This is a genomic window from Marivita cryptomonadis, from assembly GCF_002115725.1.
Classification (GTDB): domain Bacteria; phylum Pseudomonadota; class Alphaproteobacteria; order Rhodobacterales; family Rhodobacteraceae; genus Marivita; species Marivita cryptomonadis.
Genome location: NZ_JFKD01000010.1, coordinates 1 through 57,671, shown reverse-complemented (window position 1 = coordinate 57,671; position 57,671 = coordinate 1). Strand labels below are relative to the sequence as shown.

General features: G+C 58.8%; 45 protein-coding genes and 1 pseudogene (1 of these 46 running past the window's edge). 21 read left to right on the top strand and 25 right to left on the bottom strand.

Features of this window, described 5'->3' with window-relative positions; genetic code table 11:
• Nucleotides 1-805, bottom strand: partial view of a leucyl aminopeptidase family protein gene (locus MCRY_RS12400; protein WP_085630319.1) — the 5' portion only. 581 nt of this gene lie to the left of the window's left edge; the window shows 805 of its 1,386 coding nt (coding positions 1-805); its start codon is at nt 803-805; its stop codon lies beyond the left edge, outside the window.
• Nucleotides 806-864: 59 nt separating this feature from the next.
• Nucleotides 865-1,248 carry a hypothetical protein gene (locus MCRY_RS12395; RefSeq protein ID WP_138488253.1) on the bottom strand — a complete coding sequence of 128 codons (384 nt, stop codon included), beginning with the start codon at nt 1,246-1,248 and terminating at the stop codon, nt 865-867.
• A gap of 145 nt (nt 1,249-1,393) precedes the next feature.
• Here MCRY_RS12395 and MCRY_RS12390 point away from each other — a divergent pair, with 145 nt between their 5' ends.
• Complete coding sequence (locus MCRY_RS12390) at nt 1,394-2,044, top strand: carbonic anhydrase (RefSeq protein WP_085630315.1); 651 nt, start codon at nt 1,394-1,396, stop codon at nt 2,042-2,044.
• Here MCRY_RS12390 and MCRY_RS12385 read toward each other — a convergent pair whose 3' ends face one another.
• From MCRY_RS12385 to MCRY_RS12375, 3 genes are all read right to left on the bottom strand, one after another.
• A complete protein-coding gene (locus MCRY_RS12385) occupies nt 2,045-2,326 on the bottom strand; it encodes a hypothetical protein (protein ID WP_238939858.1) in 282 nt (93 codons plus the stop codon).
• A gap of 246 nt (nt 2,327-2,572) precedes the next feature.
• Nucleotides 2,573-3,337: an alpha/beta fold hydrolase gene (locus tag MCRY_RS12380; protein ID WP_085630311.1), complete on the bottom strand. Its 765-nt coding sequence runs from the start codon at nt 3,335-3,337 to the stop codon at nt 2,573-2,575.
• A gap of 193 nt (nt 3,338-3,530) precedes the next feature.
• A complete protein-coding gene (locus MCRY_RS12375; RefSeq protein WP_085630309.1) occupies nt 3,531-4,553 on the bottom strand; it encodes an aspartate-semialdehyde dehydrogenase in 1,023 nt (340 codons plus the stop codon).
• 252 nt (nt 4,554-4,805) lie between these two features.
• On the opposite strand from MCRY_RS12375, the gene MCRY_RS12370 reads away from it, so the two are divergent.
• On the top strand, nt 4,806-6,869 hold the full coding sequence (locus MCRY_RS12370; RefSeq protein WP_085630307.1) for a hypothetical protein: 2,064 nt from the start codon (nt 4,806-4,808) through the stop codon (nt 6,867-6,869).
• On the opposite strand, the gene MCRY_RS12365 is transcribed toward MCRY_RS12370, so the two are convergent.
• Nucleotides 6,817-7,659 carry an LOG family protein gene (locus tag MCRY_RS12365; RefSeq protein ID WP_085630559.1) on the bottom strand — a complete coding sequence of 281 codons (843 nt, stop codon included), beginning with the start codon at nt 7,657-7,659 and terminating at the stop codon, nt 6,817-6,819. The two genes, MCRY_RS12370 and MCRY_RS12365, sit on opposite strands and share 53 nt — an antisense overlap.
• 72 nt (nt 7,660-7,731) lie before the next feature.
• Here MCRY_RS12365 and MCRY_RS12360 point away from each other — a divergent pair, with 72 nt between their 5' ends.
• Complete coding sequence (locus MCRY_RS12360; protein WP_085630305.1) at nt 7,732-8,649, top strand: threonine/serine dehydratase; 918 nt, start codon at nt 7,732-7,734, stop codon at nt 8,647-8,649.
• 107 nt (nt 8,650-8,756) lie between these two features.
• A complete protein-coding gene (gene dapD / locus MCRY_RS12355; protein ID WP_085630303.1) occupies nt 8,757-9,584 on the top strand; it encodes a 2,3,4,5-tetrahydropyridine-2,6-dicarboxylate N-succinyltransferase in 828 nt (275 codons plus the stop codon).
• A gap of 27 nt (nt 9,585-9,611) precedes the next feature.
• On the opposite strand, the gene MCRY_RS12350 is transcribed toward dapD, so the two are convergent.
• A complete protein-coding gene (locus MCRY_RS12350; protein ID WP_085630301.1) occupies nt 9,612-10,007 on the bottom strand; it encodes a rhodanese-like domain-containing protein in 396 nt (131 codons plus the stop codon).
• A 113-nt stretch (nt 10,008-10,120) separates the two neighbouring features.
• On the opposite strand from MCRY_RS12350, the gene MCRY_RS12345 reads away from it, so the two are divergent.
• Entirely contained in the window at nt 10,121-10,471 is a 351-nt protein-coding gene (locus MCRY_RS12345; protein WP_085630299.1) for a hypothetical protein, read from the top strand.
• Here the strand turns inward: MCRY_RS12345 and MCRY_RS12340 are convergent.
• Together MCRY_RS12340 and MCRY_RS12335 are read right to left on the bottom strand one after the other, a co-directional pair.
• Nucleotides 10,468-11,547, bottom strand: a complete 1,080-nt coding sequence (locus MCRY_RS12340) for a Hint domain-containing protein (RefSeq protein ID WP_085630297.1) — start codon at nt 11,545-11,547, stop codon at nt 10,468-10,470. The genes MCRY_RS12345 and MCRY_RS12340 overlap by 4 nt on opposite strands.
• Nucleotides 11,544-13,115 carry a Hint domain-containing protein gene (locus MCRY_RS12335; RefSeq protein WP_085630557.1) on the bottom strand — a complete coding sequence of 524 codons (1,572 nt, stop codon included), beginning with the start codon at nt 13,113-13,115 and terminating at the stop codon, nt 11,544-11,546. Before MCRY_RS12335 ends, MCRY_RS12340 begins: the two co-directional genes overlap by 4 nt.
• A gap of 269 nt (nt 13,116-13,384) precedes the next feature.
• On the opposite strand from MCRY_RS12335, the gene dapE reads away from it, so the two are divergent.
• Genes dapE through rnr form a run of 3 tightly spaced genes read left to right on the top strand, consistent with a single transcriptional unit; the run spans nt 13,385 to nt 17,295 of the window.
• A complete protein-coding gene (gene dapE / locus MCRY_RS12330; RefSeq protein ID WP_085630296.1) occupies nt 13,385-14,533 on the top strand; it encodes a succinyl-diaminopimelate desuccinylase in 1,149 nt (382 codons plus the stop codon).
• Nucleotides 14,530-14,958, top strand: a complete 429-nt coding sequence (locus MCRY_RS12325; protein WP_085630294.1) for a GNAT family N-acetyltransferase — start codon at nt 14,530-14,532, stop codon at nt 14,956-14,958. The genes dapE and MCRY_RS12325 overlap by 4 nt, the downstream gene beginning before the upstream one ends.
• A gap of 48 nt (nt 14,959-15,006) precedes the next feature.
• The gene (rnr, locus tag MCRY_RS12320; protein WP_085630292.1) at nt 15,007-17,295 is read left to right on the top strand and encodes a ribonuclease R; all 2,289 of its coding nucleotides are present in this window, start codon (nt 15,007-15,009) and stop codon (nt 17,293-17,295) included.
• On the opposite strand, the gene MCRY_RS12315 is transcribed toward rnr, so the two are convergent.
• Nucleotides 17,270-17,992 (bottom strand): glutathione S-transferase family protein, encoded by a 723-nt coding sequence (locus MCRY_RS12315; protein ID WP_171046209.1) that lies wholly within the window; start codon nt 17,990-17,992, stop codon nt 17,270-17,272. The two genes, rnr and MCRY_RS12315, sit on opposite strands and share 26 nt — an antisense overlap.
• An 82-nt stretch (nt 17,993-18,074) precedes the next feature.
• Here MCRY_RS12315 and MCRY_RS12310 point away from each other — a divergent pair, with 82 nt between their 5' ends.
• The 4 genes from MCRY_RS12310 (at nt 18,075) to MCRY_RS12295 (ending at nt 21,884) form a co-directional block, all read left to right on the top strand.
• Nucleotides 18,075-18,782, top strand: a complete 708-nt coding sequence (locus tag MCRY_RS12310) for a helix-turn-helix transcriptional regulator (protein WP_085630288.1) — start codon at nt 18,075-18,077, stop codon at nt 18,780-18,782.
• 78 nt (nt 18,783-18,860) lie between these two features.
• Nucleotides 18,861-20,204, top strand: coding sequence for a lytic murein transglycosylase (locus MCRY_RS12305; RefSeq protein WP_085630286.1), 1,344 nt, complete (start codon nt 18,861-18,863; stop codon nt 20,202-20,204).
• Nucleotides 20,205-20,255: 51 nt separating this feature from the next.
• Entirely contained in the window at nt 20,256-21,032 is a 777-nt protein-coding gene (locus tag MCRY_RS12300; RefSeq protein ID WP_085630284.1) for an NAD(P)H-dependent oxidoreductase, read from the top strand.
• Nucleotides 21,033-21,107: 75 nt separating this feature from the next.
• Nucleotides 21,108-21,884, top strand: coding sequence for a transglutaminase-like domain-containing protein (locus MCRY_RS12295; protein WP_085630282.1), 777 nt, complete (start codon nt 21,108-21,110; stop codon nt 21,882-21,884).
• A 13-nt stretch (nt 21,885-21,897) separates the two neighbouring features.
• Here MCRY_RS12295 and MCRY_RS12290 read toward each other — a convergent pair whose 3' ends face one another.
• The 7 genes from MCRY_RS12290 to MCRY_RS12260 form a co-directional block, all read right to left on the bottom strand.
• Nucleotides 21,898-22,755: an MBL fold metallo-hydrolase gene (locus MCRY_RS12290; protein WP_085630280.1), complete on the bottom strand. Its 858-nt coding sequence runs from the start codon at nt 22,753-22,755 to the stop codon at nt 21,898-21,900.
• A 27-nt stretch (nt 22,756-22,782) separates the two neighbouring features.
• On the bottom strand, nt 22,783-23,265 hold the full coding sequence (locus tag MCRY_RS12285; RefSeq protein ID WP_085630278.1) for a hypothetical protein: 483 nt from the start codon (nt 23,263-23,265) through the stop codon (nt 22,783-22,785).
• Nucleotides 23,262-23,744 (bottom strand): RNA pyrophosphohydrolase, encoded by a 483-nt coding sequence (locus MCRY_RS12280; RefSeq protein ID WP_085630276.1) that lies wholly within the window; start codon nt 23,742-23,744, stop codon nt 23,262-23,264. Before MCRY_RS12280 ends, MCRY_RS12285 begins: the two co-directional genes overlap by 4 nt.
• Nucleotides 23,745-23,798: 54 nt before the next feature.
• Nucleotides 23,799-25,139, bottom strand: coding sequence for a S41 family peptidase (locus MCRY_RS12275; protein ID WP_085630274.1), 1,341 nt, complete (start codon nt 25,137-25,139; stop codon nt 23,799-23,801).
• The gene (locus MCRY_RS12270; RefSeq protein WP_085630272.1) at nt 25,136-26,266 is read right to left on the bottom strand and encodes a murein hydrolase activator EnvC family protein; all 1,131 of its coding nucleotides are present in this window, start codon (nt 26,264-26,266) and stop codon (nt 25,136-25,138) included. Before MCRY_RS12270 ends, MCRY_RS12275 begins: the two co-directional genes overlap by 4 nt.
• Complete coding sequence (gene gpmI / locus MCRY_RS12265) at nt 26,263-27,780, bottom strand: 2,3-bisphosphoglycerate-independent phosphoglycerate mutase (RefSeq protein ID WP_085630271.1); 1,518 nt, start codon at nt 27,778-27,780, stop codon at nt 26,263-26,265. The genes MCRY_RS12270 and gpmI overlap by 4 nt, the downstream gene beginning before the upstream one ends.
• 158 nt (nt 27,781-27,938) lie before the next feature.
• Nucleotides 27,939-28,556: a CDP-alcohol phosphatidyltransferase family protein gene (locus tag MCRY_RS12260; RefSeq protein WP_085630555.1), complete on the bottom strand. Its 618-nt coding sequence runs from the start codon at nt 28,554-28,556 to the stop codon at nt 27,939-27,941.
• A 161-nt stretch (nt 28,557-28,717) separates the two neighbouring features.
• Between MCRY_RS12260 and MCRY_RS12255 the strand changes: the two genes are divergently transcribed.
• The 3 genes from MCRY_RS12255 (at nt 28,718) to MCRY_RS12245 (ending at nt 32,280) form a co-directional block, all read left to right on the top strand.
• Complete coding sequence (locus MCRY_RS12255; protein ID WP_085630269.1) at nt 28,718-29,923, top strand: ABC transporter substrate-binding protein; 1,206 nt, start codon at nt 28,718-28,720, stop codon at nt 29,921-29,923.
• Between the two features lie 82 nt (nt 29,924-30,005).
• Nucleotides 30,006-31,649 (top strand): ABC transporter permease, encoded by a 1,644-nt coding sequence (locus tag MCRY_RS12250; RefSeq protein WP_085630267.1) that lies wholly within the window; start codon nt 30,006-30,008, stop codon nt 31,647-31,649.
• Nucleotides 31,642-32,280, top strand: a complete 639-nt coding sequence (locus MCRY_RS12245) for an ATP-binding cassette domain-containing protein (protein WP_085630265.1) — start codon at nt 31,642-31,644, stop codon at nt 32,278-32,280. Before MCRY_RS12250 ends, MCRY_RS12245 begins: the two co-directional genes overlap by 8 nt.
• Before the next feature lie 12 nt (nt 32,281-32,292).
• Here the strand turns inward: MCRY_RS12245 and MCRY_RS12240 are convergent, their stop codons facing one another.
• A complete protein-coding gene (locus MCRY_RS12240) occupies nt 32,293-33,171 on the bottom strand; it encodes a WecB/TagA/CpsF family glycosyltransferase (RefSeq protein ID WP_338087195.1) in 879 nt (292 codons plus the stop codon).
• Between the two features lie 173 nt (nt 33,172-33,344).
• Here MCRY_RS12240 and MCRY_RS12235 point away from each other — a divergent pair, with 173 nt between their 5' ends.
• From MCRY_RS12235 to MCRY_RS12210, 6 genes are all read left to right on the top strand, one after another.
• Nucleotides 33,345-34,472 carry a Gfo/Idh/MocA family protein gene (locus MCRY_RS12235; protein WP_085630263.1) on the top strand — a complete coding sequence of 376 codons (1,128 nt, stop codon included), beginning with the start codon at nt 33,345-33,347 and terminating at the stop codon, nt 34,470-34,472.
• Nucleotides 34,460-35,392 (top strand): NAD-dependent epimerase/dehydratase family protein, encoded by a 933-nt coding sequence (locus MCRY_RS12230; RefSeq protein WP_171046208.1) that lies wholly within the window; start codon nt 34,460-34,462, stop codon nt 35,390-35,392. The genes MCRY_RS12235 and MCRY_RS12230 overlap by 13 nt, the downstream gene beginning before the upstream one ends.
• Nucleotides 35,389-36,645 carry a glycosyltransferase gene (locus tag MCRY_RS12225; protein WP_085630259.1) on the top strand — a complete coding sequence of 419 codons (1,257 nt, stop codon included), beginning with the start codon at nt 35,389-35,391 and terminating at the stop codon, nt 36,643-36,645. The genes MCRY_RS12230 and MCRY_RS12225 overlap by 4 nt, the downstream gene beginning before the upstream one ends.
• Nucleotides 36,642-37,610 (top strand): glycosyltransferase family 2 protein, encoded by a 969-nt coding sequence (locus MCRY_RS12220; RefSeq protein ID WP_085630257.1) that lies wholly within the window; start codon nt 36,642-36,644, stop codon nt 37,608-37,610. The genes MCRY_RS12225 and MCRY_RS12220 overlap by 4 nt, the downstream gene beginning before the upstream one ends.
• A gap of 13 nt (nt 37,611-37,623) precedes the next feature.
• Nucleotides 37,624-39,732, top strand: coding sequence for an NAD-dependent epimerase/dehydratase family protein (locus MCRY_RS12215; RefSeq protein ID WP_085630255.1), 2,109 nt, complete (start codon nt 37,624-37,626; stop codon nt 39,730-39,732).
• Nucleotides 39,733-39,867: 135 nt separating this feature from the next.
• A complete protein-coding gene (locus MCRY_RS12210) occupies nt 39,868-41,043 on the top strand; it encodes a nucleotide-binding protein (protein WP_085630253.1) in 1,176 nt (391 codons plus the stop codon).
• 3 nt (nt 41,044-41,046) lie between these two features.
• On the opposite strand, the gene MCRY_RS12205 is transcribed toward MCRY_RS12210, so the two are convergent.
• The 7 genes and pseudogenes from MCRY_RS12205 to MCRY_RS22895 form a co-directional block, all read right to left on the bottom strand.
• Entirely contained in the window at nt 41,047-42,381 is a 1,335-nt protein-coding gene (locus tag MCRY_RS12205; protein ID WP_085630251.1) for a GumC family protein, read from the bottom strand.
• A 182-nt stretch (nt 42,382-42,563) separates the two neighbouring features.
• Entirely contained in the window at nt 42,564-43,502 is a 939-nt protein-coding gene (locus MCRY_RS12200) for a hypothetical protein (protein WP_085630249.1), read from the bottom strand.
• Nucleotides 43,503-43,517: 15 nt separating this feature from the next.
• A complete protein-coding gene (locus MCRY_RS12195; RefSeq protein ID WP_085630247.1) occupies nt 43,518-48,098 on the bottom strand; it encodes a MupA/Atu3671 family FMN-dependent luciferase-like monooxygenase in 4,581 nt (1,526 codons plus the stop codon).
• 3 nt (nt 48,099-48,101) lie between these two features.
• A complete protein-coding gene (locus MCRY_RS12190) occupies nt 48,102-49,121 on the bottom strand; it encodes a glycosyltransferase family 2 protein (RefSeq protein WP_085630245.1) in 1,020 nt (339 codons plus the stop codon).
• Between the two features lie 5 nt (nt 49,122-49,126).
• Nucleotides 49,127-55,603 carry a type I polyketide synthase gene (locus MCRY_RS12185; protein WP_085630551.1) on the bottom strand — a complete coding sequence of 2,159 codons (6,477 nt, stop codon included), beginning with the start codon at nt 55,601-55,603 and terminating at the stop codon, nt 49,127-49,129.
• Nucleotides 55,604-55,805: 202 nt separating this feature from the next.
• Entirely contained in the window at nt 55,806-56,678 is an 873-nt protein-coding gene (locus MCRY_RS12180) for a glycosyltransferase (protein ID WP_238939826.1), read from the bottom strand.
• 94 nt (nt 56,679-56,772) lie between these two features.
• Nucleotides 56,773-57,671 (bottom strand): annotated as a pseudogene (locus tag MCRY_RS22895) (calcium-binding protein); the annotation flags it as partial.

The window sequence follows — 57,671 nt, the reverse complement described above, 5'->3', positions numbered from 1 at the left end:
CGGACGCCATGATCATGTGCGCAAGCCCAAGCACATTGGCCGCGCCGCCCATGTCCTTTTTCATCAGGCCCATCGAACTGCCCGGTTTGATATTGAGCCCACCCGTATCGAAACAGACACCTTTGCCCACAAGCGTGATCTTGGGCCCGCGACTGCCCCAGTTCAGATCGATCAACCGGGGCGCGCGATCAGAGGCGCGACCAACGGTGTGGATCATCGGGAAGTTGCCCTGCAGCAGATCGTCGCCCGTGATGACCCGGATCTTGGTTTTGTGTTTCTCAGCCAGACCGCGCGCCGCAGATTCGAGTTCCGCCGGACCCATGTCTGACGCCGGGGTGTTGATCAGATCGCGGGTGAGGAATTCTGCCTCGGCGAGGATGGACACTCGGGTGGCATCGACACCGTCTGGTGTGACCAGTGTCGGGTGCTGGGAGGTGTTGTCGCGATATCGCGTGAAGCCGTAGCTGGCCAGCAGCCAGCCCAGCGATTCCTGTTCAAGATCACCTTCGGCGATACCGCTTTCGATCCGGTAGGTTCCGGGTGCGAGTTTCGGCAAAGCAGCGCCCAGTGCGAAACGATCGCGTTTTCGGGACGCGGGCGTGCCGTAGCCGACCAGTGCAATCTCGGGATGACCTGCCGCGTCGGGGATCATAAGGGCGGATCCGATGCCGCCCTTAAAGGCATTGGCTTCGACCCAAGTGCGGATGCGGTCGCTTTGCTGCCCTGCCCAGAGGGCAACATCCTCGGCTCCAAGTACGTGTATTGGAACAGCTTTCGTGCCCGCAGGCGCAAGTGCGACGGTCATGGAATTCCCCTTCTCGGTTAGCGCGAAGGTACGCCCTTGCACAGGCGCTGCAAGCGGAATCAGAGCGACAGATCAAGGCCCATGTCGGCACAGGACATCGCTGTTTCACCCCAGCGGAGAAACCGGCAAAGCGTTGCCGCAAGCGCCACCGGATCGGCTTGATCGACACAGATCAACACGTCGCGGCCGATTTGCGAGAGCCCCGGCAAACCGATTTGCGCCGCAATGGGAATAACCGCATGGACCGATTTGCGCAGGGCCTGATGGTTTCCAGAGGTGTAATCCGTGCGGATCTGCACGAAGCGAAGAGCGATGTCTTCAAGCGCGCGGCACAGGATATTTTCGGCAACGGACGGACCGAGATCGCGACTGAGACCCGTCAGCGTATCTTCATCGAAATAAGCCGTGTCGCGTGGATGCAAAACCGAGATCTTCTGCATCATGTTCATTCCTTTCTCACCCCAACCCGGCAGTCGGTATGGCAGAGCAGTCTTTCCAATTGGTAAGCCCGCGACGGTTTTTCTCTCGAATTCCGATTAATTTCGACGTATCCCGCAGTGGAGAACGACCAAACAGGCGGAGGATTTCATGAACGCCGCGAAGCCGCTGCCTGCATATCTGATCCAGCGATACCAAGGCTGGAAGGCCACGACCTATTCTGACAACCGTGCTTGGTACAAGCGCTTAGCAACCGAAGGTCAACGTCCAAGGGCGATGGTCATCTCCTGCTGTGACAGCCGTGTGCATGTCACATCGATCTTCGGTGCGGATCAGGGCGAGTTTTTTATTCACCGGAATATCGCGAATCTTGTGCCGCCTTACGAACCGGACGGCGATCACCACGGCACCTCGGCTGCGGTTGAATATGCGGTGACAGCTTTGAATGTCGCGCATCTGATCGTTCTGGGACACTCGAATTGCGGAGGCGTGCAGGGTTGTCTGGACATGTGTTCCGGCAACGCCCCCCACCTCGAGGAACAATCAAGCTTTGTCGGACGCTGGATGGATATTCTGCGTCCCGGCTATGAGCGGGTCAAAGCGATGAACACGCCCGAAGGGCAAGTGCGTGCGCTGGAGAAAGAGTCGGTCATCGTGTCGTTGGAGAACCTGATGACATTCCCGTTTATCCGTGAGGCGGTCGAACAGGATTTGCTGACGCTGCACGGTCTGTGGACCGATATCGGCGAAGGTGGTCTTGAATATTTCGACCCGAAAACGCGGTCGTTCCAGCCGGTCTGATCAGTTCCGAAGCGTTGCGCTGACGCCGGCACAGTCTGTGCGCAGCTTGGGGCGGCCAAGGCGTTCCGCCAAACGAGCCAGCGGAGAACCGATCATCGAGCCAGTGCAGACGGGTTTTCCCGCTTCGTCTGCCAGCACAAGATGGCCGTTGCGAAAGGTGATTTCGTAGCCCTTGGAGGCAAGGCGAGCGCACAGATCGCCCCAACTTGTCGCACGCTCGAAATGCGGGAGCAGGACTGTCCGCAAAAGCATCGCTGTTTCACTATCCAAAGGGCTCGGCATGCCGGACGTTCTGTCTGCAGAAAAGGGCGCGGAATGTATGGCCATCGGGGGCACTTTCACTGTTTCTTAACGCATCCCAAAAGGGTGCGAGTCAATTGCGGCAAGAATGGGGCAATCAAAAGAACCCCCTGTCGGTGTGAACAACACGCAACAAACAGGAAGGTTCCGTGAGCGCGATACGGCGATGTCGTGGGGTTCCGACCTCTATGCGCAGGCGACGGATGTCAGATTGGTGATCGACCGATATCAGAAGATTGCGGCGCTGGCCGGTGTCTGACCCGAGGCAGTCGGGGGATTGAACTGCAAGATCGGAATACCGCCGAGATCGGTCAGGTTCTTGCGAAACTGCCGAGGTTTTCCATTGATGAGGTTCTGAACCAACGGGCGCAGGGCACCACGATCCCTAAGATGCGCCGCAACCCTGTGATCCGTCTTGGGCACGATGTAATGCGAGATGCCCTGCGCTTTCGGGAACCGCATCGCATGTGCCAGCTCTCGGTGCTCATCACCATGGAAGATGTAATACTTCGTCGTTTCAGGGCGCAGGTCTTCAACTCTTGGAAACGGATAGGACCGGATCTGCTTGCGGAAAAAGAACCAACGGTCCTCTTCCGGCACTTCGTTTTCCATGACGGAATATTGTGGCGTAAAGGCGATCACGCGTTCGAAATCGAAAAGCCGCGAAAGGTGCAACGCCATCGTTCCACCCATGGAATTACCAATCGCAATCACCCGTTCCGCATTGATGTGATCGACGGTGGCACGGATGCAGCAAAGGATCTGATTTGCCATTCCGTCGCCATTCAGCCAGCTGCGGGACTTGTCGCTGACAAACAGAACATGGTTCTGCCGATCTGCAGAGGCGATGCCCGGAAACTCGGGTGGCGGTTCGACATTGCGTTTGGTGCCAACACCCGAAAAGCTGACGATCAGGTCGGAGCCGTCGCCTTCGAGATATCTGATCCGCAAGGGACCGTTCTCGTAGAGCAGAGGAATTTCAGCTTCGGACATACCACCGACCCACTTGATTCAACATTCAATCAAAGAGGGATACGGGGCGAACTGACCTATTTTTAGGCAGCAATAAGGAGAATAAAGACAATTTGGTGTAGGGTCTGGCGCGCGTGATGCTTGCTGGCGCGAGATATCACAACGAAAAAGGCGCCGCATCATGGCGGCGCCTTTGGACGTGATCTTGTGGCTATCAGCCTTTTTTCAGAACTTCACGACCCAGCACTTCGGCGATCTGCACCGCGTTCAGGGCGGCGCCTTTGCGCAGGTTGTCGGACACGCACCACAGGTTGATGCCGTTGTCGATTGTGCTGTCCTGCCGGATGCGGCTGATAAAGGTCGCATAATCGCCGACACATTCCTTGGGTGTGACGTAACCACCGTCTTCGCGCTTGTCGATGACCATGATGCCCGGCGCTTCGCGCAGGATATCGCGGGCTTCGTCCTCGTCGAGGTGGTCTTCGAATTCGATGTTGATCGCCTCGGAATGCCCAACGAAGACAGGTACGCGTACGCAGGTTGCAGTGACCTTGATCGAAGGATCGATGATCTTTTTCGTTTCAGCGACCATCTTCCACTCTTCTTTGGTGGAACCGTCTTCAAGGAACACGTCGATATGCGGGATCACGTTGAACGCGATATCCTTCGGGTAGACCTTGCGCTGGTAATTGTCGGTCGGATTGTAGACCGCCTTTGTCTGATCCCACAGTTCGTCAATCGCCTCTTTGCCCGAACCGGATACCGACTGATATGTGCTGACAACAACGCGCTTGATGCGGGCACGGTCGTGCAGCGGCTTCAGCGCCACAACCATCTGTGCGGTCGAACAGTTTGGGTTGGCGATGATGTTCTTCTTGGAATAACCGTGGATCGCCTGCGCGTTCACTTCGGGCACGATCAGTGGCACGTCCGGGTCGTAGCGGTAGAGCGACGAGTTGTCGATCACCACGCAGCCCGCCTTGGCAGCGATGGGCGCGTATTTCTTGGTCGCTTCGGAGCCGACGGCGAACAGGGCGAAGTCCCAGCCTGTGAAATCGAACGTGTCGAGATCCTGCGTCTTCAGCGTCTTGTCGCCAAAGCTGACCTCCGTGCCAAGCGACCGGCGCGACGCAAGCACGGCGATCTCATCAACAGGGAACTGACGCTCGGCCAGGATGTTCAGCATTTCGCGGCCCACATTACCGGTGGCGCCTGCAACGACGACTCTGTAGCCCATTTGGCTCTCCTTTCACTTGCCAGCGCCCGGTGTCGTGTCCGGCTGCTGGACTGAGCGTGGCTCATACAGGACTTGCTGCGTCTGCGAAAGGGTGTTGCTCACCGCGATTGCCGCAGGTCTTTGCGCATGCGTTTACAGACGATTGCCACAGCCGTTCAGGCGCGCCAAGGATGCTTTTTCGAAATTTCTTGCTGGATTTCAGCCTGAGGCGTACGCTGAGTGGCATTTAAGCACGAACCCCTTTTTGGTCACATGTCACATTCAGAAACGCATCTTATTCTCGTGGTTCACGGGATCGGCGAACAATCCTGTGGGGAAACCGTCGATCAAGTTGTTGCCGGCGCGGTCGCCCGGCACCCGTCACGCCCTGCCTCGGATCTGGCCGACGCCCCAATATCGGTGCAATCCTCGCACCTTACACTCACGGAAGAAGACTTCACCCAGACCGGCGACGACCCGGTTCAGCCAGTTTTCGACTGCCACACCCACACGTTGGAACCCGCAGGGGAAGGTCAACAGCGCGCCGTCTTCGCCGAGGTCCACTGGTCCGATCTGTCCCCCGCGCCGAAGGGGGCAGTCGCAACGATTCTCGATCTCCTGAAGCTGATTCTCGGCCTGGGCTATGTCGCGATGGACAATGTCGAGAACACCAAGAGCTCTTTGTTCGACCGGGGTTTGGTGCATCTGTTCAACTGGGTCTTTTACGGCGGGATCGCTGTGATCAACGCAATGCTGTTGATCGGAACGGTCCTTATCCTCGGGAATGATTACCTACCCGGCGTCAGCTACCTTTCGGTTCTGGTGGTGAATGTTGGGCTGGGTGTTGGGCTTTGGGCCTATCTGAAGCACCAAGGGACCAAGACACCCCGGTTTCTGCTCACAGTCTTTCGTCGGGGCGTGCTGGTCTGGTCCTGGCTAACGACGCTGCTGCTGGCGCTGAGTGTATTTGCGCCCGAAATGGTGCTTACAAGATTCCAGTCGATTTTCGCGGCCCTGCCCGGGACTGTGACAGCGCAAAGCAAAGGCTGCGCGGCTTTCGTGGCGCTGACCGATACAAACGGCGATGCGCTACCTCTGGCACAGAAATTCGGAATCGACAGCCTGTCCTGTTTCATCGAGGTGAACATTTTTGCGATGGGGCTGCTTTGGGTATTTGCGGCACTGGTGGTCGTGGTGTCTCTGGTTGGGTTCAGGGACACACCCAAGCGCATCATCTACCCGTCGATCTGTGGCGCGATGCTGATGTTTTGGTCGGTGTTCACGACGGGCTTCTGGCTGGTGCTGCAACAGCTTCTTGGCCAGCTTAGCGGAACAAATAACACTTGCGCTGCGCTGGTGGCATCACTTGGCGATGCTTCCTCTCTTGCCCGGATGACAAGCGGAGGACAAACCGCCTTTGGCCTTTTGTGCCTGCACATGGAACAGGCTTTGGGAACGCTCGCAATTTCGGTGGCGTTCATGTTGCTGACCCTTGCAGCGGCGGTGCTGGCCTATGCTGTAGGCGCGCGGGTGATCGTGAATGTCTGGGTGCGCGCAATCCTCGTGGTTTTTCCTGTGGCGCTTGTCCTGATCCTGATCCTTGGCGGTGATATCACGGGAAATTCGCTGGACGCCAATCCATTTGCACCGTTCAGAACGCTGTCCATCACCATCGCCCTCGGTGTGGCGCTGCTGATCTACAATTTCAACGAAACCGTTGCGGCGGCATTGGGCGTTGCGCGGGACGTAATTGTCTATCTTGTCCGGGCTGAGTGCAAATGGACTGCCGCGCCCGGCCAGCGCGAGGGGAACTACCCACGGCGCGCTTTGATTGAGGCGCGGTTCGACCGAGTGTTCTGGTTCATGCTGAACGCGCTTGAGCCGGATCGAATTACGGTGATCAGCCATTCACAGGGAACGGTGGTCGCCGCACGATCTCTGCAACGGTTGATGCCGGAGTTGCGGGCCTTCGATCCGACACTGCCGAGCCGCATTCACCTGATCACGATGGGATCACCGATTTCGCATATCTACGAAGAGTACTTTCCCGAAAACTATCCCCTGACTGTCGCGCAAATCTCATCGGACATGACCTGGCACAATTTGTACCGCACCAAGGATTATGTCGGTCAGACGATTGGTACGACGGGCATCCCGCCGGGCAATGACCTTTGTGTCGGTCATGGTGGGCACAGCCACTATTTCACCGATCAGCGCGTCTGGACACTGCTTTGGGAACGGGTCGGGTTCCGGCTGTTTTCGAAGCCTCCCGGAATGAAAAGGGTCAGCGTCCCGGAATATCCGACCGCGGCGGCGCAGGATCCCAATTCTCGATGATCTCGGCCGCCTCTTCGGCGGTTTCGACAAAGCGGAATAGGTCAAGATCCTCGGGGCTGATTGTCCCGGCATCAGCAAGCGCGTCCCAGTTGATGATCTTTTCCCAGAACGCACGCCCAAAAAGCAGAAATGGCACGCGCTGCATGCGGCCTGTCTGGATCAGGGTCAGGGACTCGAACATCTCGTCCAGCGTGCCGAAGCCGCCGGGGAACACGCAGATCGCGCGGGCGCGCATCAGGAAGTGCATCTTGCGGATCGCGAAATAGTGGAAGTTGAAGCACAGCTCGGGCGTGACGTATTCGTTCGGGGCTTGTTCGTGTGGCAGCACGATATTCAAACCGATGGATTTGCCGCCCTCATCGGCAGCACCGCGATTTCCCGCCTCCATCACACCGGGACCACCCCCCGTGACCACCACGAATTCGCGGTTACTGCTGTCAATGGACTTGCGAGTCATCAGACGGGCAAAGTTGCGAGCCTCGTCGTAAAAATGCGCGAGATCGGCCAGTGTCTTGGTGCGCGCCTTGTCCGCCTCGGACGGGCGCGGAATGCGCGCACCACCGAACAAAACGATGGTGCTTTCGATTTGGTGTTCATCCAGCATGAGCTGTGGTTTGAGCAATTCGAGTTGCAGACGAACCGGGCGCAATTCTTCGCGACACAGGAAATCATCGTCGGCAAAGGCAAGCCGATACGCTGGCGAGCGCGTCTGCGCTGTGTCCGGAACATGGCTTGCGGTGCTACGGTCAAGGCCAGCATCACGGAACGGGCTGTTGCGTTGGTCTTTCATGAGCATCGGTTCCTTGTTCGCCTTTCCTCAGACCTATAGCGTCCAGGCCAAAGTGACCAGAGAGGCGAAGCGATGGAATGGCAAACCGAGATCATGGCGGCGCAACAGCGGGTCGCCGGACACATCGTTGAGACACCGACGCTGCAAAGCCGCGCGTTTGGTCAGGATATCGCGCTCAAACTGGAGCAGATGCAGCATACCGGTAGCTTCAAGACACGCGGCGCCTTTAATACGCTGCTGGCATTGGACGTGCCCGAAGCCGGGGTCGTCGCGGCTTCGGGCGGTAACCATGGGGCAGCGGTGGCATATGCGGCACAGAAACTTGGGCATCGCGCGCGGATTTTCGTCCCCGAAATCGCCGGGCCGTCCAAGATCGAGCTGATCAAACGCACCGGAGCAGAGCTGACCGTGGTGCCCGGCGAATATGCCAACGCGTTGGAACTGGCCGAGCGTGAGGCTTCGGAAAGTGGCGCGATGCAAATCCACGCCTATGACGCGCCCCTGACTGTCTCCGGTCAAGGCACAGCGATGCTGGAGTGGGAACAGCAAGGGCTCGACGCAGACACGGTGTTGATCGCAGTGGGCGGTGGTGGCCTGATCGCTGGCGCATTGGCCTGGCTGGGTGACCGTCGCAAGGTGGTGGCGGTTGAACCGATGACCTCATGCGCTCTGCATTCAGCGCTGGACGCCAGTGCGCCCGTAGATGTGCCGGTGTCCGGTGTGGCAGCAAACGCGCTGGGTGCACGGCGGATTGGCCAAATCTGCTTTGATCTGGCCACATCGCTGGATGTGCAAAGTGTCCTCGTGTCAGACGGTGCCATCATCGAAGCGCAAGCGGCTTTGTGGCAAGCGCATCGGCAATTGGTGGAACCTGCCAGGGCCACTGCCCTCGCCGCGCTGATGTCAGGCGCTTACGTACCGGCCCCCGGCGAACGCGTGGCAGTACTTGTCTGTGGCGGGAACGTTGCACCAGATCCAACGTTTGGTTGAACGCTGCACCTGCTTTGAACATCCGGCTAACCTCATGCGTTGCGCCTTTGCGTCCCGCAGCTTATAGGCAAAGCGATTTTGGGGATAACGACGTGAGGAGCGCATCCATGTCCAACGCACAGCTTGAAGCAGCCATCGAAGCCGCGTGGGACGCGCGCGATACGATTACACCGTCGACGGGTGGGGAAACCCGAGAGGCCATCGAGGCTACGCTGAACGCTCTGGACAGCGGGTCTCTGCGGGTTGCAGAAAAGCAGGATGACGGCAGCTGGCACGTCAACCAGTGGGCCAAGAAAGCCGTGCTTCTGGGCTTCCGTATCAAGGACATGGAACAGCACGACAACGGTCCGCAAGGCGGCAGCTGGTGGGACAAGGTCGACAGCAAGTTCAAGGGCTGGGGCGACAACCAGTGGCGCGCTGCAGGCTTCCGTGCGGTGCCGAACTGTGTGGTCCGCAAATCGGCATTCATCGCGCCGGGCGTGGTGTTGATGCCGTCTTTCGTGAACCTTGGTGCTTATGTCGACGAAGGCACGATGGTCGACACCTGGGCAACCGTCGGGTCGTGCGCGCAGATCGGCAAGAACGTTCACCTGTCAGGCGGCGTCGGCATTGGCGGCGTGCTTGAGCCGATGCAGGCGGGGCCGACCATCATCGAAGACAACTGCTTTATCGGCGCCCGCTCTGAAGTGGTGGAAGGCTGCATCGTACGCGAAGGTTCGGTTTTGGGTATGGGTGTGTTCATCGGCCAGTCGACCAAGATCGTCGACCGGGAAACCGGCGAAGTGATGTATGGTGAAGTACCGCCCTATTCGGTGGTGGTTGCAGGGTCGATGCCGTCAAAGAACGGCATCAACCTTTACTGCGCCGTGATCGTAAAGCGCGTGGACGAGCGGACACGCTCCAAGACCGGCATCAACGAGCTGCTGCGCGATTGATATCGGCGGTACGTGTGACCACGTACCCTACGCTTTCTTGGCGGGCTTCTCACCAATGGGGCCGCCCGCCTTTTTCCAGCCACCAAACCCGTCGGTGATGTGGCTGACATTCTCCAACCCCATATCTTGTGCGATCTGAGCAGACAGCGCCGACCGCCAACCCGAGGCGCAGTAGAACACGAACCGATTTCCGGTTTGAAACTGCGGTTTGGCATAGGGGCTGTCCGGGTCGATCCAGAATTCCAGCATCCCACGCGGGCAGTGAAACGCGCCCGGGATCATGCCCTCGCGCTCTAACTCACGCGGATCACGCAGATCGACAAAGGTCACGCCATCCTGACCATGCAGGTCCATCAGTTCGGATGCAGGTGCGTGATCGACCACCTCGTTTGCGGCTGCCACCATGTCTTTGACGGATTTCATAAAGCGTCTCCTTGTTTTCTCGACAGTAAGACCATCGCGAGCGCGGCAACAACCCTCGACGCGCGATGGGTTTCGTGGCACATGCGGGACGCATCGCATCACACAGGTCAAGCATGAGCGACACACCCAAGAAGCCAAAGAAGCCGCATTCGGTCTATACCCTCGTGGTCGAGGTCGGACGCAAGTCTGGCGACGGCCTTCCGAAAGGGGCCACCGGGGCGGCACTGATGTGCTATGCGTCCGGCGTTGACGAGGCCGAAGCGGTCCGCGAAACCGTGGCGATCCTGAAACAGGCGGACATGGCGCCACTGGATGTGACGGGCTACGGGACGTTGGAAGATCGCAAGGAACAGGGTCACGAGATCGAGCCTGACGAAATCGAGCTGATGCAACAAGCGTTGGACGAGAACTCTGTGATCGTGGCACAGGTCACACCGTTTTTCGGCGACGCCGACAAAGGTTAAGCCGCCCGCGCCTCGGCCAAAGTGATGGCCTCGAAGGCGCGCAGAACCTGATACCCGGCCCGGTGATGTTCCGGCAAAAGTGCGCGTGGCAGATCGCTGAGCACTGATGACGAGAGCAGTGTCTTGTCGCGCCGCATCCGTCCAATGTAGAGCGTCTCCAGTGCAGCGTCCGGGATACGCACCGCATCATGATGCGGCAAGAGCACTTGGTGATACGTGACAAATCGAGGCGCGGGTTCAAAGTGGCCAGCGTAGCCATTGACCAAAGCCGACGCCGGGATCAGCACCTCTTCGCGTCCGAACAGATATTCGACCTCAGGCCCGCTGACCAACAAACGCTGGTTCCGCGATACCACCACATCCTGTGTCAGGCCGAAATAGGGCGCGCGCAGACGCACTGGACGGAACGATCCCAGCGCGGGCACCGACCGGGACACGGCATGCAATACCGGGACAAGTTTGCCATCCGCCGCGCGCACCACGTCGCCCTGTTTCAAGGTCATTGCCAGACTAAGCCCATGCGCGGTTTCGATGGGAACTGACGGGGACAGAGTTGGCATTGGTCCGACTGGTTCGATCTCGGTCGAGAGGGCGACGAAGATGACGTCAGGATCGATCTCGGTCAGCCCCTTGGGACAGGCCAGAGCAACAAGATCGGACAGAAGTGGCGCGCGTTTGATGGCAAAATGACGGATGAGAACATGTTCGGTTTCGGGGCGCGCCACGACAAGCCGACCCAACTGCTTGTGCACATCCCAACTGATCGTGACCTGCAACGTGTCCGTACGCGCCTCGCGCCCGCGCTCTACCACCTCGTGAACCACATCTTCACCTTGGGCGATCACCAGAACAAGGCTGCCATGCGGCGTCGACATCAGCGAAAAACTCGACACAGACGTGCCTTCGCGCTTGTAACTAAGCAATGTCTGCGGGCGACCATCCGGGGACAAGCGGGTTTCCAGAACGACCGATCCGCGCGGCACACAGGCGCGTGGGCGGAGATCGAGAATGTCCCTGACCTCGCTACGGACCCAAGGGGATCGCTGTTCGCCATCGAACAGAGCAAACCAAGTCATGCCGCGGCCCCAAAAAGCATTTGCGCTTCGTGCTTCTTGAGGATCTGACGCGCCGCAGCGCCGTATCCTTCGCCGGTTTCGGGATCGAGTTCGGGGAAAAGACCAATGATCTCTTCGATGATGGTGTTTTCGAATGCGTCCAGTGTTTGCGGGCCCGGCAGGAAGCTTTCGGTCGCCAACCCATTCGACAAGATGATTTCGTGCTGATCGAACAGCAGGTGCACATAGGTGACCATGCCACCTTCGACAATCTGCACGTTGCGCCCGTTGACAAGATGCTTGGCCGCCACCAGAACCTCGGGCGTGCCGAAAACGAGATCGGCCAGCGGGTCACGCACTAGGATGCGGTGCTGCGGCGACAACATAAGCGACCCGTGGTTTCCAAAGGTCTTCGCCGCCACGCGGACCGGCGCATACGTGCCAATGGCAGCAACAGTGCGCTGACCGATCCAGCGCAAGGGCTGCGCACCGTGATCCAGCGTCCAAACCAGATCTCCCGGAACAAGATCCTCCACACGACGCGGGCCATTCCTCGTTTCGATCAGGGTGCCGGCGACGAAACAGGGCACCGTGGCGATGGTGACAAACCCTGTGTCGATCTCGCCGTTGGTACTTTCGATTCCATAGGTGAAATTGACAGTCTCGAAATCACCATCCGACGTCACCGACAGCGTGCCGTCGGCATTCAACGTGACCACCTGACCAGTGCCCAGCGTGACGCTGTCACCCGCGCTGACGGCGATGCCGTTGATATGGGTGATGAACATCACCCCTCCGGTCAGGTTGATGTCGTTGTCGAGAACGTCCAACACCTTTGTCCGGTTCGTATACATGCTGACGATATCGGACCTTGCGACGAGTTCGGTCTGGATCGAGTCTCCGGCGATCAGCAGATTGGAATCGTAGTTCGAGTCCGCAACATCGGCGATACCGATCCGGATAGAGTTCACTTCGTCCGGATTGACCAACATGGTCATTGTCAGAGTTACGGTGAACCCATCCATCTCGGTGTTGTAGTCGTCTCCTGTGTTGTCCTTGAACAGGTTGATGTTGGCGGTCGTATTGAGGTTTGCGGGGTCGACGTCACCGTCACCGGCCACGATGTCGACCTGCTGACCGTTGATCCAGACACCGACGAAATCCTGATAGATGGAGTTCGTGAACTCCGGGTATTCCTCGGATGAGAACACAAACCGCATCGTCATCACGTCGTTCTCTGGAATGAAGTCGATATCAAGGTAACTGGCATCGTATGTGTTCGCGCCGGCGGCCGCATTGAAATCGGGGTTGTTGTTCTGGCCCCCGCTTCCGGTTGTCGTCGAAGCGCTGCGGTTGGGATCACCACTGCTTTGCGTAAAAGCCCTGACTTGCCCGGTCGAAAGGATCACCCCGGTATCCGAAGGGGTCACCCCAGGAGCAAGCGCATCACCGCCGCCGTAGATCGCAGATGACCGGCTGTCGCCCGAATAGCTGGCGTTCACCACGGTGACGCCAGTGCCAAAGATCGCATTGGCCATCGCCACCGCGCTTGCACCGGTAGTGTAGGAAAGCTCCGCGCCTGTTGCCATCTTTGCCTCGACGAGGCCCAAGGCATCTTTTCAGACGCGGACAAACCACGGCCGGTGTTTTCACCGTGCCGAACCACTGACTGAATACTGCTCCGCCTCGAGCCATTTTATTCTTATTGATAGGAAGTTAGCATAAATGGTGCGCGTGTCATCCTTTCGATAGCATTGGTATCGAAAGGATATTGGCCGAATGAGTCCTTTTCGCCACATTTGCCTCTGCCGACCAGAGGCGATAGCCAAGGCGCAAGACGGAACAAGGGACCGAGCCAATGACCGAGACCAATCCTGTAGACCTGACCGCTGCGCTTGTGCGTTGCCCCTCGGTTACCCCAGAGGAAGGCGGCGCGCTGGTCTTGCTGCAAAACCTGCTGGAGAGCGCCGGGTTCACCTGCACCCGCGTTGATCGCGGTGGTGTCTCCAACTTGTTTGCGCGCTGGGGTGACAAGGGTCATGCGCGAACTTTCGGATTCAACGGCCATACGGATGTCGTGCCGCTGGGCAATCCTGACGCATGGACGATGCCGCCCTTCGGCGCCGAGACCAAAGACGGCATGATGTACGGACGCGGATCGACCGACATGAAATCGGGTGTCGCCGCCTTTGCCGCTGCTGCGGTGGATTTCGTGCAGGATGCGCCACCCGATGGCGCAGTGATCCTGACCATCACCGGCGACGAAGAAGGCGATGCGATTGATGGGACGATGGCGCTGCTGGATTGGATGGAAACCCACGACGAGCAGATGAGCGTCTGTCTTGTCGGAGAACCCACCAGCCCGGATCACATGGGCCAGATGATGAAGATTGGGCGGCGCGGGTCAATGAACGCGTGGTTCACGGTGACTGGCATACAGGGCCATTCCGCCTATCCCCACCGTGCGCTTAACCCAATGCCCGCAATGGCGCGGCTGATGGACTGTCTGGCCTCGCACGAATTGGATCAGGGCACTGACCATTTCGATGCCTCGACTTTGGCGGTCATGACCATCGACACCGGAAATGCCGCGACCAATGTGATCCCCGCCGAGACACGTGCCTGCATCAACATTCGTTTTAACGATATTCATACCGGCGAAGGTCTGTCCTACTGGCTGCGCGACGAGGCGGCCAAGGTGGATGCAGAGTTCGGCACAAAGACCGACGTTAAAATCAAGATTTCGGGTGAGGCGTTCCTGACCCCACCGGGGCCGCTGTCGGATCTGGTGGCCAAGGCTGTAGAGACAGAAACTGGCGTGACTCCGGAACTGTCGACAACCGGCGGCACGTCGGATGCGCGGTTTGTGAAGTCCCATTGCCCGGTTGTGGAATTCGGCCTTGTGGGCAAGACGATGCACGCGGTTGATGAACGGGTCGAGGTCGCGCAGATCGTACAGCTCAAGGCGATCTACACCCGTATCCTTCAGGATTATTTCGCGCAATGACCGTGACCGTCTCAAAGGTCGCGAATCCGACCGATTGCTATGCGATCCGGTATACGGTTTTCGTCGAAGAGCAGAACGTTCCTGTCGAATTGGAGCGTGACGAACTTGACGCCACTGCGATCCACTTGCTTGCGACAGACAACGGCTCGCCAGTTGGCGCAGCTCGGATCGTGGTGAAAGGCGACACTGGCAAGATCGGTCGCGTCTGCGTTCTGCGTGAGTTGCGCGACAACGGGATTGGGTCGGCCCTGATGCGCGAGACGTTAGGCGTTCTGCGCGACACGCCCGGCATCACCCGTGCTGCCCTTGGCGCGCAGATCGACGCTTTGGGGTTCTACGAAAAGCTGGGCTTTGCCGCCTATGGCGACGTTTTCGATGATGCCGGAATCGACCATCGCATGATGGAGCTGCGCTTCGACACCTGACGCGACTTTCGCCATGACGCGCCACATCCCGCGTGCTACCTGAGATGTATGAGCAAATTGCCGACAAAGGCGGACATCCTTGAGTGGATCGCCGCCAACCCGACACTCACCGCGAAACGCGACATTGCCAAGGCTTTTGGCATCAAAGGTGCTGCGCGGATTGACCTCAAGCGCCTGCTGAAAGAGCTGGAGGCCGAAGGTCATCTTGAGAAGCGCAAGAAGACGTACCGTGACCCGGATCGTTTGCCGCCCGTGAGCGTGTTGCAAGTGAAGGCACCGACGCCGGATGGAGACCTGTTCGCACGCGCGCTGGAGTGGCATGGTGAAGGTGTGGAGCCGATCATCCTCGTGATCCCGCGCGCCTCTGATCCCGCTTTGGGCGAAGGCGACCGCATCCTTGCGCGTCTACAGGTCGTGCATGAGGAAGACCACAATTACGAGGCACGACTGATCCGGCGCATCGGGACCAACCCGCGCAAGGTGGTGGGTATCTTTGCCAAATCCTCGGAAGGCGGGCGGATCAAAGCGATCGACAAAGGGTCGGACAAGGAATGGATGGTCGCCCCAGATGCCACCGGCGGCGCTAAGGATGGCGAATTGGTCGAGGCGGAACAGGCCGGACCCGCCGGGCGCATGGGCCTGCCACGTGCCCGGATCATTGAACGGCTGGGCGACCCAAGCGCTCCCCGCGCGGTATCGTTGATCGCCATTCACCAGCACGGCATTCCCGACAGCTTTCCCGATGACGTGATCGCCGAGGCGGACGCAATGAAACCCGCCGGCCTTTCGGATCGCACCGACATGCGGGACATGCCGCTGATCACAATCGACCCGGTGGATGCCCGCGACCGTGACGATGCGTGCCTCGCCTACCCTGACGATGATCCCAAGAACGAAGGCGGCCATGTGATCTGGGTCGCCATCGCGGATGTGTCGCATTACGTAACGCCGGGATCGGCGCTTGACCAAGAGGCGCGCAAGCGCGGCAATTCCAGTTATTTTCCAGACCGCGTGGTGCCGATGTTACCGGATCGTCTGTCCGGCGATTTGTGTTCGCTGCACGAAGGCGTGCCGCGTGCCTGTGTGGCGGTGCGGATGGTGGTCGACGCGCATGGCACCAAGATCAGCCACAGCTTTCAGCGCGGGCTGATGCGGTCGGTTGCGTCGCTGGACTATCGCACCGTGCAAGAGGCGATGGATGGCACGCCGAACGAAAAGACAGCCCCGCTGTTAGAAGACGTAATCCGCCCGCTTTATGCCGCCTACCGGGCTTTGGCCGAAGCCCGCAATCGGCGTCAACCGCTGAACCTTGATCTGCCGGAACGCAAAATCATTCTTGCCGAAGACGGCACGGTGCAGTCGGTCAATTTCGCCGACAGGCTGGATGCGCACAAGCTGATCGAAGAATTCATGGTGCTGGCCAATGTCTGCGCCGCTGAAACCCTGATCGCCAAACGCACGCCGCTGCTGTTCCGAGTGCATGAAGAACCGCCGCCCGAAAAGCTGGAATCGTTGCGTGAAACCGCTGAGGCCGCAGGGCTGACGCTGGCCAAGGGGCAAGTGCTCAAGACGGCGCAGTTGAACCGGTTATTGAATGACGCCGCCGGCTCGGACGAGGCGGAGCTGATCAACCTCGCGACACTGCGGTCGATGACGCAGGCCTATTACAACCCGGAGAACTTTGGGCATTTCGGCCTCGCGCTGCAGAACTACGCGCATTTCACATCGCCCATCAGGCGCTATTCCGACCTGATCGTGCATCGCGCGCTGATCAAGTCGCATGGCTGGGGCAAAGATGGGTTGTCACCAGAGGACGTTGACCGGCTGGAAGCCACAGCACAGCACATCAGCGACACGGAACGCCGGTCGATGATGGCGGAACGCGACACCACCGACCGGTATCTGGCGTCCTTTCTGTCGGACCGGATCGGCGCTGAATTCTCAGGTCGGATCAGTGGCATCGCGCGGTTCGGCGTGTTCGTGAAACTGGACGAAACCGGCGCCGATGGGCTGATCCCGATCCGGTCCTTGGGCAACGAATATTTCCATTTCGACGCCGATGCCGGAACGCTGATGGGGTCTGACACCGGTGTCATGATCGGACTGGGCCAGCGCGTGACCGTCAAACTGGTCGAGGCAGCGCCTGTGACCGGGGGCATCGCTTTGGAGCTGCTGACACTTCAGGACGCAGAACTCCCGGGAGGCTCTGGCAAAGGCCGAATGGGGCGCGGGACACGCCCCAAGGGCAAGGGTGGGCCAAAGCGCAAAGCGGCCAGGGCGAAAAAGAAAGACGCCAAGACCAAGCGCAAGGTCACGCGGCAGCGGCGGAACGGGTAAATTTAGGATAAAGTGCAGAGCGGCCGCGCTGGATATATCCCATCAGTGTTTCGTTCCCTCGCACCGCCCGCCGGATCGCAGTATCGGCGGGCAAACCAGCAAGCATGCTAAGGACTGGAACGGCAATCGTGTCGGGTGCGGTGGGATGGTCGGCCAAAAGGAACCGCTTGTCCCAAAGCATGTCGGTCAGGCAATTAAGGTCGGGCGTCAGGCATTGCATACGCTGATCTTCGGTCATCCGGGCAAAGCCCTGCCCTTTCAGCCCATTCCGTACCTGCCGCCTTACCATGTTGGCGATGAAAGGGCGCATTGGTGCCGGAATACTTCCAAACGCAACGGGCACCAGTTTGACCCAGCAGCGGTTGTCCAACCAACGATCATGCGCAACAGCGACGCGCAGATGTTCCTCGACCATTCGAATGATCGCGTGACCCAAAACGCGGTCCTTGGATGACAGACCAGGATAGAAATCCGCACCGCGCTTTTCCAAATAAGTCTGAATGAAACCGCTTTCCGGGATTAGACCTTCGGGTGTGCGAAGCGCAGGCAACCGTCCAATCGGGGCCTCTGAGGGTGTGTTTGCGAATTCGGGACGCCAGTCTTCACCCGACATGTCCAACTGGATCATGGACTTGACGCAGAACGGGCTGAGGCTGGGTTCGTTCAAGCCTTTGGGATAGGTGATAAGTGTAAGCATACGTGCCTCCAAATCAGTGCTGCATCCAGAGTAGCGCGGCACACTGTCAGTTTTTGTCAGTAAGATGTAGAACGGTGAGGACATGAGCCGCACCCATCGCCTGTTCCAATTGATGCAAGCTTTGCGCAGTCTGCCCGCGCCTGTGACAGCGGCGCAGCTGGCTGATGCGACCGGCGTGTCCCCGCGAACGCTCTACCGGGACATCGACACGCTGCGCGAACTTGGCGCAGTGATCGATGGGGAGGCCGGGTTCGGCTACACGCTGATCGAGGACGCGCATTTGCCGCCGCTGGGCTTCAAGGATGACGAATTGGAAGCCCTCGTTCTTGGCCTGCGCGAGGTTGCTGCGGTTGGCGACCCGGCACTGGCCGAAGCCGCCCGAAGCGCGTTGACCAAGCTGCGCGCACGCCTTCCGGAAAGTCAGGCGCATCGCTTGCGCCACTCAGTGCTCGTCGCGCACCGTTTCCACCCACCTGCTCAGCCCACGATCGACTCGGGCGTCCTTCGAGAGGCTTGTTGGGATGAACGGATCGTCGGTTTTTCCTATACCGACAAGCACGGCACAGCCACGCAACGCGAGGTCAAACCGCTGAGTATCATGCTCTTCGATCAATCACATTGCCTCTTGGCATGGTGTCTGAAGCGTGACGATTACCGGGCGTTCCGGTTGGACCGGATGGTGGAATTGAATGCGACTGATCGATCCTTCCGTCCGGGGCGTGTGCCATTGCTCAAGACCTATCTTGAAAACCTGAACCAAGCGGCAGGAGACCGCTTGGTCCGATTTTGATCCCTTCGCAAAAACTGCGAGTCGCGCTAGGATTGAACGAAGTTCGGCAAACGGACACGAGCAGCAGGGGTTAAAAACATGCGTTATCAAGTGATCGCCTCGGTTCTGGCAATGATAGGGTCCACGGCACAGGCCCAGACGGTTGATGATCCGACCCGTCCGGTTAGCCGTTCCAACGCTGGTGCCGAAGTCAGCCGTAGCGCAGTATCACTTGTGTCGCTGACAGCCCCACGCAACTCCTTACGTCCTGCCCTTCGCCCAGCTGCGGCACCTACGCCCGAAACGCTGGTTCCCACTGCCACGCAATCGGGGTTCGATGATTGGATCAAAAGTTTCAGAAATCGTGCCTTGCAGCAGGGTATCACCGCCGAGGTTTTTGACCGCGCTTTTGTCGGCGTGCAATACGATGCCGATGTCATCCGCCGCGACCGCAACCAATCGGAATTCACCAAGACAATCTGGGATTATCTTGACAGTGCCGCGTCTGATGCGCGGGTGAACAATGGCAAAGCTGCGCTACGCAAACATGGCGCGCTTTTGGATCGGATCGAGGCGCGATACGGCGTCGACAAGGATGTGATCGTTGCGATCTGGGGGTTGGAGAGCGCTTACGGCACCTTCCGTGGATCGAACCCCGTAATCGGGTCGCTTGCCACGTTGGCTTATGATGCACGGCGCAGCGATTTCTTCGAGCAGCAGCTTGTCGAAGCGCTGAAAATTCTGCAGAGCGGCGACGTGAGCCTGAACAACTTCACCGGCAGTTGGGCCGGCGCGATGGGACACACGCAGTTCATCCCGACCTCGTACCAATCTCTCGCGGTGGATTTCGACGGTGACGGCAAGCGCGACATCTGGTCAGACGATCCCGCCGACGCGCTGGCCTCCACCGCGAACTACCTCTCCAAAAACGGCTGGGTCAAGGGCGCGCCTTGGGGGGTTGAGGTGCGGATACCACAAGGCTTCGACTACACGCTTGCCAACCGGGACATTCTGCGGATGCCGTCTGACTGGGCAAAGATGGGGATCGTTGGCCTTAAAGGCAAAGCGGTGCCGGATCACGGGTCCGCCTCGGTCCTGTTGCCCGCAGGCGCCAAGGGCGCAGCCTTTCTGATCTTCAAGAATTTCGATGTGATCGAGACCTACAACACCGCGGACGCCTATGTGATCGGGGTAGGTCACCTAAGTGACCGCATCATCGGCGCAGGACCGATCCAATCGGAATGGCCCCGCGAGGATCGCGCGCTGACCTTTGACGAACGCATTGAGATGCAGCGACTGCTGACAGCCAAAGGGTTCGACACCAAAAAGATCGACGGCAAGATCGGGCCACTGACCATCAATGCGGTTCGGGCGTATCAGACATCCATTGGCGATATTCCTGATGGCTATGCCTCTTTGAACATCCTCAAGAAACTGCGCTAGGGTCTTGGGCGAAACGGTGGCGCGACCGCCCTGCCCTGGAAGGCCCGACATATGCCAACAACTCTGATCGTTCTGGCGCATCCCGAACGGCGTTCGTTCAATGGTGCATGGTCCGACGCGACCGAAGCGGCTGCGCGCGCGCAAGGTGATACGGTTTTGCGATCCGACCTATGCCAGATGGGGTTCGATGCAGTGGAGAAGGCTTCGCATTACACCGACTGGCCCGATGGTACACCGTTCGACCCCCTCAAGGCGCAGGAAGCTGCGGCCACGGCTGCGACCACGCCGATTGATGCGGCGATAGAAGTGGAGAAAATCCGACAAGCCGACCGCATTGTTCTGCATTTTCCGCTCTGGTGGTTCGCCCCGCCAGCCATTCTCAAGGGATGGTTCGACCGCACATTCCAGCACGGAGCATTGCACGACGTAGACAAGCGGTTCGATACCGGTTTGTTTCAAGGAAGGCGCGTTTTGATGTGTGTGACCACAGGATCGCAAGCGGACGAAAGCGCTTTCAACGGCAAGGAAGGCGACGTCCGGCTGCTACTTTGGCCGACGGCTTATACGCTGCGGTACTTGGGGTTCGACGTGCTTGAGCCTGTCGTTGTACATGGTGTTCACGGCTATCACCGCGGCGACCGCAAGGCAGAATTGACCACGCGCCTTGAGGCGACCCTGAAAGCGCAGCACAGCGTCATCGCAGGGTTAGACTCCCATGCACTGCTCGCCTTCAATCGTGATGAAGACTTCGATGACATGGGACGATTGCGCGCCGACAAACCAAGCTATTCGCCCTTCATACGGCATGGCGATAAATCCAACGATTAGAGTGTTTGCGTTGCGGGCTATCGCAGACTAAACGCGCCCAACCCGTCACCACATCTTCAATTTGGAAAGCCCGCCGTGATCCTGAGTATCGACGTGCAACTGCAATATCGTTTGTCCCAGCCCACAGATCTGCTTTTGCAGATCGAGGTCGCAGATCAGGTGGACCAAATCGTCAGACAAACCCGGATCGATTTTTCCAAGGTCGAGAACATCTCGCGGATCGCCGCCGATGACGGGCTGGGCCAACGGATTTGGCTGCGCGCCAATGGACTGTTCCAATGCGACTACAGCGCCAACATCCAGATCGACCGCCCTGTCACTGACCTGAGCGCTCTGCCCGCAACGCCACCACACCAATTGCCGGGCGAAACTGTGCGCTACCTCATGCCATCGCGCTATTGCCCATCTGATGAGTTCCAAACCTTTGTGGCCGCCGAATTCGGCCATCTTTCAGGCGGTGCACAAATCACTTCGATGCGCGACTGGATCGAGCGGTCCTTTCAATATGTACCGGGCGTCAGCAATGCACAGACCACTGCTCTGGACAGTTTCGTGCAACGCCAAGGCATTTGCCGCGACTACGCCCATGTTCTGGTGACACTGGCCCGCGCCGCGACGATCCCCGCGCGCTTTGCCAGTGTCTATGCACCGGGCGTGACGCCGCCGGATTTCCATGCGGTAGCAGAGGTATATCTGGGTGGCGCATGGCATCTCGTCGATCCGACGGGCATGGCGTCGTCCGCAGACATTGCACGGATCGGTGTTGGCGCAGATGCGGCCAGCGTCGCGTTCCTCAACATCTTTGGTCAGGCGGAGTTCGTTGCACAGAGCGTGTCTGTCCAAGAGGACTAATACCTCCGGGCTATCAAAGCTCTGACAGATCTGTCCAGCGAAACGCGTCCTTTTCGGCAAACACCCGCCCCACCGAGGGTAGGGAGAAATGGCTGCCAAGCACAAGGCACTCAGCCTCAGACGCCGTTTCCAGCAGAAAGCGGCGGGACTCGACGGCCCGTTCGGCATCCGCATCGAACTTGAAATGCCATTCCGGGTGCCAGCATTGCGTTGCAGAATGCAGGGCATCCCCGGTGATGATCGCTTTGCGACTGCCGCTTTGGATCTGAACCGACACGTGACCCGGTGTATGCCCGGGCGTCGGAACAAGGGTGACGTGATCTCCAAGCCTATGTCCCGCCTGCACCATCTCGGCCTGCCCGGCGGCAATGACCGGCAAAACGCTCTCGGTGTATAGATCGCTCATCCGGTCCTTTTGGAACGCTTCGTCGGCGGCGGGTATCAGGTAGCGCGCATTGGGAAACGTGGGAACCCAACGGCCATCCTCAAGCCGCGTATTCCATCCCACGTGATCGGTGTGCAGGTGCGTGCACAACACGTAGTCGATGTCATCGACGGTCAGACCCGCCGCATGGAGCGATGCCAAGAACCGCCCGTCGGACCGCTTGTGCCAGCTGGGAAAAGCAGGGACAGTTTTGTCGTTGCCAACACAGCTGTCGATCAGAATTCGATGGGTCGGCGTGATCAACACGAACCCTTGAATGGGAATAATCAGGCAACCCGTGGCTTTGCAGACAGAGCCCGGAACATGACGTTCCACAACCTCGGCAACATCCGATCCCGCAGTCGGGAAAAGCGCTTCCGGTGCCATGAAGGGACCGTGCAAGTCGAGCAGTCTCCAGACTTCGACCTCACCGATTTTGCAAAGCATCGTGTGTTCCTATTCGTGGCGTTCTTGTCACTTGGCTTGACAGCGCTCCCCCCGAAAACAGGCCAGCGCTTTCTGCTCCTGTTCCGCAGTCGGGGATGCATATGTCATTCCGGGACACGGGTTGATCTGCAGGACCCATTGGCGGTCTTCCTGTTTGAGGAAGGCCAAATGCTCGCCCTTGACAGTTCCGCCGCACCACGGGCCAAGGCAGGACACCCGCAGGATCACATCGCGTTCGAACCTCTTGGTGAAGCCATCTTTGGTCAGGGAAAATCCTGCCAGCCAACCTTCTAGATCAACACGGTCGCGCGCACGGGATGTACGCTGTTCGACACGGTCGGGAAGATCGGCTTCATCGAAGAACAGATCACCTTTGACGATGATGTAAGTGTCATCGGATTGTGCGGCCCGCTGGTAATCGCGGGCAATGTCCGGAGCCATGCAGCTTAACGCAAAGGCCGGTTGAGAAAGCGCCATCACGCCAGCAACGACGACACCCACGCGGGTCACAGGTGATCCTTGAACGCTGTCAAAACCCGCTCATAGACATGCCGCTTGAATGGAACAATGTTGTTGATGAGTTGATCCGGCGCCATCCACTTCCAACGGCTGAATTCCTGATGTTCGGTGGCGATATCCACTTGGTCATCAGTTCCTTTGAACCGCATCAGGAACCACTTTTGCTCCTGCCCGCGATAGCGCCCTTTCCAAAGCTTGCCGACAAGGTCATGCGGCAGGTCGTAGGGGATCCAATCCTTGGTCTCGGCCTCGATCTTGACCAGTCGGGACAGAACCCCGGTTTCTTCCCAAAGCTCACGCAAGGCTGCATCACGGGGGCTTTCGCCCTTGTCCACGCCACCCTGCGGCATTTGCCAAGCAGGGCCCGGATTGTCGATGCGTTGGCCCACAAAAACATGCCCCTCACGGTTCACCAGCATGACACCGACACAGGGACGATATGGCAGGCGAGCAATCTCTTCGGGGGTCATCTTGGGGCCTTTGCAAAGTTGCGGCGCAGAAACATTCCGCGCCGCAATATGATTTTAGTCGTTGGACGGCTGAAGCGCGGTCAAGCCTTTGAGGATGTCAATGGCATAGGCCAGCTGGTAATCCTCTTCACGCAACGCGGCAGCGGCTTCGGCTTTGGCGCGGTCGGCTTCGATCTGCTGAACCTCGTCCTCGCTCAGGCTGTCATTGTCGAGACTGCCACGAAGGTCTGCCTCGGACCGGTTGAAGACGTTTGTTTCCTCCTCGTCCTCAGCGCTGGCCTCGGCGCGGCGCGGTTGGGCTACGACGATATCCGGCGACACGCCAAGCGACTGAATGGACCTGCCCGATGGCGTGTAATACCGCGCGGTGGTCAGGCGCATGGCACCGTCGCCCCGAAGCGGCATCACCGTCTGAACCGAGCCCTTGCCGAAGGACTTCGTGCCGACCACGATGGCACGACGGTGATCCTGAAGCGCACCGGCTACGATTTCGGATGCTGATGCAGAACCGCCGTTGATCAGAACGACAATCGGTTTGCCCTGTGCCAGATCACCCGGCGTGGCATTGTAGCGATCACCGTCCTCGGGGTTGCGGCCCCGAGTGCTGACGATCTCGCCCTTTTCAAGGAACGCATCGCTAACCCGGATCGCCTGATTGAGCAGACCACCGGGATTGTTGCGCAGGTCAAGGACGATGCCCTCGACACTGTCGATACCACCGGCGGCCTCAACCTGTTCAGCCAGCCCCTCTTCGAGGTTGGCATACGTCTGGTCGTTGAAGGTGGTGACGCGCAAAACCACCGCTTCACCTTGCAGGCGGGTTCGAACTGCGGTCAGCTTGATGGTGTCGCGGATGATCGACACATCGAACGGTTCGGATTCGCCTTCGCGCACAACGGTGATGATGATCTCAGACCCAACCGGGCCGCGCATCATGTCGACCGCCTCGTCAAGCGTCAGACCCAATACCGAAGCACCATCCACATGAGTGATGAAGTCGCCCGCTTCGATCCCTGCTTCTTCGGCGGGGGTGCCGTCAATTGGCGACACGACTTTCACAAAGCCCTCTTCCTGCGTGACTTCGATCCCCAGACCACCGAATTCCCCGCGCGTTTGCACGCGCATGTCGGCGGCATCGTCCGGCGACAGGTAACTGGAATGCGGATCAAGCGAGGTGAGCATGCCGTCGATGGCCGCTTCGATCAAATCCCCTGCATCCACCTCTTCGACATATTGCGCACGGATACGTTCGAAAATGTCCCCGAACAGGTCGAGCTGTTCATACACGTTTGTGGTGCGGGCGCTTTCCTGCGCGACCAGCGGACCCACGAATTGCGTCGTGGCCACGATGCCTGCAAGTGTGCCGCCCATGGCCGCCATGACTACTTTTTTCATTCGGTCCTTCCCTTATCCTCTGTGAACCACCCAAGGGGGTCCTCTGGCGTGTCGCCTAATCTGACTTCTATATAGAGCGTTTCAGACAACGCTTCGCCAGCCCTTTCACCGGATGGTGATTGAATATCGTTGGTTTCACCCGCTGGACCGCCCATCAAACCGACCGGACTGCCTTCGGGAAGCACCTGACCGGTCTCACCAAACACCGAGTGGAGCCCAGCAAAGACGAACAGGATATCGGGTTCCGGTTCCAGAATGCTGACCAGCCCGTAATCCAAAAGCGGCCCCCGGTAGCGGATCGTTGCCGCCGCCGGTGTCGTGACCAGCGCGCGAGGTCTTGTCGCGATCAAGATGCCCGGACGTGTCACACCCGCCGCATCGGTCTCCCCGGCACGACGCAGGATTTCCCCGGAAACAGGCAGTGACAACCGGCCTTTGCGATTGCTTGCGGCGGGCAGATCAAGATCAGCTTCATTCTCGGAAATCTGGCTCAACCCAGCGGCAAATCCATCGAGCGTTTCGGTTGCGGCAATCAGCAGAGCGGTCTTCACCGGATCTTCGGTGAACTTTCGCGGCAGGTCGGTGCGGTCTGCAATGGCCTGACTTAGCGCCGTTCGTGCAATCTGAATATTGGCCAACCCGGTTTGCAACGTGTCCGCCGCATCCTGCTGCAACTGCCGCAGCGCGGTTGCCTCTTCCACATCCGCGCGCAGGTCAGCAGCGGCATCTGTCAGCGCAGGTGTGATGGAGGCCATCAACAACCCAGCCCGCGCCGCACCAATGGGGCCGTCAGGATGCACGAAATTCTTCGGACCGGCATCCGGCCCCAATGCAGACAAAGCCGCCAGCAAGCGCGTCACCTCGGCATCGCGCGCATTCAGCTCGCGCCGCAATTCAGTTTCGCGGATCGACGCCGCCCGTAATCCGTCCCGCATCGCCGCAAGCCCGGTCTCGAACGCCTGAACCGCCTCGGTCAGCGCCCTGACGCGATCCCGCGCGGACTCAGCCGAGTCAAGCTGGGCCGTTGCATCTTCCAACTGCACCATCGCGCCGCGCGCCGCCTCGGCCGGGGTCTGAGCCGCGAGGGGTGCGCCGACTAGGCAGAGAAGAAGCGCAAAATGCCTCATGAGCGGATCAGGGTTTTCCCGGTCATCTCGTCCGGTTGCGGCAGCCCCATCAGCGCCAGCAGCGTGGGCGCAAGGTCAGCCAGCCGCCCGTCAGCCAGCGTTGCACCTTCCGGCCCACCGTAAAGAACAACGGGCACAAGGTTCGTTGTATGCGCTGTGTGCGGCCCACCCGTTTCGGGATCGACCATGGTTTCGCAATTGCCGTGATCAGCTGTTACGATCATCGCACCACCCATCTTTTCGACGGCGGCAAGCACCTTGCCCAGCCCTGCATCCACAGCTTCGCAAGCCTTGATTGCGGCATCCAGATCGCCGGTGTGCCCAACCATGTCCGGGTTGGCAAAGTTAGTGACGATCAGGTCATACCCTGCCTCTACGGCAGCGACGAATTTATCTGTCACTTCATCAGCAGACATCTCTGGTTGCAGGTCATAGGTCGCCACATTCGGGCTTTTAGGCATGAACCGGTCTTCACCCTCTTCCGGCGTTTCCTGCCCACCGTTCAGAAAGAAGGTCACATGCGGGTACTTCTCGGTCTCGGCCAGCCGGAACTGTTTGCGCCCGTGTTTGGCGACCCATTCGCCAAGTGTGTTCTTGATTTCCTGCTTGGGATAGGCGGTCGTCATGTAAGCATCGTGCGCCTTGGAATAATTCACCATGCCGAGAAGGCCGGGCAGATCAGGCTTATCACGATCGAAGCCATCGAACGCAGGGTCACCGATCGCAGCAAGGATTTCCCGAGCGCGATCCGCGCGGAAGTTTAGACAGAAGAAGCCATCGCCTCTACTCAGACCGCTGTAGTCGCCAATCACGCAGGGCTCGATAAATTCGTCATTCTGGTCTTTGGCATAGGCGTTTTCCACGGCTTGGATAGCCGCATCGGCTCTGGTGCCCTGTCCGAGGATCATCGCGTTATACGCCCGTTCGACCCGATCCCAACGGGTGTCCCGGTCCATCGCGAAATACCGCCCGATCACGGTACCGATTGTTGCGTTTTGGGGCAGGTTGTCGACCAGATCAGCGACAAACCCCTTGGCAGAGGTCGGTGCCACGTCGCGTCCGTCGGTAATGGCGTGCAGCACAACCTCGACGCCCAGATCAGTGAGCATTTTTACAGCCGCCTGTATGTGGCTGATATGCCCATGCACCCCACCGTCCGAGACCACACCCATGATATGCGCCCGACCACCCGCGTCTTTGACCGCATTGGCAAAATCGAGGATCGCAGCGTTTTTGAAGAAGCTGCCGTCTTCGATGGCAAGATCGATCTGGCCCAGATCCATCGCAACCACCCTTCCTGCGCCAATATTTGTGTGGCCGACCTCGGAATTGCCCATCTGGCCGCTGGGCAGGCCGACATCAGGTCCGTGCGTGATCAGCGTCGCATTGGGGCAGGTCGCCATCAGATGAGCCATCGTCGGCGTGTCGGCCAGTTTCGGCGCATTCGCCGTCGGATCATCACGCAGACCCCAACCGTCGAGGATGGTCAGAACCACAGGTTTCGGGATGGTCATGTGCGGTGTCCTCTGCTCGACCCGGTCTTTCGCGCGGTGTAGCAGAGGTGGCGCGGGATGTGGAGAGGGCGCATGATCCGTTTGATCGAACCGCATGCGCGGTCCGATTCGCTGGGGGCTCTGCCCCCAGACCCCCGGCATACTTTCAAAAAGAAGAATTACAGGACGCCAGATCCAAACATCCGCCACCCTGCCAACCAACGGGTAACGGTGGTGATCGCGCAAAGCCCGGCGAACGTGTAAGCGAGCCACAGGAAAGCCGCAGGGAACAGGCACATAGCAACGAAAAGCGCGATGGTCTCTGTGCCTTCAGTCAAACCGCCGAGGTAGTAGATGCCCTTGGTCGGATAGTCCTCAGAGGTGATCCCGCGCTTTTCGGCGATGATCGAGAAGGCAAGAAAGCTGGACCCCGTGCCGATGAAGCTTGAGATCAGCACAGCGGCAGGCAGTGCGTTATTGGCGGGATCATGCAGCGCAAAGCCCAAAGGGAACAGGCCGTAGAACATGAAGTCGAGCGCGATGTCGAGGAACGCGCCACGATCGGTGGGGTGGGTCAGCCGCGCCACCGCGCCGTCCAGACCATCTGCAAGCCGGTTCACCACAAGGCACACCAGCGCCAGACCGAAGAGACCCAGCCACACGGCCATGACACCCATAAGGCCAATGCCGAAGCCCAACACCGTGATCTGGTCCGCAGAAATACCGCGTGCAACCAACGCCCGCGCCGGGCGGTCGATGGCGCGTTTGATAATCGGCAAAAGGGCGGCGTCGATCATGGGATGCTCGGGTGGCGGTTGGTTGACTTCCGCCATAAAGGTCCGATTTCGAAGGGACCACTGAAATCTTACACACCTGTTTGTCATTTGACCGGATCAGGGTAGTGCTGGTTTTAACGCACGAGACCGGGGCATCCGCCTCCAAGATCAGGACATGACCTATGCGCACTCTGCTTGCCGCCACACTCGCCACTGCAACCGCTTTTGCGGTCCAGGCCGACCCCGATCCGTCGAACTGGGAGGCTGTCACCGAGGAGGCACGCGGGCAGACGGTTTATTGGAACGCATGGGGCGGGTCGGACACGATCAACAGCTTCATCGCATGGATCGGCAACCGGGTGAACGAAGATTACGGTGTGACTCTCGAACATGTAACACTGTCCGACACCGCCGATGCGGTCAGCCGGGTGGTGGCAGAAAAGACCGCTGGCAAAGACGAGGGCGGCGCGGTCGACATGATCTGGATTAACGGCGAAAACTTTGCCGCGATGAAGCGGCAGGAATTGCTGTTCGGCCCGTGGGTCGAACAGACGCCAAGCTGGGCCAATGTGGATGTCGCCGGAAAGCCTGCCGTGATCTCGGATTTCACCGTGCCGACCGATGGGCTTGAGGCACCGTGGGGCATGGCGCAGGTGGTGTTCTACTATGACACCGCGCAGCTTGAGACACCCCCCACCACGATGGAGGCGCTGGCCGCCTATGCCGCTGCCAATCCGGGGCGCTTTACCTATCCGCAACCGCCGAATTTCCTTGGATCCACGTTCCTCAAGCAAGCCCTGATCGAATTCGTGCCAGACGCGTCAGTCCTGCAATCGCCTGTCGAAGAGGCCGACTACGATGCGGCGACTGCCGAGTTCTGGGCCTTTCTTGACGGTCTCACGCCAAACCTTTGGCGGTCGGGCCGCGCCTATCCGCAGAACGAATCCCGCCAAATCCAATTGATGGCCGATGGCGAGATCGACCTCGCAATCAGCTTCAACCCGAACGAGGCGAGCAATGCGATTGCCAATGGCCAGTTGCAGAACAGCGTGCGCAGCTTTGTCATGGACGCAGGGTCCATCGGCAATGCCAGCTTTGTCGCAATTCCCTACAACGCCAACGCCAAAGCGGGTGCGATGGTGGTGGCGAACTTTATGATGTCACCAGAAGCACAGGCGATGATGCAAGACCCCGAGGTCTGGGGGCTGGGCACCGTTCTTGATCTGGCGAAACTGTCGGGCGACGATCGGGCGAGGTTCGATGCGTTGGAACTGGGAATTGCCACCCTACCGCCGGAAGAACTGGGCGCAACCCTGTCCGAGCCGCATCCGAGCTGGATGGTCAAGCTCGAGGAAGACTGGACCGAGCGGTACGGCGTCGCGCAATAGGCGCGGTGTGATCCCACGCTGCGACACACCCTCGGCGCGGGCCCGGTTTCTGCCATGGGCCCCGCTCCTGACCCTTGCCATTATGGTGGGCCCCGTGGTGGCGGGGGTTCTGGGTACTTTGGGTCCCGCTTTCGGGTACATGCCGGCTTTGGGCGGCGACGGATTTAACCTCAAAGCGTTTGCCATGCTGTTCGACTGGCCGGGAATCACCCGCGCAAGTGTGCTCAGCGTCACCACCGGGATCGCAGCCACGGCCCTGTCCTTGTTGCTGGTCGCCCTGATCTGCGCCGCATGGAGCGGATCACGGGCCTTTCGCATCATCGAGCGGATGCTGTCGCCGCTCTTGTCTGTGCCCCATGCCGCGGCCGCCTTTGGGTTGGCGTTTCTCATTGCACCGTCGGGATGGATCGCACGCGCCACCTCGCCGTGGTTGACCGGTTGGGACAGACCCCCGGACCTTTTGATCCTGCAAGACCCCTACGGTCTGTCGCTGATCGCCGGGCTGGTGGTGAAGGAGGTGCCGTTTCTTTTGCTGATGACGCTGGCCGCACTGAGCCAAATCCGTTCGCAACAAGCGCGCGACACCGCATTGGCCTTGGGATATTCCCCCGTCACAGGCTGGTTCAAAACCGTCTTCCCTCGCGTATATGCGCAGATCAGGCTGCCGGTCTTTGCCGTTCTGGCCTTTTCAATGACGGTGGTGGATGTGTCCCTGATCCTTGGCCCGACAACGCCTACGACACTGTCGGTTCAAATCCTCAAATGGATGAATGATCCCGACTTGGACATGCGCTTTCTTGCCTCTGCCGCTGCTGTCTGGCAGCTTACGTTGGTCGTGTGCGCGCTGCTCCTGTGGCGTCTGGTCGAACTCGCACTTTCAGGATTGGGTCGCCGGTGGGTGGCCTCCGGCGCGCGCCGCGGGGCAACGCGCGTGGTTCAGACCGTCTCCATCGCAGCGGCGACACTTAGCGCGGGCGCTATCGTGTTCGGCATCTTTGGCCTTCTCGTGTGGTCCTTTGCCGGGTTCTGGAGCTTTCCCGATCTGCTGCCCGACACATTCACCCTCAAGACTTGGATGCGCCACGGGATGAACCTCTGGCCTATCATCACCGAAACTCTGATCATCGCCTCGGTCGCCACGCTCGCGGCAATGCTGTTGACTCTGGCCTGTCTCGAGGCAGAGGACCGATACGGGCTCAGGCCGGGCAGTCGCGTACTCTGGCTTCTGTATGTGCCTTTGATCGTGCCACAGATCGCCTTTCTGACCGGGCTTCAGACGCTGGCCATCTTCACCGGGATCGATGGCAACCGCATGGCGGTGATCGCGGTGCATATCATCTTCGTGCTGCCTTACGTGTTTCTATCGCTGGCCGATCCGTTCCGCGCGTGGGACGCGCGATACGGGCATGTTGCGCGCGCGTTGGGTGCGGGCTGCGACGGCGTGCTGTGGCGGGTGCGCCTGCCGATGCTCTTGCGTCCGATCCTGACGGCAGCCGCTGTCGGGTTCGCCGTGTCCATCGGGCAATACCTTCCCACCCTGCTGGCCGGCGCGGGCCGGGTGCAAACCCTGACCACCGAGGCGGTGGCCCTCGCCTCTGGGGGTGACCGGCGGGTGATTTCGGTTTATGCGCTCAGCCAGACGGCATTGGCGCTGCTGCCTTTTGCCTTCGCCCTGTTCATTCCCGCCATTGTCTGGCGCAATCGCAAGGGGCTGCGCCATGCCTGATCCCGGACTGACCCTTGACGGCGTGGTGATCCAACGCGAGCGGCGCATCTTGGTCGACATCTCGGACCATGTCGCACCGGGCGAGGTCTTGACCGTGATGGGCCCAAGCGGCTCGGGCAAGTCGACACTTCTATCCTACATCATCGGCACCCTCGATGATGGGTTCGATGCCAAGGGGCAGGTCATGTTGAACGGCACCGACATCACCGATCTTGCCCCCGAACAGCGGCATGTCGGCATTCTCTTTCAGGACGAATTGCTGTTCCCGCATCTGTCCGTTGGCGAAAATCTGGCCTTTGGGCTGCGCGCCACGGTGAAAGGCCGCGCGGCCCGCCGACAGCACATCGACACCGCACTGGAGGATATCGGTCTGGCCGGGTTTGCCGACCGTGATCCAGAGACCCTGTCAGGCGGGCAAAAGGCGCGTGTTGCTCTGATGAGAATGCTGCTGTCCGGCCCAAAGGCGCTATTGCTGGACGAACCATTCTCACGGCTCGACACCGAACGGCGCGATCAGATCCGTACGCTTGTGTTTGATCAGGCCCGCGCAAAGGGGTTGCCCGTGCTGCTTGTCACCCACGACCACGCCGATGCCGATGCGGCTGGTGGCCGTGTGCACAGGCTGACTTAGGTTCGGGCGATGTCACTTGCCCTCGCGAGCGGGCGTGCCTTGCGCCGCGCCAAAGCGCAGCTTCAAGGCGTGGATCAATTCCACCGGAAGGATCTTGAAACACTTGGCATAGCGCGGGATCAGACGGGCAGGTTGCGACACCGCGCGCCACAGCCATTCCATCGCAATGGCGCGAACCCAAGCCGGTGCACGCACTTGCGCACCCGAGAAGAAATCCAGACCTGCACCAATTGAAATGAAACCGACATGGTCCAGCTTGCCGCGCCCGTAAGCGGCGAATAGTTCCTGCTTGGGCGCCCCCAGTGCAAGAAAGGCTATATCCGCATCGACCGCTTGCAGCGCATCAAGCACTTCATCCGCAGAGCCTCCAACAGGATCGAAGCCCATCGGAGGGGCGATGGTCGCCACGATCCGGGTGCCCGGGACTTCTCGCTCCAGATAGGTTTTGGCGGCGGCCAGCGTATCGTCCGTACTGCCCACAAGCGCCAACGTCTTGTGATGTGCTGCTGCGATCCGTACCAATGGCAGGATGGCGTCTGAACCAGGGATCAACGATACCGGGCGTCCGGCGAGTTTCGACATCCAGACAATCGGATTTCCGTCAGCAACGACCAAGTCTTGGGCTGCGTATGCATCACGGAACCGCCGATCTTGACGTAGTTTTACCAAATGATCCAAATTTATCGTAGCCAGCGAGAACCCATCACCCGCGCGCAAACGGGACGAAATATGGCGTTCCAACGCAACCCAATCAGGTACGTTGACCGTCACATCGAATGCGTCGCCCCAAAAGCGCATCAACGCCTCCTGTTTCGTCATTTCCGGCCAGCCTAGCTGCATCATGCGGCCAAATCGCGGCCACAGCACCGCAAAATCAAGACATTCTGTCAAAAAATATCCTAAGACATACGAGAAACCCGACGTTTGTCGAATTATGACCATGATTGAATGGTCTAACCCCTGCGCAAAAGACGCACAGAACAACGTGAGCAGCCAGTGACCCGCACCCGATTCCGTATCGTCCGAGGCCCAGTCCACGGTCGCACCCCCACGAGGGTCGCGGCATGAGCGGTGTTGTCTCGATCATCGGCTGTGGATTTGTGGCTGACCTCTACATGCGGTCGCTGAAGGCGATGGATGGGATCACGGTAGCCGGCGTCTACGATAAGAACGCCGCGCGATTGGCGGAATTCTGCGACTTCTGGAAGGTGCCATCGGTCGAATCGATGGACGCTTTGCTTGACCGTCATCCGCGTGATGGCGTTGTTCTAAATCTCACCAACCCCTCGGCCCATTTCGCCGTGAATTCCGCTTGCCTTGCCGCGGGCTGTCACACCTATTCGGAAAAACCACTGGCCATGAACGTGGACGATGCCAAGGCCCTGCACGCGCAAGCGCAGGCAGCAGGGCTGATGCTGGCGTCGGCCCCGTGCAGCGTATTGGGCGAAGCCGCACAAACATTTGGCCACGCGCTGCGCAATGGTGTCGCTGGAATCCCTCGCGCGATCTATGCCGAATTGGATGACGGTTTCGTACCGCAGGCCGCCTACAAGAAATGGATTTCCGAATCCGGTGCGCCGTGGCCATTCGAGGATGAATTTCGCGTTGGCTGCACCTTGGAACACGCAGGCTATTACCTCGGCTGGCTGATCTCGTGGTTCGGATCAGTGCGCACCGTGGTCGCGGCCTCGGCCGAGACTATCCCCGGGAAGGAAGGCGCCGGACCGTTTGCGCCGGACCTTTCGGTCGCAACACTGTTCTTCGACAACGGCCCGATGACACGACTGACATGCTCGATAGTGGCTCCGCATGACCACCAGATCCGCATCATCGGCGATGACGGTGTCCTGGCCTGCAAGGCAGCGTGGGACAATTCCGCCAAGGTCACCTTTGCCAAACGCATGACGATCCGCCGCCGCCTGATGGAATCGCCTTTCCCGAAAACGATCAAGTTGGGTCAGCCGACCCACCCCAAGGTCAAACGCTGGGGAGCGGCGGCAATGAACTTCATGCTCGGCCCATCCGAAATGCTCGACGCGATCCGCACGGGCCGCCCGTCGCGACTGTCAAATGACTTTGCGCTGCACATGACCGAAGTCACGCTGGCGATGCAGAACGCGGGCGAAACGTCCGGCGCGCAAGCGATGACCACGCGATGCGATCCAATGGAGCCGATGCCATGGGCGCAGTGAACAGAGTCCTCATCACTGGAGCTACGGGGTTCATCGGACGCGCCACCGTCGACGCTGCACTTGGCGCCGGACTGGAAGTCGTGGCTGTCCAACGTCAGGCCGGAACTGACCGTACGGGTGTAACGTACGTCTCAGCCGACCTGACCGTACGGGACAGCGTGAAGTCGCTTGCGTCGGCGATGGATGGATGTGACGGCGTCATTCACCTTGCCGCGGCAATGTCCGGCAATGCAGAGGATCACGCACGACTGACGATTGCAGGCACCGAGCACGTGATCGCAGCCATGAAACACGCCGGAGTTGGCCACCTGACCTTGGCAAGTTCGCTCGCGGTCTATGACACGTCCAAAGTGCCGATTGGCGCAGCATTGACGGACTTAACACCACGGGTATCCGCAGATAGGCCACGCGACGCCTATTCCGACGCGAAGGCCAAGCAAGAAACCCTCGCGTTGAACGCCAGTTTTGGCTCGGTGTCTTTGTTGCGTCCGGGCATCGTTTACGATGCAAATCATCTTTGGAACGCCCATCTGGGTGTTGCCGTGGGGCCGCTCTTGTTTCGCAGTTCTCCTGATGATCCACTGCCGATGTGCCACGTCCAGAGATGTGCCGCAGCATTGGTGCAGGCGACCACACAACGTCTGCAGGACACGATCACAGTGGTCGATCCGAACCTTCCGACACGCCGTGCAGTTATTGCGGAACTGCAAAAGACAGGATGGCCTAAACTGGTCCTGCCGTTGTCGTGGCGGGTCTTATCAAGCGCTGCGCACGTACTTGGCCCGGTGTCTTCCAAATTGCCCGGACTGTTGCGGGCCCCGGTCTTGCGGCAACGCCTGCTGCCAATGACCTACCGCTTTCACGCACCAGAACACCTGGACCTGCCTGACGCGTCCCCGGCGTGGGAGGTTGCGACATGACACTGCCCAAGATCGCATACCTGACCGGTGAATACCCGCGCGCCAGCGACACGTTCATACAGCGTGAAGTGGCAAACCTGCGTCTATTGGGGCATGAGGTTCTGACCTGTTCGATCCGCACCACGGGCGCGGAACATCTGGTCGGCCCAGAGCAACGCGAGGAACACGCGCGCACGTTCAAGGTGCTGGATGCCGTGCGGAACCCGGCGACAACGCTCAAGGCGCATTGGCGGTGGATGAAAACGCCGGGTCGCTATTTTTCAGCACTTGGTTTGGCATGGCGGACCGCGCCGAAGGGGGTCAAGGGTCGGCTCTACAACCTGATCTATTTCGTCGAGGCCGGAGTTCTTGCCGCAAAGCTGGCCGATGAAGGCGTGACCCATCTGCACAACCACATCGCCAAGGCATCTTGCACGGTGGCGATGCTGGCGGGGGAACTTTCTGGTCTGCGGTGGAGCTTTACCATCCACGGACCCGACATCTTCTTCGAGCCACACCATTGGCGGATTGGCGAAAAGGCTGCGCGAGCAGCCTTCGTGTCGTGCATCAGCCATTTCTGTCGATCGCAACTGATGTGCTTTGCCGAGGCGCAACATTGGCGCAAGCTGCACATCGTTCATTGCGGCGTGGAACCGTCCCGCTATGCGCCCAAGCCGGTTCGAACCGACTTGCGAGCGCTTTTTGTTGGGCGACTTGCTGGGGTCAAAGGTGTGCCGATCCTGATCGACGCCGTGTCGCGCTTGGTCAAGACTTATCCAGGCTTCACCCTGCGCCTTGTCGGTGACGGGCCGGACCGCAATGCGCTGGAAGCCGAGGTCGCCAAGCGAGGCTTGCAGGATCGCATCGTCTTTCTGGGATACAAATCGCAGGCCGAAGTGGCCGAGGAATTGGCGCTAACGGATGTCTTCGTCCTGCCCAGCTTTGCCGAAGGCGTGCCCGTCGTGCTGATGGAAGCGATGGCATCGCAGGTGCCTGTACTGACCACACGCATCGCGGGCGTGCCCGAACTGGTAGAGGACGGTGTGAGCGGACGCCTTGTGCCGCCCGGCGATGTTGATGCCTTTGCCGAGGCGCTGGACGTGTTGTTGTCGGATGCGGACCTGCGTCAGGCTTACGGCGCGGCGGGTCGGGCGAAGGTGGTGACAGAGTATGACGCCGCGCAGGAAGCGCAGTGGTTGTCGGAGCTGATCGTGTCCTACGGCCAAGGCCGCGCGGTGCTGAACCTGCGCCCATCCGGGGAGGCCGAAACATGAGCGTCGATGTCGTTCTGATCGGTCGCAACGAGGGGCAAAAACTGGTCCGGTCACTGGCCTCGGTTGCGCCACAGGCGCGGCGCATGGTCTATGTTGACAGCGGGTCAACCGACCAGAGCGTTGCCAATGCGGAACAGGCCGGGGCAACGGTCGTCAGGCTTGATATGTCCGTGCCTTTCACTGCCGCCCGCGCCCGTAACGAAGGGTTCGCCGCGCTGATGGCGCAGGACGATCCGCCCGATGTGGTTCAGTTCCTTGATGGCGATTGCATCATGGCAGATGGCTGGCTGGACGAGGCAGAGGCGCGGCTGCGGTCCGAGGACGATCTTGCCCTTGTCACCGGGCAGCAGCGCGAGATGCGCCGTGATGCAAGCGTGTTCAACCAGATGTTCGACGTGGAATGGTCGCGTCCGGCGGGGCAGATCCTGACCTGCCCCGGCAACATGATGGTGCGCGTCTCGGCCTTTGAAGAGGTCGGTGGTTTCAACCCCACTGTGATCGCCGCCGAGGATGACGAATTCTGCACGCGGCTGCGCAAGGCGGGTTGGCGGTTGCTGCGCATTGCAGAACCGATGGCAGGGCATGACGCCAATATGATGCGGTTTTCCCAATGGTGGAAACGGGCAGAGCGTACAGGGCACGGCTTTGCGCAGGTCGGGCATCTGCACCCGGACTATTTCGTGCGCGAACGGCAGCGCGGATGGGTCTATGGGTTGATGATGCCGATTGTGGCTGTCTTCGGAACACTATCTTCGCCCGCAGTTCCAGTTCTGGTCTTGGGCCTCTACTTCCTGTCCTATTGGAAAACGACGAAAGGGCTGATCGCGGAAGGGCTGCCGGTGCAGGAGGCGCGCGCGCATGCGGTGTACCTCACCTTGTCCAAGTTTCCGAATGTCATCGGTATGATCCGCTATCACTGGCGGCGCCTGAACAACGCGCAGATGCGCATCATCGAATATAAATAAGGGGTTGAGGCGAATGGCGTCTTCCAAAATTCGCGTTGGTCTGATCGGGGCCGGATATATCGCAAGCTGGCACGCGGATGCGCTCCGCGCGACTGATGGGGTCGAAATCACTGCTGTATGCGACCCATCGGAAGCCGCCGCAAAGGGCTTGGCCGACGGGCTGGGCGTGCGGGCCTTTGGCGATGTGGCCGACCTGATCGAAGCGAAGGTCTGCGATGCCGTTCACATTCTGACGCCCCCACATCTGCACCATCCGCTGGCAATCCAGTGCCTCAAGGCCGGGCTGCATGTGTTGGTGGAAAAACCGGTTGCGACCTCCTCTGCTGAAACGGCCGAGATCGAAGCGGTCGCACAGGAGCATGGCGTGCGCTTTCATGCCGGTCACAACTTCATGGGTTTGCCGTCGTACGATCGGCTGAAGGACATGTTGGCGAAGGGCGAGTTGGGCCGCGTATCGGTGGCCGAAGTGCATTGGTGCTTGCCGCTGGCACCGCTGCGGTCTGGGCCGTTCGGAATCTGGTTGCTGCGCGAACCGAAGAACCTGCTGCTGGAACTGGGACCGCACCTGATGGGGTTCATTGTCGACCTCTTTGGCGTGCCTGATATCCAGTCGGTACAGTTGTCCAAAGCCGTGGACCTGCCCGGTGACGACACGCGCCACCAGGCGTGGCGCATCATGGCGCGGGCCGGGGATGTGGATGTGACACTGACCATTTCGATGGTCGAAACGATTGATGACCGGTCTCTGACCCTGCGTGGTTCCTCAGGTCGGGCGCGGCTCGACTTTGCGGCTGATACGTTGGTGATTGAGCGTGAAAACGCGTCTGATCTGGTGCTCAACCCGCTGCGGCGGCAGTTGGACCTGTCGTGGCAGCACCTGCGCGAAGGGCTTGGCAATACGTTCACTCAGGTGGTGTCGTTGAACCGCAAATCCCCCTATGCGCTAAGCTTTCAGGGGATGGATGCGGCGATCTACGACGCCTTGCGCACCGACAAAGCGCCGGATGCGCGGTTCTCTGGCGACAGTGCCGTCAAGGTCATGACGGCGCTGGATCAGGCACTTTCCCTGATCCCAGCGGACATGCTGAAAGCGGCGGAACCCAAGGCGAAGACACGCGACCCAAAGCCGACTGCAATGGTGATCGGCGGGACCGGGTTCATCGGTCGCGCGCTGACCCGCGCTCTTGTGGCCAAAGGACAGGACGTGCGCGTTCTGAGCCGGGGGCGGTTTGGACCCTTTCCCGATTTGCCGGACGAGGTCGAGACCGTTGGTGTCTCGCTTTACGACAAGGCGACATTGGTCGAGGCGATGCGCGGGATCGACGTGGTCTACAATCTCGCCCGATCGCTGGAGGGAACGTGGGACGAGGCGCTTGAGCATGATGTCGGCGTGGCCGTTCGCATTGCCGAAGCGTGTCAGGAGGCCAGGGTCAAACGTCTTGTCTATACCGGCACAATCGCCAGCTATGACATGTCCTCACCGCAGCAGAAGATTACCGAGGGCGTGCCCTTCCCAGACGATATGAGCGACCGGAACATGTATGCGCGGTCCAAGGCGGAATGCGAAAAGCGGCTGATGGAGATGCACCGCCGCGACGGGCTACCGCTGGTCATCGCGCGTCCGGGTATCGTGGTCGGCCATGGCGGACCACTACAACATTGGGGCATTGGCCGATGGCATGGCGCGGGGGCAGTGCGCATCTGGGGCAATGGTCTCAACATACTGCCTTTCGTGTTGATCGACGATGTAGCAGAGGGGTTGATCCTGATGGCAGATCATCCTGACGCGGTTGGGCAAAGCTACAACCTGATCGGGGAACCGATGCTTTCAGGGAAAGGCTATTTCGACGCGATCCACAAATCGCTGGGCGCAAAGATCAGGGTCAGCACCGGCAATCTCACGCTGTTTTGGGCTGCGGATGCGGTGAAGCATGTGCTCAAGGTCTATGCCCTGCGGCGGCGTGGACTGACCCGCCCTTCCTTGGCCGATTGGAAAAGCCGTGCCCATCTGTCGCCTTTCGTAAACACCAAACCGAAAACAGAGTTGGGCTGGGCGCCAGAGCGGGATAAAGCCAAATTTATCGACGAGGCCATCGGCAAAGCCAATCTTTTTGGGTTTTGATCGCCATCATTTGATAAACAATCCCCTCAAATCGGACGTATTCTTGACAGAATGCAATGTCACAAAACGAAGACGTGCCGGACTAGGCGAACGTAAGAATTGGAAAGCAATGATGCCGCGCCACGAGGCTGAAACATGACTGAACAGCCGAAATTCCAACGCCGCAAACGGCGTGAGGAAGCGTCGGCTGATGTCCAGCCGAAACGCACGCCTGAGAGAAACGATACTCCGACGCTTGACGAAATCGACGCGCTGATTGCCGAGAAAGAGGCGCTGTTGCGGCAAAGGGCCGAACTGGAAGCGCTACGGAAAAAAGAAGCAGCACGCGACGCCGAACGGGTCCGTGCAGCCGAAGAGGCCGAAGAACAAGCCCGGAAGGAAAAAGCAGCGCGCGATGCAGAGCTGAAAGCGCAGCGCGCAGCAGAACGGGAAGCACGGCTCGAGGCGGAGCTGGTGGCGAAGCGCGAAGCCGAGCTGGAAACACAGCGCAAGGGGGACGTCGAGCAGACTGCTAAACTGACGTCCCCTCTTGTCCTGACCAGCCAACCCGACGCCGCCCCCGGCAAGACAGAGGTTTTCGACCGAGAAGCGGCGTGGAACGCCATCGACCGGTTTCCACTTGATCCGCAACGGCTCGCAGACCGGAACGTCATCACGGCTTTGCGTCAGGATCCTTCGCACACACGGTTTGATATCCTGCGCACTCGGATGCTTCAGGCGTTGTCCGAAAATGGCTGGACACGTGTTGCCATCACCTCTCCGACCAAGGATTGCGGCAAGACCTTTACGGCCGCAAACCTCGCGATCAGTTTGTCACGGCAGGAAAACTGCCGAACCGTGCTTCTGGACCTCGATATGCGCAGCCCGAGCCTGCACAAGATCTTTGGGGTCACAGATACAGGTGCCGTCGGCGACATGCTGCGCGGACAGATCGCGCCAGAGGTCCATCTACAAGGGTTTGCACCGAATACGATCTCAGCAGGCTCGCATGTCGCAATCGGCTTTAACGGCATCGTCGAGCCTTATGCTGCAGAGCTCTTGCAGGATCCCAAGACGCAGGCCGTTTTGGATGACATCGAGGCCAAGTTTCAACCCAGCGTTATGCTGTTCGATTTGCCCCCTGCCCTTTTGAATGATGACGTGATCGCAATGCTTCCGCATATCGACGCTTTGTTGATCGTAGCCGCAGGTGGCATGACGCGGGCTAAAGAAATCAAGGAAACCGAGCGTCGGCTTGGTGACAAGGTTCCGCTGCTGGGTGTCGTACTCAACAAAGCCGAGCACGTGGAAACCGGCGACTACCCCTATTGACCTTTACTGCGCGTTACGAGGTGACAGAGTGAAACCGAGCAAGCTCGACAACGGTTTGGCCAAAAGTCCGACCACACCTACGAGCAATGCAATTAACATCCCAAGCGCCACCTTCCAGCCCTTGCGTTTCTTTTGCGACGGCTGTGCAGAGCCGGTGTCCAGAACGGGCACCGAGATCACCGGGCGCAGACCAAGAACGCGCTCCATCTGATTGGCATTGCGGATCGGCGGGTTAAGCAATTCAAGAAGGAACGCGACACCGAATGCGAACACGGCACTCACAATACCGCCCATAATCGCGATTGACCGCTTGCTGCGCGACACCGGGAAAGTCGGCACTAGCGCCGGTTCCAAAACCTCGAACCGTGCGAGTTGCCGCTGTTCTTCCAGGATTTGGCTCATCTCGGCATCCGCCTTGCGGCGGGAAATCACGGTAAACTGTTCATTCAACTGCGTCAGTTCGCGCTGCAGGGACGCCAGTTCGCGTTCGATGGTTGGAGCACGGGCGAGAAGTGCCGTGATCTCGGATGTGCGGGTTTCGAGCAGGTTGATCTGGTCCTGGAGAAGGCCAAATTCACGCTGCAACGCTTCGGGCAGCGTGCGGGCGCGGTTGGATTCGATGCCGAGGATCTCTTGACGAAGGCTGAGAAGTGACGCGTTCAGAGTGGTGAGTTCGCCTTGCAAAATAGTGACGTTTCCCGGAAGTGCTTCGGCATTCGCGGATTTGAACTCTGCAATTACACTTTCGGACGCCGCGATTTCCTCGCGGATGCGGGCCTCTTCTCCTTTGAAGAACTCAAGCTCGACCTGCGCACGGTCCACACTGCGGCTGCGTGCTTCGTCCATTACGCGCGCGAGTACTTCGTTGGCGACATCCGCAGCCTTTTGCGGATCGCTCAGATTGGCCGTGATAACCATCCCGGATACCGATTGGGCAGGCTGCCAAGATTCACCGCCACCGATGGGCTGCACAGTGACGGAGCGCCGTATCGCATCAAGCCGCATTGCAGGTGTCATCCCAGGGATGTCGTTGAAGAGGTCATACTTGTCCATGATCTCGACAAGAGAGCCGCGTGACATCACGCGTTGCTCAATCAGGCGCACGGTGCGGCGTGCATCAAGACTAGCGCGGTTGTCCACCATCGCCCCAACGCTCGTGTTGGTTCCCGCCACTTGCGCATCTTCAATCTGAACCACGGCAATGGCGTTGTAGACCGGCACCTTGGTCAAAGCCACGACAAGCGAGATCACACACCCAACGAAGGTGATAACCATGATAAGCCAAAATCGCCGCTTTATCGCGGAGAATACTTCTTCGAACGACTGAAAATACAGCACGCGTCCAACTCCAGTACCAAGGCCCCCGCCTTGCCCAATTCCGGTCAGATCGTGACCACGCGCCTTGGACAAGACACAATTTAGTCAAAACAAGGCGGAATTACGACAGCAAAAAACGAAAGATATGGAAACAACGCGTTTCCAAGTGGGGCGATGCTACCTGCGATATTCGCTGTTGATATTCAGCTTTGCGGGATGCCGGTCACCGGCAATACGGACACAACGTCCCAAACTGTGCGCTGCATCAAAGCTGCCAAATCCGGGCCAGGTGCATCGGCAAGACTGCCATCGGCGCGCATCAGTTGCGCAGGCAATCCAACAGGTGAGCGGTGATAGAGCACCGCATAATGCGTGAGCGCAACCAGATATGCTCCGAGGTCATTGATGTGGATCGGATCTACAGACCCATCCTCCTGTCGGGAAAACAGGTCTTCACGGGATGTGACGCCATCAACACCGTCGGTGGCTTCAATTCGTCTTACGAATTCAGCCAGCACCCGGCCCGCCGGGATCACATGGATCGGTGCCTTATCCGGGTCACTTGCCATCGCATGAGCCAGCAGCACGCCCTCCCAATAACGGTCCGGGTCGGTATCAAGCCGCGTCAACCACCCCTGCGGATCGTCAAGCTCATGCCAAGTTTCGTAAAGAAACACCCGGATATCCGGGTTTCCACCTCTGGCCGCTGCGGCCCATTTTGTGAAATAGCTCGCGGCGTCGAAATAATCGATTGCGGCCTCGATCTCGACCATTTCCGTTAGGACGAAGGCGTCAAACTCTCCGCTGGCCAATGCCTCTTGCGCCCCACGATGATGATCATGCGCGTTCTCGACTTCAAAGCCCTGGATCGGCTCATCGGGTTCCCAATGCGCCTTGAGCGGCGTTCCCCATCCCAGCTGGGACGCGTGATCATGTGTCGCCAATTGAGCCAGCATTGCCGGCATATCGCGTCCCACCAGCGAATGCCCAAGGTGAAACACGGTCAAGGGCCCATCAGGCGGCGGCAAAGGTGTTTCATATCGCGCCGCCAGTTCTTCGGGCGACAGTGATTTCGGTCCGGACATGTAAGCCCATGCGGCGATGCCGCAAGCAATTGCTGCAAGTCCACCAAGAAGAAGCATTTTCCCTAGCATCAGTCAGGCCGACCGTCTTGCCCGCATGGCGCGACGGAGTGCCATGGCATCGGCGCGAATTTTTGCTCGATCCGGTTGCTGTGCGGGCTGTCGCTCGTATGCAGGGGCCTGAGAGGAATGTGGAGTGGCCGATGTCGCAGCTCCCAACTTGGCCACCCTTTCAGCGAGCGCCGACAAAGTCGGGAACTGAAAAATGTCTGTGATCGAAAGCCGGTCAACCTTCAGCCGCTCCCGCACAGCGCGATGGGTTTGAACCGCGAGGAGCGAATGGCCCCCAAGGTCAAAGAAATTGTCGTCAGGCTGAATTGCCTGCACACCAAGCACTTCGGTCCATATTGCCGAAATACGCCCCAGCAAGGCGTCATCGACCGGACGTGTCGAAGGTTCGGGTTTTTGAACCTTGGGCTTGGGGCGCACAATGGTGATGCTTGGTGCAGGCAGTGCCTTGCGGTCAATCTTTTGGTTCGGCGTCAGAGGAAAGGCGTTCAGCGTCATGACATGCGCCGGCACCATATAATCGGGCAGGCGCGCGAAAAGGCGCGCGCGAATGTCCTTTTGATCGGCTACGGTCTTCGTTGTCACATAGGCCACCAGACGAACATCACCGGGTGTATCTTCCCGCGCCAGAACGACGGCATTCGTGATGCCGGGAATTTCCTGAAGCGCACTTTCGATTTCGCCCAGTTCGATGCGGAAGCCGCGAAGCTTGACCTGAGTGTCCGCGCGACCAAGGAAGTTCAGACGACCATCGGGCCTCCGTTGAACCAAATCGCCTGTGCGATACATGCGCCCAAGACTGAAGGGATTGTCGCGGAACCTGTCGGCTGTCATCTCCTCGCGCTGCCAGTAGCCCCGGGTCACACCATCACCACCGATCCACAGCTCGCCTTCTTCCCCGAACCCGACCGGGTGCTGCGCGTCATCCAAAACGTACAGTTGAGTGTTGGCAATCGGGCTCCCAATGTTGACGGTTGCCTCTTCGGAGGTCACGCGTTCGCACGACGACCAGATCGTCGTTTCTGTGGGGCCATACATATTGGTGATCGTCGCACCCGTCGCCTTTTTCAAGTCGGCCACAAGAGCGCCGGGCAAAGCCTCTCCTCCTAGGAAGAGATGTTTGAGATCCCGTAAATTTGCCCGCGCGTCATCATCCATTGCGATCATCCGCGCCATCGAAGGCGTGCATTGCATATGTGTCACGTGATGACGCGACAGCATGGCGGCGATCGAGAAATCGTTGTCTTCGTGGTCAATAGACGGGGCGCATTCGCGCACGACCTCGGCTAGCGGTCTAAGCCCGGTAAGCACCTGATCCGTGGCAATGCCATAATCGATAAGGCAGGCGATCTCGGACACACCGATGGCCTGCAATTGCTGTACGCGGGCCAGTGCATCGTCGATTGTCCCGAACAAACCGGACTCGTTGAAGTAGCGCTCGAATGCGAAATCGAGAATGCCCTCGAGATCATCCTCGCTTAGATCTCCAAGGTTCAGTTCAAACGCGTTTTTGACGCCTTCCGGTTTTTTGAAGGCGGGGAAGGCCCAAGCATATTGCTTGATCAGACCCGCCGCCGAGCGCAGATAGTCTTTCATCGGCTCGCGCGCGATTTCGCGGGCTTGATCCCGTGTTTCGGCCAGACAGGTGTGCAGCATCAATGTGACAGTAAACGAATCCGGATTATGCCCGGCTTCACGCAGTGCTTGGCGGTAAAGGGTGATCTTGTCGGCGACTTCCTCAATAGATTGCCCCAGAAGGTGCGTCAGGACATTTGCGCCGTTTGCACCAGCCTCACGCCACGTTTCGGGATTTCCGGCTGTCGTGACCCAGATGGGCAATTCTTTTGAAACCGGGCGCGGCTGTGTGATCACTTCGTGCATCTGCCCGTCCTTGCGGGGAAATGCGACCGGTTCACCGCGCCACAGCTTGCGCACCTGATCAATGGCTTCGAACATCGCCGGTTTGTTGTCGGGCGGCGTATTCTCAGGTCTCAGAACGAAATCGTCCGGTTGCCACCCGCTCGCGATGGCCAGTCCCGCTCGGCCATTCGTCAGGTTATCAATGACAGCCCATTCCTCGGCAATGCGAGCGGGGTGATGCAGCGGCGCAACGCAGCTTCCGGCGCGCACACCGATCTGTTTGGTCACACCTGCAACGGCAGCGCCTGTGACCGAAGGGTTCGGATATGGCCCGCCAAATGCATGGAAATGACGTTCAGGGGTCCAAACGGCACAAAACCCGTTCTCATCAGCAAATTTCGCACCTTCCAGAAGCAGCCGATACTTGTCCCGCCCAACACCATCGTCATTGCCCCAATAGTAGATCGAGAAGTCCATTCCATCACTGCTATTGCGAGCAGCACCACCAGATATCACACCCCTTTGGCTGGCGCTTGGGAGCACAACCTTGATGCCCCGCGCCATCGTGTAGAAGAGTTCCAATACCGAGATATCGAAGCTGAGGCTGGTCACGGCCAGCCATGCCGCGTTATCAGCCGCCGGTACAATTGCATCCATCCCTGCGTAGAAGTTCATCACATTGCGATGTTCCACCATGACCCCTTTCGGCACCCCGGTGGAGCCAGATGTATAGATCACATAGGCAAGGTTTTCAGCGCTCGCGACAGGATCTGGGTTCTGCGTGCGTGCAGAGGCCAGTCGCGGATCACGGTCAATGACGACGCGTTCAGCGTTGGTATCGGGTAAATCGGATGCAATCGAATGTTCAGTGATCACAACCTGCGCCCCACTGTCCGTCAGATAATGGATCAATCTGTCCTGCGGATATTCGGGATCGAGAGGCAGATAGGCCCCACCTGCCTTGAGGATACCTAGAGCACCTGCAACAAGGTCAGGACCACGACGGCAGTGCAGCCCAACCATTGTCTCGGGCTGGACCCCAAGCCCGCGCAAAACATGCGCCACCCTGTTGGCATGTTCGTTCAACGTGGCAAAGCTGACTTCCGTGTTTTCGAACACCAGCGCGATCGCATCCGGAGTGCGGGCGACTTGCGCTTCAAACGCTGCGTGCATGGTGTTTGGACCCGGCATAGCGACAGCCGTGTCATTTAAGTTACCGAGTACGTCATCACGTTCGGCGGGCGAAAGGATATCCACGTCTTCCGGGGCGATTCCTTCTGCCAGTTGATGCGCAACCCACGCGACACGCTGGATCAGGGTTTTGGCAAATTCCGGGTTGATCCGCGCCCTGTCGATATGCGCGGTGGTGGTCTCACCGGACTGTTCGAAGGTGATCGCTGTACCTGGGATCGGACCGGCCTCTTGGGACATCCCCAGTGCCGGTGTTTCCATCCACGTCAAAGTCGGGTCGCGCAGGGAAAGATCAGCAGCAATACCGGTTTCGACAAAAGGAAGAGGCCCGGCAAGATCAGCGGTCATCAAAGGAACCCACGGTCGCACCATTCCACTTTCCGCCTGCTGGACAAGGTGCGTATTGGACAGCGCAATGCAGGTTCCGGTGCCCGGTGGGAGACGTTTGACAACACAGCCAAGCGCGATGCGCAAGTTGTCGGGTTTACCTTCGATTACCGTGGACGTCATGCCCTTCTCAGCGGACACCGCGAATGGCACTGCAAGAGGCGCAAGCCCACGCAAAGTGCGACGCCAACGACCTTCGGCTTTGGCAACGGAGCGCATCGTTTCCGCGATTGTGTCGCTGTCTTGCTTGGGCATCGTCGGCAGCACATCGCCCACAGCCACGCGTGTTCGCGGATCACAGGACGATCCATCAAAGAATTTCAGAGCAGATAGTTTCAGCGCACCGCCTTCAAAGGCGATGGTCACCGAGGTCTGATCAACGGTGATCACTGTGCCGGGCAGCGCACTGCTGTCGGTTTTCGCGGCGGCGCCAATGCTCAGAACAGCGTCCCCGATCCACAGCTTCGGCGTGCATAGTGGGTTCCAATATGTCCCATGATCCAACGCGCGGATAGTACGAAGCGCGCGATCGACAGATTGGTCGTAACGCAGCACTCCATTGGCTTCGGGCCGGTCAGTCAGAGCGTGATAGCTCCGCTGGCTCATGTCTTGCGCGCGGCGGTTCGGCAAACCGTGTGTCAGCTCATGAAGCAGATCGGAAAAGCTGGTCAGTCCAGCTTCGTAGCACTTGGTGTTCAGAGTCAGCGCGGTGTCGTGCGGCGAGATGTCGATGCTGCGTTGCACCAGAATATCCCCGGTATCGACCCCGTCATCTATCAGATGCCATGTGATCCCATGCGTCTTGTCGCCTTCCATGAGCGCCCAAACCGGCGCGTTGAGCCCAGCGCGTTTTGGCAGAGGACCATCATGGAAGTTCACCGCACCGTGTCGGCCCAAAGACAACAGATCACGGGACAGGATCTTGAGATTGGCGATGCTGAGCACCCAATCGACAGGATCGTCGGCCAGACGGTGTGCCAAATCCGACCCATGGCTTTCACATCTGACACCCCGGCTGTTTGCCCATTTCGAGACATCAGGGTTGTCGGTGACAATGACCGACAATGTGTGGCCTTGAGAGACAAGTGTCTCGGCGCAATGTTGCGTCAGGCTTTCGTCACCAATGATGATGCAATCGAATGTGGTCATGGATCATTCCACGCTGGTTTGTAGGGATGTTTCCGCCGGAACGCCGAGAGATCGGATCGTCGCATTGGGCGTGGGTTGGAAAAGCGCATTCAGATCATGTGCAATCATGTCCCTGAGAAAGCACTTTGCCCCGACGATCGGCTTGCCTTCGATACGGCGACGCAGGCGCCAGAGCGATGTGCCAACGACATTGAGCGCAGTCGCACAGATTGCGTAGCTTCGGCTGTGGTTTTTGCTGAAGTAATACCACCGGCTTTGATACCAGTAAGTCGGCGTTCTGCTCCACCGGCCCATACCTGTGGCTACAGAGCCGATATGGCACACGCGGCTTTCGCGGACGAAATGTACTTCGTATCCGGCGCGATAAGCCCGCAGACAGAGGTCGGTTTCCTCAAAGTAAAGAAAGAACGTTTCGTCAAACAGACCTACCTCGTTCAATGCGCTGGTCCGTACAAGCATCGAGGCCCCAAGTATCCAACCCACTGGCCCCGAGACCTCGGGGATGTGCATCGGCAGAACATGTTTCTTGAGCAGGCGAGTGATCGGACCAAAGCGGATAGAGGCTTCAAACTCGGACGCAAGACCGGGAAACCGGAATGCGCTGCAATGGTCGTCGCCAGTTTCGCCGTAAACCCAGCTCCCGGCAATGGCCACCTTGGGCGTGGCGTTCATGTAAGCGACAAGCGCCTCGATCGCATCGACTTCGGCCTGAGCGTCAGGGTTCAGGATATACACAAAATCGGCTGAGGGGCAGATTTGCAGACCTGCCTGAATGCCGAAATTATTGCCGGCGCCAAAGCCTGCGTTTCGACCGGATTGCAGAACATGCACATCCAGGTGATCCGGCCATTCCGCAGCTTGCGTCAGCAATTGCATCTTTTGGAAAGATCCATCTGGCGAGTCGTTGTCGACAAGCAGAATCGTGCCACCAAACGTTTTCATCGCGGCAGCAGCCGACTGGGCTGCCTGCACAGCCAGTTCTGGTGTCTTGTAGTTCAGGACGACGACAAGGATGTCCGTCATTCAGTTTACTCCGCTGCCTCGATTGTGTTGAACGACAAGACCCGCCCCTTGCCAGAGATCGACGCTTCGGTCGTGGTGATGACATTGCGCAAATACCCGGCGAGAACCCGGACATTGGGTTCAAGAACCATGCTGTCATGGTCGCCCGGCACCTCGAACACTTCGATTTGCGGGGTGTATTGCCCCCAATCGTTGTCATCGAACAGATACGCACGCTCGTGGTTGACCAGTTTGCCCCCGGACACCGTCCAAGTGCCGATAAGAGGCGGGCGGAACAAGGCAATCCGGCCCGACCACGGTGTGACTTCATAGCTGCCAACGGCATGTAAGAACGCTTGTTCGATCTCGGCATTGTGGAAGCTGTGCGCGGTCCGTGTCTCTTGGCTGGACTTCCGCTTTTCGATTTCCCAACGGATGCGATTGCGCAGCCAGACGAAGGGATAAACCAGACCTTTGCGCCGGGTCTCTTGCATCTGAATCGACAGGCGGTCCTTGCGGCTCAGTGGGCGGCGCTGCGGTAGGGGCGTGTCGAGAAGAACCACAAGCGCGACAGTGTCCCCCATCGTTTCGAGTTGCTGCGCAATTTCATAGGCAGTGATGCCACCACCTGAGAACCCACCAACGAAATAGGGACCGTGCGGCTGTACCTGCTTCATTTCGGCGATGTAATCGCGCGCTGCGTCCTTGATCGACGTATGCGGAGTTTCGTCGCCATACAACCCTTTGGCCTGTAGCCCATAGAACGGCCGATCGGCCCCCAAGAGCTGGGCAAGATGGCGCAGATTCAACACATTTCCGAACATGCCCGCCACAAGGAAGAAGGGCGCTTTACTACCCCCTTCACCGTCATGCATTGCAACGATGTGCTTGAAGCGGCGCGTTTTGGGTTTCGGCTTCTGCACCTCGGAGACAGAGGTCTCTGAAATTCCAGTACGTTCCTTGATCAAAGAGGCACAGGCCCGGATGGTCGGCGCTTCGAACAGGATCGAAATCGGGAAGTCCACATTATAGGTCTTTCGCACCTTGGCAAAAAGGCGCACGGCAATGAGGGAATGCCCACCGAGATCGAAAAAACTATCTTCGACGCCGACATTCTGCACGCCCAGCAAGTCTTCCCAAATATCAACTAACGTGCGTTCGATTTCGGTTTCCGGCGCAACATAGTCTCCGTCCAATTGCGGACGGTCAAATTTCTGCGTTTCAGATTTCGAATCCGATGCGATCCCGGCCTGTTGGATCAGGGCCTCCATATCCAACGACGAAACAAAGATCTGTGGATCGTTTTGTGCCAATGCCCGCATGAATGCATCTGCACCCTCTGCGGGCGGAATACCTTGGGACAGATTGTGCTGAAACCGCTCTTCGGCGGGTGACAAGGGCTGGGTTGATTTGCTGAAATCCGCAGGTTCGAATTCGGTCTTGCCGACTTTGACCGGGGCAGACAGCGACGACATATCAGACAGCCGCTTGATCGAGAAATCTTCGATCTCCATGCAGACCGTTCCGTCCGGCATCGCAATGGTGATATCAAAGGAAGCGGTTTCATCAACATTGCGATTGCTGCCAGAAGACCGGACCCAACTGACGATGCGTTCGGGGAACCGATGGTAGACGCGGACCGTGTCGTACGACACAGGAACCCAAAGCTTGTCTGCGCGATAGCCTTCAATCAACTCCATCGCCCATCCAGTCGCAATGTCGAGCAGACCTGGATGGAAGTGCAAGTCCTTGTCCTGCTGGATAGCCGCATTCAGAGACAAGTCGGCTATGCCTTCACGGTCGCCATAAGCACAGGTGTCGAGGACTTTCCAGCTTGGTCCGAATGCAAGTTGTGTTTCCTGAGCTGCCGCAAGCTTGCTGCCACTGCTTGCGGTGCGTGCTGCACCACACCGATCACGGATGGCAGACAGATTGATAGGCTTGGGTTCGGCTTCGGGAATAAGCGACAGATCCGCCGTCACAATCGGCACAAAGCCATTGCGGCCGTCCAACATACAGCTTCCGAGAACATCCATGTGATATCCGTCATCGCGCCGCATCAACCGCACCCGAATGTCGCGCTCTCCTCCATCTGGTACGTGCAGAGGTCGGAGGAAGGTCATGTTTCGGATGGCAAAACTATCGGTTTCGCCCTGCCCTCGAAGTGCTTTCGATGCGAGGGTCAGATACCCGGCGCCGGGAAACAGGGCATCCCCCTGTTTCGTGCGGTGCTGATCAATAAACCAATGTTCGGTTGTGTACTTGGATTCAAAAATCCGATGGCCAGATGGATCGAACCCAGTTTTGTCCAAAAGCGGCAGATCCACGGGACTGAGTGTGATGGGATCGGTCTCACCGATGCGGTTTGCCAAAGCCGATGCCGCCATGCCCACATCGGCCCAAATGCCCCAGTTGATCGCCAGAACCTTGGTCTTGTTTCCCCGCCGCGCGTGCGCATAGGCATTAAGGTATTCGTTGGCCGCGACATAGTCGATCTGACCCGCTGGTGCGGTTTGCGTCGACGAGGAAGCAAACAGTACAATGAAGTCGGTCGAACCGTCAGGGAACAACTGATCAAGAACCTTGGTTCCATGGATTTTCGACGAGAATACCTTTTCGATCGACCCCGTGGATTTGGCGAGAAGCGGCGCATCCTCCATCAGACCGGCCGCATGAATGACACCGTCTATGCGCCCATACCGCGCAACGGTGGCATCAACCACGGTTTTCATGTCGGGAAGATTGCAGACATCCGCCGCATGTGGCTCGACGGTTGCACCAAGCGCTTCCAGATCTTGGACCGCGCGGATACGACGGGACAGTTTGTCCTGAGGCGCATGGCGTTGCAGGTAGTGATCCCATGTGTCGCGGCTCGGCAACGGATCACGGGCCGTCAGCACCAGCGTGCAACCTTGCTCGGCCAGCATGTTGGATACCGAAAGACCAATCCCCCCAAATCCGCCTGTGATCAGGTACACACCGCCCGCTCTGATCGGTGGGTCACCTGCTGTCACGAGGGTGGTTTTCTGAAGCGCTTGTTCGTAACGGCGCCCAGCGCGCAAGACAGCAACAACCGAGTTCGGATCGGCGATCATGTCCTCGATAACCTGATCCGTCAGACTGTCCCATGCCTGCTGCGATCGAAGCACAGCTTGCTGTCCGCCGAACAGTTTCATCGACGGCTTTGCCGGAACATCCAGGTCGATCGACGAAACGGTTAGCCCCGGTATCTCACGGGGAATGACGCGGACCGGCCCCGCAATGATCGCCTTTTCCGGTGATCGCAATTTTTCCTGACGAAAGGCGGCCGCACCATTCGTGAAGACGGTGATCTGGGTCGGTTTCGGCAATGTGTCATCCGCAATCGCCTGCGCTATGAACATCAGGGAATAAAATCCGTGCTCTTGCACACGGTGGAAAAAGCTCGACCCCGGACGATGACTGTCGTCTTTGGTGACACCCCAGAAATGTGCGATCCGGCTAGGCACCAACCCCCGCGACAGCATATCGCGGAACAACAGATCATACCCTTCGCGGCCGCGTTCGGGGGCCAGCACATAGGTGGTGTCATCCAAACGTGCGAAACTGTCACCCGGCCAGACTTCGACGATGGAATGCCCAGCGGCGCGCAAACGTTTCGCAGCCGCGCTTGCGACCCCCGCGTCATCCATGAAAACCAGCCAACTTTGCAGATCGGCCTTGTGCAATTCACTGCGAACATCAATCGGTGCTGCGGCGTATTTCGGTCGCCAGACCGGAGTCCAGCCCCAGTTTTCGACACCCTCGATCCGGGTCAGGAAGCTTGACACTTTATTATCCTGAGCGCGCCCCGGTTCGATGAAATAGCGTGATCTTTGGAAGGCGTAGGTCGGCAAAGGCACGCGATTGCGCCGGGCATCACCCCAGACTTGCGCCCAGTCAAAATCCCCGCCCAAAGCCCAGATGCGTCCCAGCACTTCGAACATATGGCGATCGTCTTCGATCTCTTCTTCCGGGTGACGCAGACTAGACAGCACCTGGTTGGCCTGAATGCCTTCGCATTGCCGTGCCAGAGCAGACAGTGCCTTGCCCGGCCCCACTTCAAGGAAAATTCTGCTTTGCTTGTCCGACAGCGTGTCCAAGCACTGGGCAAACATGACCGTGCCCCGCAAGTGCGACACCCAGTAATCCGGGCTGGTTGCCTGTTCATCCGTCATCATCAGACCCGTTTGGTTTGACGTGATCGGGATAGTCGGCGGGCTCAGAGGTATCTGTTCGAGATACGCACGGAACCTTTCCAGAATTGGTTCCAACATCCGCGAGTGCGCCGCGATGTCGATGGGAATTGGCTGAAAATCGATCTCGCGGTGTGCGAGTTCCGTCTCAAGCGTCATCAAGGCCGCCCGCGGACCAGAGGCGACGCTCAGCCCGGGACTGTTCACCGCACCGAGGTCAAGCGCGTCTCCGAGAAGAGGTTTCAACTCTGCAGCCGGTAGCGCGACTGAAATCATGCCGCCCTTTTCAACCCCATCAAACAATGTGCCACGCAGATGCACCAAGCCGATACAGTCCTCGAATGACATCACACCCGCGACGCAGGCAGCTGTGTTTTCCCCCATCGAATGACCGGCAAGCGCGGCGGGCTGAACGCCCCAGCTCATCCAAAGCTGTGCAAGAGCGTATTCCACGATCATGATCAGCGGCAGTTGCAACGACGGTTGTCGCAGGTCTTCTGCAGCCTGCTCTTCACTTCCGGGTTCGGGCAGCCAGAGGGCTTTGATATCACGCGCCTCAAGCGTTTCCAGATGGGCGAGTCCGCGATCCATCCACTCGGCAAAGACGGGCTCTGTCTCGTAAAGGTCGCGCCCCATGCCGACAAATTGCGCCCCACCGCCGGGGAACAGGAACACCATATCCGGTCGTGACAGCGCATCATGCGTATGAACACGACGCGGGTCGGCCTGTTCGAGCCGCTGTGCCGCTTCAAGATGATCCTGCGCCATGACAATGCGTCGTTTTTCAAATGCGCGCCGCCCCGTTTTGAGCGTCCATGCAACGTCGGCGATAGGTTGGTCCGGGTTGGCGCGCAGATGCGCCGCCAGCCGTGCCGCGTTTGCATCAAGCGCGGCTTTGTTTCGGCCGGACACCGTAATGATCTGGAACGGCCAGTCGCCCTGTTCCGAAACTTGTGCGGCGGGGGCTTCCTCAAGCACCACATGCGCATTGGTGCCGCCCACACCAAGAGAATTGACACCTGCCCTGCGCGGATGATCACGGCGTGGCCAATCCGACAATCTGTCGTTCACCCGAAACGGAGAATGCTCGAAATCGATCGTCGGGTTAGGCTTTTCGAAACCGAGGCTTGGCGGCATCTGGCCATGATGCAGCGCCATCGTCGCCTTGATCAGACTGGCCACGCCCGCTGCGGTATCCAGATGCCCGATATTGGTCTTGACCGACCCGATCCGGCAGTATCCTGTCTGATCGCTTGTCGCCTGAAACGCCTGGGTTAGCGCGGCGACTTCGATAGGATCCCCAAGATAGGTTCCTGTGCCATGACACTCCACATAATCGATGCTGTCAGCAGTGACCCCGGCGATGGCGTGCGCCTCGGCGATGGCATCGGCCTGACCTTCGACCGATGGCGCAAGATACCCCGCTTTCGCAGCACCGTCATTGTTGACTGCGCTTCCCTTGATGACCGCCCAGATGTGGTCGCCATCGGCAAGCGCATCCGACAATCGGCGCAGCACGACAATCCCGGCCCCTGATCCGAAAACCGTTCCCTTGGCGCGATGATCGAATGCGTGGCATTGACCATCGGGAGATAGAATCTCGTTCTCTTTGTAGAGATAGCCTTGCCCATGCGGCAATTCGATTGTCGCCCCACCCGCCAATGCAAGATCACATTCCCCGTTAAGCAACGACTGACACGCGTAATGCGTGGCAACAAGCGACGTGGAACACGCGGTTTGTACCGTGACGGATGGACCATCCAGATCGAATATGTGGCTGACCCGAGTGGTCAGAAAATCCTTATCATTGCCGGTATGACGCAAAAGGAACATGCCGGTGTTTTCGACCAGTTCGGCGTTCGAACACAGATTGAAATAGAAATAGCTGCCCATGCCGCAGCCCCCGAACACGCCGATGCGCCCATCATGGCGTTCGGGCATATGGCCGGCGTTCTCAAGTGCTTCCCATGCGCATTCAAGAAACTGACGATGCTGGGGATCCATGATCGCGGCATCCTTCGGCGACAAGCCAAAAAACTCTGCATCGAAATGATCGAATTGTTCGAGACGGGCGGCGAATGGCACATAGTCACGATGTCTCAAAAGGCCCGGCGACACACCGGCCTCGGTCAATTCCTCATCTGACAGCCGGCGTATCGAAGTGACGCCGTCCCGCAAGTTTCGCCAATATTGCGCCAGCGATGTCGCCCCTGGCAGATGGGCAGACATGCCGACGATGGCAATATCGGCATCTGCGCCCAGAATTGGCGCAGCTGTTTGTTCCGTCATGGCCATACCCTATTCCCAGATGTCTACCATTATTGCATAAATATGATCAAAGTTGGGCGCGCGGTGGCGTCGCAGCCATTCTCTTGGGATAAACGGCAAAAATCGTTTGTTCTTTATGCATCTTGCACGAAAGCGGTGGTGTCGATGCACGACGTTCAGACAGCACATAGCGTCGCAAGATGCGCTGCCATCAGCCACATGCCTAGCGGCCGCGAGTCCATCCGCTTGCCCGGTCTGCCGTCATGCGCACCAGAAGCGCGACCCCGGAATAGACTGCAAAACCCAGCGGATCACGCATCGCGAGCATCAATTTGTCCTTGATGGGAAAGGGCGGTTTGTCATCATTTCGTAGCAGGTCAGGATGGTATTCGCGGATTTCGTCGACACCCGCATTCTGGCGCCGCCGAACACGGATCAGGTTGCCCAAACCTTCGACCAAGGGCCATGAATAGGTTGCGTCGACACCCACGCGCTCTTCGGGTCGAAAGCTAAGCCGCACAAACGTATCGTCCGAAATGATATTTGGAAAAGCCCCCCACCGCATGCGACCTGCTGCATTGACAGCAAAGACTCCGGCACCCGGCACCCCGTGTTTCATGAAAGGAACCTGCGCGTAGATGCGTGCATAAGCGCGTGTCGCCCAGGTGTCGGCCGCAGCAAGCAAAAGTGTGCCGCTTGCATAACGAGGCTCGGAGGTATCGAGCACCTCGAAAAGCTGCGACATGAGCTCCTTCGAAACCACGACATCCGCATCAAGGTACACCCGGATCGGGGCACGGGCGATGTGATCCCCGGCATTCAACGCCCCGAGCTTGCCACCTTCCTTCCGATCAAGCACCTGTAGACAAAGTCCACGTTCGGCAAACAGGCCCTGCATGGAAATCGCTTTTTCAGCAGTCCTGTCACGACAACCATTCGAGATCACGATCGTCTCGAACGGAGCGTCTTTCTGCCACCCACTGTTGAGCACCGACGCAAGGCACTGTTCAATCAACGCTTCTTCATTCGACGCCGGGATAAGCACGCTCAGAAGCGGCATCCTGTCGGCGGTCTGACCGCGCGAGTTTTGCGGCATGGCAAGGTATTTCCCATTTCTTCCGGCGCGGCCGTACAAAGGCTGCAGTCGCACAGGATGTTGTCATCTTTATGGACAAACGGTAGCGCGCTCCTTAATTTTTAGTGGTGCTTGTTTCGGCGGGATCAACGACGCGCCAGCGGGGATTGTCGTCGCTCAAGTGGCGCAATGCGCCCCAACTGCCCCACTTGCTTGGTCCTGCGACGTCCACAAAGACATTGAAAGGGCTGTCGGTCAGTCCGCCCCAAGCGGAGAGCGCTTCGCGATAAATGTCCGCCATCTCGGGCGAGTAGTTGAAAGTGATCAGAAAATCGACCAGCTGCTCATCTTCAACCGAATCAAACGTGGGCGTTGCATGGGTGCCACCTTCGTACATAATGAACTCAAGCCCATGTCGTGATGCCACCCTCGCGTGGTAGGGCCACGTCTCTTCAGTCAATTCGCGCAACGATCCGGTTTTGACGATTTCCGCAGCCATCTGATGCATGCCATCGAAACGGTGCTCATTTATATATTCACGCAGGGCAACACGCGATAATCCTTTTGCACGTCCGTCTGTTTCGGCCTTGGATAGCGATGTCTTGAATGCTGTGTCCAGCGTGCCTGGCTGCCCAAGCTCTCCTGCAAAATATCCTGTGACTGCATAGGAATCGAACATCTGTACAGGAGCAAAACCAAGTGCAGCTTGAGCCCGGTCTCCAAGGAGGATCGACTGCTCCAGTTCAGGCCATCCAGTGTGCACGGAAACGACCCTATTCAGCCGTGCTTCTGCGTCTTCAGCGTAAACATCTGTCCAGATCTTCATCGCGGATGCGGCTTTGTAGCCGTAGAATTGAACCCATCCATCACCGGTTTCGCCCCACAGCTTTTCCGCTTGCTGGCCGGCCCAATGCGCCTGTTCGAAAATAAAATTCCAAACCTCGTTCGAATATTCGACATATACCACGCGACTTTGGTCAATTTCCGATTTGACGGTCTCGGCAAAGCGCCGCA

Coding starts and splice junctions, on each gene's coding strand:
- MCRY_RS12345 (WP_085630299.1), top strand. CDS start 10,121: ATGAGCGACACACCCAAGAAGCCAAAGAAGCCGCATTCGGTCTATACC.
- MCRY_RS12275 (WP_085630274.1), bottom strand. CDS start 25,139: ATGAAAAAAGTAGTCATGGCGGCCATGGGCGGCACACTTGCAGGCATC.
- MCRY_RS12380 (WP_085630311.1), bottom strand. CDS start 3,337: ATGTCCGAAGCTGAAATTCCTCTGCTCTACGAGAACGGTCCCTTGCGG.
- MCRY_RS12290 (WP_085630280.1), bottom strand. CDS start 22,755: ATGCTTTGCAAAATCGGTGAGGTCGAAGTCTGGAGACTGCTCGACTTG.
- MCRY_RS12210 (WP_085630253.1), top strand. CDS start 39,868: ATGACTGAACAGCCGAAATTCCAACGCCGCAAACGGCGTGAGGAAGCG.
- MCRY_RS12250 (WP_085630267.1), top strand. CDS start 30,006: ATGGTGGGCCCCGTGGTGGCGGGGGTTCTGGGTACTTTGGGTCCCGCT.
- dapE (WP_085630296.1), top strand. CDS start 13,385: ATGACCGAGACCAATCCTGTAGACCTGACCGCTGCGCTTGTGCGTTGC.
- MCRY_RS12340 (WP_085630297.1), bottom strand. CDS start 11,547: ATGACTTGGTTTGCTCTGTTCGATGGCGAACAGCGATCCCCTTGGGTC.
- MCRY_RS12315 (WP_171046209.1), bottom strand. CDS start 17,992: ATGCTTACACTTATCACCTATCCCAAAGGCTTGAACGAACCCAGCCTC.
- MCRY_RS12325 (WP_085630294.1), top strand. CDS start 14,530: ATGACCGTGACCGTCTCAAAGGTCGCGAATCCGACCGATTGCTATGCG.
- MCRY_RS12190 (WP_085630245.1), bottom strand. CDS start 49,121: ATGACGGACATCCTTGTCGTCGTCCTGAACTACAAGACACCAGAACTG.
- MCRY_RS12235 (WP_085630263.1), top strand. CDS start 33,345: ATGAGCGGTGTTGTCTCGATCATCGGCTGTGGATTTGTGGCTGACCTC.
- MCRY_RS12185 (WP_085630551.1), bottom strand. CDS start 55,603: ATGACGGAACAAACAGCTGCGCCAATTCTGGGCGCAGATGCCGATATT.
- MCRY_RS12215 (WP_085630255.1), top strand. CDS start 37,624: ATGGCGTCTTCCAAAATTCGCGTTGGTCTGATCGGGGCCGGATATATC.
- MCRY_RS12245 (WP_085630265.1), top strand. CDS start 31,642: ATGCCTGATCCCGGACTGACCCTTGACGGCGTGGTGATCCAACGCGAG.
- MCRY_RS12220 (WP_085630257.1), top strand. CDS start 36,642: ATGAGCGTCGATGTCGTTCTGATCGGTCGCAACGAGGGGCAAAAACTG.
- MCRY_RS12230 (WP_171046208.1), top strand. CDS start 34,460: ATGGGCGCAGTGAACAGAGTCCTCATCACTGGAGCTACGGGGTTCATC.
- MCRY_RS12335 (WP_085630557.1), bottom strand. CDS start 13,115: ATGGCAACAGGCGCGGAGCTTTCCTACACTACCGGTGCAAGCGCGGTG.
- MCRY_RS12225 (WP_085630259.1), top strand. CDS start 35,389: ATGACACTGCCCAAGATCGCATACCTGACCGGTGAATACCCGCGCGCC.
- MCRY_RS12365 (WP_085630559.1), bottom strand. CDS start 7,659: ATGAAAGACCAACGCAACAGCCCGTTCCGTGATGCTGGCCTTGACCGT.
- MCRY_RS12300 (WP_085630284.1), top strand. CDS start 20,256: ATGCCAACAACTCTGATCGTTCTGGCGCATCCCGAACGGCGTTCGTTC.
- MCRY_RS12385 (WP_238939858.1), bottom strand. CDS start 2,326: ATGCCGAGCCCTTTGGATAGTGAAACAGCGATGCTTTTGCGGACAGTC.
- MCRY_RS12350 (WP_085630301.1), bottom strand. CDS start 10,007: ATGAAATCCGTCAAAGACATGGTGGCAGCCGCAAACGAGGTGGTCGAT.
- MCRY_RS12255 (WP_085630269.1), top strand. CDS start 28,718: ATGCGCACTCTGCTTGCCGCCACACTCGCCACTGCAACCGCTTTTGCG.
- MCRY_RS12395 (WP_138488253.1), bottom strand. CDS start 1,248: ATGATGCAGAAGATCTCGGTTTTGCATCCACGCGACACGGCTTATTTC.
- MCRY_RS12360 (WP_085630305.1), top strand. CDS start 7,732: ATGGAATGGCAAACCGAGATCATGGCGGCGCAACAGCGGGTCGCCGGA.
- MCRY_RS12195 (WP_085630247.1), bottom strand. CDS start 48,098: ATGACCACATTCGATTGCATCATCATTGGTGACGAAAGCCTGACGCAA.
- MCRY_RS12310 (WP_085630288.1), top strand. CDS start 18,075: ATGAGCCGCACCCATCGCCTGTTCCAATTGATGCAAGCTTTGCGCAGT.
- MCRY_RS12260 (WP_085630555.1), bottom strand. CDS start 28,556: ATGATCGACGCCGCCCTTTTGCCGATTATCAAACGCGCCATCGACCGC.
- MCRY_RS12390 (WP_085630315.1), top strand. CDS start 1,394: ATGAACGCCGCGAAGCCGCTGCCTGCATATCTGATCCAGCGATACCAA.
- MCRY_RS12305 (WP_085630286.1), top strand. CDS start 18,861: ATGCGTTATCAAGTGATCGCCTCGGTTCTGGCAATGATAGGGTCCACG.
- rnr (WP_085630292.1), top strand. CDS start 15,007: ATGAGCAAATTGCCGACAAAGGCGGACATCCTTGAGTGGATCGCCGCC.
- MCRY_RS12280 (WP_085630276.1), bottom strand. CDS start 23,744: ATGACCCCCGAAGAGATTGCTCGCCTGCCATATCGTCCCTGTGTCGGT.
- MCRY_RS12370 (WP_085630307.1), top strand. CDS start 4,806: ATGTCACATTCAGAAACGCATCTTATTCTCGTGGTTCACGGGATCGGC.
- dapD (WP_085630303.1), top strand. CDS start 8,757: ATGTCCAACGCACAGCTTGAAGCAGCCATCGAAGCCGCGTGGGACGCG.
- MCRY_RS12270 (WP_085630272.1), bottom strand. CDS start 26,266: ATGAGGCATTTTGCGCTTCTTCTCTGCCTAGTCGGCGCACCCCTCGCG.
- MCRY_RS12180 (WP_238939826.1), bottom strand. CDS start 56,678: ATGCCGCAAAACTCGCGCGGTCAGACCGCCGACAGGATGCCGCTTCTG.
- gpmI (WP_085630271.1), bottom strand. CDS start 27,780: ATGACCATCCCGAAACCTGTGGTTCTGACCATCCTCGACGGTTGGGGT.
- MCRY_RS12375 (WP_085630309.1), bottom strand. CDS start 4,553: ATGGGCTACAGAGTCGTCGTTGCAGGCGCCACCGGTAATGTGGGCCGC.
- MCRY_RS12200 (WP_085630249.1), bottom strand. CDS start 43,502: ATGCTTCTTCTTGGTGGACTTGCAGCAATTGCTTGCGGCATCGCCGCA.